At 73.3% G+C, this 56,755-nt stretch carries 52 protein-coding genes (2 of these 52 cut by a window edge); 31 read left to right on the top strand and 21 right to left on the bottom strand.

Features of this window, described 5'->3' with window-relative positions:
• The 6 genes from FL583_RS01285 to nhaA all read left to right on the top strand — a co-directional run.
• A protein-coding gene (locus FL583_RS01285; RefSeq protein ID WP_142702554.1) for an NUDIX hydrolase crosses the window boundary here: on the top strand, positions 1 to 372 show its final stretch. It extends 384 nt beyond the left edge of the window; the window shows 372 of its 756 coding nt (coding positions 385–756); its start codon lies beyond the left edge, outside the window; the stop codon is at positions 370 to 372.
• Entirely contained in the window at positions 369 to 1,289 is a 921-nt protein-coding gene (locus FL583_RS01280) for a lipopolysaccharide kinase InaA family protein (protein WP_142702553.1), read from the top strand. The genes FL583_RS01285 and FL583_RS01280 overlap by 4 nt, the downstream gene beginning before the upstream one ends.
• A gap of 10 nt (positions 1,290 to 1,299) precedes the next feature.
• Positions 1,300 to 2,268: a type 2 periplasmic-binding domain-containing protein gene (locus FL583_RS01275; RefSeq protein WP_205751756.1), complete on the top strand. Its 969-nt coding sequence runs from the start codon at positions 1,300 to 1,302 to the stop codon at positions 2,266 to 2,268.
• Positions 2,265 to 3,488, top strand: coding sequence for an adenylosuccinate synthetase (locus tag FL583_RS01270; RefSeq protein ID WP_142702552.1), 1,224 nt, complete (start codon positions 2,265 to 2,267; stop codon positions 3,486 to 3,488). Before FL583_RS01275 ends, FL583_RS01270 begins: the two co-directional genes overlap by 4 nt.
• 80 nt (positions 3,489 to 3,568) lie before the next feature.
• Entirely contained in the window at positions 3,569 to 4,759 is a 1,191-nt protein-coding gene (locus FL583_RS01265; protein WP_170323428.1) for an MFS transporter, read from the top strand.
• 55 nt (positions 4,760 to 4,814) lie between these two features.
• Complete coding sequence (nhaA, locus tag FL583_RS01260; protein WP_142702550.1) at positions 4,815 to 6,245, top strand: Na+/H+ antiporter NhaA; 1,431 nt, start codon at positions 4,815 to 4,817, stop codon at positions 6,243 to 6,245.
• Between the two features lie 7 nt (positions 6,246 to 6,252).
• On the opposite strand, the gene FL583_RS01255 is transcribed toward nhaA, so the two are convergent.
• Complete coding sequence (locus FL583_RS01255; RefSeq protein WP_142702549.1) at positions 6,253 to 6,765, bottom strand: DsbA family protein; 513 nt, start codon at positions 6,763 to 6,765, stop codon at positions 6,253 to 6,255.
• A gap of 39 nt (positions 6,766 to 6,804) precedes the next feature.
• Between FL583_RS01255 and FL583_RS01250 the strand changes: the two genes are divergently transcribed.
• From FL583_RS01250 to FL583_RS01240, 3 genes are all read left to right on the top strand, one after another.
• Positions 6,805 to 7,665: a helix-turn-helix domain-containing protein gene (locus FL583_RS01250; RefSeq protein ID WP_142702548.1), complete on the top strand. Its 861-nt coding sequence runs from the start codon at positions 6,805 to 6,807 to the stop codon at positions 7,663 to 7,665.
• 90 nt (positions 7,666 to 7,755) lie between these two features.
• The gene (locus FL583_RS01245; RefSeq protein WP_142702547.1) at positions 7,756 to 9,708 is read left to right on the top strand and encodes a maleylacetate reductase and hydroxyquinol 1,2-dioxygenase domain-containing protein; all 1,953 of its coding nucleotides are present in this window, start codon (positions 7,756 to 7,758) and stop codon (positions 9,706 to 9,708) included.
• Between the two features lie 9 nt (positions 9,709 to 9,717).
• Positions 9,718 to 11,454: an FAD-dependent oxidoreductase gene (locus tag FL583_RS01240; RefSeq protein WP_142702546.1), complete on the top strand. Its 1,737-nt coding sequence runs from the start codon at positions 9,718 to 9,720 to the stop codon at positions 11,452 to 11,454.
• Between the two features lie 73 nt (positions 11,455 to 11,527).
• On the opposite strand, the gene FL583_RS01235 is transcribed toward FL583_RS01240, so the two are convergent.
• A complete protein-coding gene (locus FL583_RS01235) occupies positions 11,528 to 13,078 on the bottom strand; it encodes an ATP-binding protein (RefSeq protein WP_205751755.1) in 1,551 nt (516 codons plus the stop codon).
• A 117-nt stretch (positions 13,079 to 13,195) separates the two neighbouring features.
• Between FL583_RS01235 and FL583_RS01230 the strand changes: the two genes are divergently transcribed.
• Positions 13,196 to 15,943, top strand: a complete 2,748-nt coding sequence (locus FL583_RS01230; protein ID WP_142702545.1) for a tetratricopeptide repeat protein — start codon at positions 13,196 to 13,198, stop codon at positions 15,941 to 15,943.
• Here FL583_RS01230 and FL583_RS01225 read toward each other — a convergent pair.
• The gene (locus tag FL583_RS01225) at positions 15,920 to 16,780 is read right to left on the bottom strand and encodes a helix-turn-helix transcriptional regulator (protein ID WP_142702544.1); all 861 of its coding nucleotides are present in this window, start codon (positions 16,778 to 16,780) and stop codon (positions 15,920 to 15,922) included. The genes FL583_RS01230 and FL583_RS01225 overlap by 24 nt on opposite strands.
• A 101-nt stretch (positions 16,781 to 16,881) precedes the next feature.
• Between FL583_RS01225 and FL583_RS01220 the strand changes: the two genes are divergently transcribed.
• The 3 genes from FL583_RS01220 to FL583_RS01210 all read left to right on the top strand — a co-directional run bounded on the left by FL583_RS01220 (position 16,882) and on the right by FL583_RS01210 (position 19,448).
• Positions 16,882 to 17,577 (top strand): SDR family NAD(P)-dependent oxidoreductase, encoded by a 696-nt coding sequence (locus FL583_RS01220; RefSeq protein ID WP_142702543.1) that lies wholly within the window; start codon positions 16,882 to 16,884, stop codon positions 17,575 to 17,577.
• Between the two features lie 78 nt (positions 17,578 to 17,655).
• A complete protein-coding gene (locus FL583_RS01215) occupies positions 17,656 to 18,495 on the top strand; it encodes an aldo/keto reductase (RefSeq protein WP_142702542.1) in 840 nt (279 codons plus the stop codon).
• Complete coding sequence (locus tag FL583_RS01210) at positions 18,495 to 19,448, top strand: heme-dependent oxidative N-demethylase family protein (protein WP_142702541.1); 954 nt, start codon at positions 18,495 to 18,497, stop codon at positions 19,446 to 19,448. Before FL583_RS01215 ends, FL583_RS01210 begins: the two co-directional genes overlap by 1 nt.
• Positions 19,449 to 19,492: 44 nt before the next feature.
• On the opposite strand, the gene FL583_RS01205 is transcribed toward FL583_RS01210, so the two are convergent.
• The 4 genes from FL583_RS01205 to FL583_RS01190 form a co-directional block, all read right to left on the bottom strand.
• Positions 19,493 to 20,371 carry an endonuclease domain-containing protein gene (locus FL583_RS01205; protein WP_142702540.1) on the bottom strand — a complete coding sequence of 293 codons (879 nt, stop codon included), beginning with the start codon at positions 20,369 to 20,371 and terminating at the stop codon, positions 19,493 to 19,495.
• 107 nt (positions 20,372 to 20,478) lie between these two features.
• On the bottom strand, positions 20,479 to 21,471 hold the full coding sequence (locus FL583_RS01200; RefSeq protein ID WP_142702539.1) for a LacI family DNA-binding transcriptional regulator: 993 nt from the start codon (positions 21,469 to 21,471) through the stop codon (positions 20,479 to 20,481).
• Positions 21,472 to 21,507: 36 nt separating this feature from the next.
• A complete protein-coding gene (locus tag FL583_RS01195; RefSeq protein WP_142702538.1) occupies positions 21,508 to 22,755 on the bottom strand; it encodes an MFS transporter in 1,248 nt (415 codons plus the stop codon).
• A gap of 135 nt (positions 22,756 to 22,890) precedes the next feature.
• On the bottom strand, positions 22,891 to 23,334 hold the full coding sequence (locus tag FL583_RS01190) for a pyridoxamine 5'-phosphate oxidase family protein (protein WP_142702751.1): 444 nt from the start codon (positions 23,332 to 23,334) through the stop codon (positions 22,891 to 22,893).
• Positions 23,335 to 23,534: 200 nt separating this feature from the next.
• On the opposite strand from FL583_RS01190, the gene FL583_RS01185 reads away from it, so the two are divergent.
• Both FL583_RS01185 and FL583_RS01180 read left to right on the top strand, forming a co-directional pair.
• Complete coding sequence (locus FL583_RS01185; RefSeq protein WP_142702537.1) at positions 23,535 to 24,992, top strand: GntP family permease; 1,458 nt, start codon at positions 23,535 to 23,537, stop codon at positions 24,990 to 24,992.
• The gene (locus FL583_RS01180; RefSeq protein WP_142702536.1) at positions 24,993 to 25,898 is read left to right on the top strand and encodes an MSMEG_6728 family protein; all 906 of its coding nucleotides are present in this window, start codon (positions 24,993 to 24,995) and stop codon (positions 25,896 to 25,898) included. It begins immediately after the preceding gene.
• A gap of 9 nt (positions 25,899 to 25,907) precedes the next feature.
• Here the strand turns inward: FL583_RS01180 and FL583_RS01175 are convergent, their stop codons facing one another.
• Positions 25,908 to 27,404 carry an esterase/lipase family protein gene (locus tag FL583_RS01175; RefSeq protein ID WP_142702535.1) on the bottom strand — a complete coding sequence of 499 codons (1,497 nt, stop codon included), beginning with the start codon at positions 27,402 to 27,404 and terminating at the stop codon, positions 25,908 to 25,910.
• 62 nt (positions 27,405 to 27,466) lie between these two features.
• Here FL583_RS01175 and FL583_RS01170 point away from each other — a divergent pair, with 62 nt between their 5' ends.
• The gene (locus FL583_RS01170) at positions 27,467 to 27,853 is read left to right on the top strand and encodes a hypothetical protein (RefSeq protein ID WP_142702534.1); all 387 of its coding nucleotides are present in this window, start codon (positions 27,467 to 27,469) and stop codon (positions 27,851 to 27,853) included.
• Positions 27,853 to 28,881: an LLM class flavin-dependent oxidoreductase gene (locus FL583_RS01165; protein WP_142702533.1), complete on the top strand. Its 1,029-nt coding sequence runs from the start codon at positions 27,853 to 27,855 to the stop codon at positions 28,879 to 28,881. Before FL583_RS01170 ends, FL583_RS01165 begins: the two co-directional genes overlap by 1 nt.
• On the opposite strand, the gene FL583_RS01160 is transcribed toward FL583_RS01165, so the two are convergent.
• Positions 28,878 to 29,831: an asparaginase gene (locus FL583_RS01160; RefSeq protein ID WP_240746540.1), complete on the bottom strand. Its 954-nt coding sequence runs from the start codon at positions 29,829 to 29,831 to the stop codon at positions 28,878 to 28,880. The genes FL583_RS01165 and FL583_RS01160 overlap by 4 nt on opposite strands.
• Positions 29,832 to 29,867: 36 nt before the next feature.
• On the opposite strand from FL583_RS01160, the gene FL583_RS01155 reads away from it, so the two are divergent.
• Positions 29,868 to 30,914, top strand: coding sequence for an MBL fold metallo-hydrolase (locus FL583_RS01155; RefSeq protein ID WP_142702532.1), 1,047 nt, complete (start codon positions 29,868 to 29,870; stop codon positions 30,912 to 30,914).
• Positions 30,915 to 31,057: 143 nt separating this feature from the next.
• A complete protein-coding gene (locus FL583_RS01150) occupies positions 31,058 to 31,687 on the top strand; it encodes an RlpA-like double-psi beta-barrel domain-containing protein (protein WP_142702531.1) in 630 nt (209 codons plus the stop codon).
• Here the strand turns inward: FL583_RS01150 and FL583_RS01145 are convergent.
• Both FL583_RS01145 and FL583_RS01140 read right to left on the bottom strand, forming a co-directional pair.
• Positions 31,668 to 33,590: a RyR domain-containing protein gene (locus tag FL583_RS01145; RefSeq protein ID WP_142702530.1), complete on the bottom strand. Its 1,923-nt coding sequence runs from the start codon at positions 33,588 to 33,590 to the stop codon at positions 31,668 to 31,670. The two genes, FL583_RS01150 and FL583_RS01145, sit on opposite strands and share 20 nt — an antisense overlap.
• A gap of 22 nt (positions 33,591 to 33,612) precedes the next feature.
• Positions 33,613 to 34,203, bottom strand: a complete 591-nt coding sequence (locus FL583_RS01140; RefSeq protein ID WP_142702529.1) for a hypothetical protein — start codon at positions 34,201 to 34,203, stop codon at positions 33,613 to 33,615.
• A 23-nt stretch (positions 34,204 to 34,226) separates the two neighbouring features.
• Between FL583_RS01140 and FL583_RS01135 the strand changes: the two genes are divergently transcribed.
• Entirely contained in the window at positions 34,227 to 35,174 is a 948-nt protein-coding gene (locus tag FL583_RS01135; protein ID WP_142702528.1) for a nucleoside hydrolase, read from the top strand.
• 46 nt (positions 35,175 to 35,220) lie between these two features.
• Here the strand turns inward: FL583_RS01135 and FL583_RS01130 are convergent, their stop codons facing one another.
• Positions 35,221 to 36,072, bottom strand: coding sequence for an FAD-dependent monooxygenase (locus FL583_RS01130; protein ID WP_142702527.1), 852 nt, complete (start codon positions 36,070 to 36,072; stop codon positions 35,221 to 35,223).
• Between the two features lie 65 nt (positions 36,073 to 36,137).
• On the bottom strand, positions 36,138 to 36,689 hold the full coding sequence (locus FL583_RS01125; RefSeq protein ID WP_142702526.1) for an ArsR/SmtB family transcription factor: 552 nt from the start codon (positions 36,687 to 36,689) through the stop codon (positions 36,138 to 36,140).
• Between the two features lie 72 nt (positions 36,690 to 36,761).
• On the opposite strand from FL583_RS01125, the gene FL583_RS01120 reads away from it, so the two are divergent.
• Positions 36,762 to 37,400 (top strand): O-methyltransferase, encoded by a 639-nt coding sequence (locus tag FL583_RS01120; protein ID WP_142702525.1) that lies wholly within the window; start codon positions 36,762 to 36,764, stop codon positions 37,398 to 37,400.
• On the opposite strand, the gene FL583_RS01115 is transcribed toward FL583_RS01120, so the two are convergent.
• The gene (locus FL583_RS01115) at positions 37,378 to 38,577 is read right to left on the bottom strand and encodes an MFS transporter (RefSeq protein WP_420843108.1); all 1,200 of its coding nucleotides are present in this window, start codon (positions 38,575 to 38,577) and stop codon (positions 37,378 to 37,380) included. The two genes, FL583_RS01120 and FL583_RS01115, sit on opposite strands and share 23 nt — an antisense overlap.
• 91 nt (positions 38,578 to 38,668) lie before the next feature.
• Here FL583_RS01115 and FL583_RS01110 point away from each other — a divergent pair, with 91 nt between their 5' ends.
• Both FL583_RS01110 and FL583_RS01105 read left to right on the top strand, forming a co-directional pair.
• Complete coding sequence (locus tag FL583_RS01110) at positions 38,669 to 39,604, top strand: LysR family transcriptional regulator (protein WP_142702523.1); 936 nt, start codon at positions 38,669 to 38,671, stop codon at positions 39,602 to 39,604.
• Between the two features lie 10 nt (positions 39,605 to 39,614).
• Positions 39,615 to 40,955, top strand: coding sequence for a PQQ-dependent sugar dehydrogenase (locus tag FL583_RS01105; RefSeq protein ID WP_142702522.1), 1,341 nt, complete (start codon positions 39,615 to 39,617; stop codon positions 40,953 to 40,955).
• Here the strand turns inward: FL583_RS01105 and FL583_RS01100 are convergent, their stop codons facing one another.
• Both FL583_RS01100 and FL583_RS01095 read right to left on the bottom strand, forming a co-directional pair.
• Entirely contained in the window at positions 40,956 to 42,164 is a 1,209-nt protein-coding gene (locus FL583_RS01100; RefSeq protein ID WP_142702521.1) for a tetratricopeptide repeat protein, read from the bottom strand. It abuts the gene before it with no gap.
• 71 nt (positions 42,165 to 42,235) lie between these two features.
• Positions 42,236 to 45,205 carry a helix-turn-helix transcriptional regulator gene (locus FL583_RS01095; protein ID WP_205751752.1) on the bottom strand — a complete coding sequence of 990 codons (2,970 nt, stop codon included), beginning with the start codon at positions 45,203 to 45,205 and terminating at the stop codon, positions 42,236 to 42,238.
• A gap of 137 nt (positions 45,206 to 45,342) precedes the next feature.
• On the opposite strand from FL583_RS01095, the gene FL583_RS39870 reads away from it, so the two are divergent.
• Genes FL583_RS39870 through FL583_RS01085 form a run of 3 tightly spaced genes read left to right on the top strand, consistent with a single transcriptional unit; the run spans position 45,343 to position 47,161 of the window.
• Positions 45,343 to 46,200, top strand: coding sequence for a tetratricopeptide repeat protein (locus FL583_RS39870; protein WP_170323427.1), 858 nt, complete (start codon positions 45,343 to 45,345; stop codon positions 46,198 to 46,200).
• Positions 46,197 to 46,595 carry a UTRA domain-containing protein gene (locus FL583_RS39865; RefSeq protein WP_170323426.1) on the top strand — a complete coding sequence of 133 codons (399 nt, stop codon included), beginning with the start codon at positions 46,197 to 46,199 and terminating at the stop codon, positions 46,593 to 46,595. Before FL583_RS39870 ends, FL583_RS39865 begins: the two co-directional genes overlap by 4 nt.
• Positions 46,592 to 47,161, top strand: a complete 570-nt coding sequence (locus FL583_RS01085) for an HD domain-containing protein (protein ID WP_142702519.1) — start codon at positions 46,592 to 46,594, stop codon at positions 47,159 to 47,161. Before FL583_RS39865 ends, FL583_RS01085 begins: the two co-directional genes overlap by 4 nt.
• Here FL583_RS01085 and FL583_RS01080 read toward each other — a convergent pair whose 3' ends face one another.
• The gene (locus FL583_RS01080; protein ID WP_142702518.1) at positions 47,162 to 47,770 is read right to left on the bottom strand and encodes a TetR/AcrR family transcriptional regulator; all 609 of its coding nucleotides are present in this window, start codon (positions 47,768 to 47,770) and stop codon (positions 47,162 to 47,164) included.
• Between the two features lie 87 nt (positions 47,771 to 47,857).
• On the opposite strand from FL583_RS01080, the gene FL583_RS01075 reads away from it, so the two are divergent.
• Positions 47,858 to 48,526 (top strand): NAD(P)-dependent oxidoreductase, encoded by a 669-nt coding sequence (locus tag FL583_RS01075; RefSeq protein WP_142702517.1) that lies wholly within the window; start codon positions 47,858 to 47,860, stop codon positions 48,524 to 48,526.
• 4 nt (positions 48,527 to 48,530) lie between these two features.
• Here the strand turns inward: FL583_RS01075 and FL583_RS01070 are convergent, their stop codons facing one another.
• The 3 genes from FL583_RS01070 to FL583_RS01060 all read right to left on the bottom strand — a co-directional run bounded on the left by FL583_RS01070 (position 48,531) and on the right by FL583_RS01060 (position 53,212).
• The gene (locus FL583_RS01070; RefSeq protein ID WP_142702516.1) at positions 48,531 to 49,151 is read right to left on the bottom strand and encodes a response regulator transcription factor; all 621 of its coding nucleotides are present in this window, start codon (positions 49,149 to 49,151) and stop codon (positions 48,531 to 48,533) included.
• Between the two features lie 7 nt (positions 49,152 to 49,158).
• Positions 49,159 to 49,983: an alpha/beta fold hydrolase gene (locus FL583_RS01065; protein ID WP_142702515.1), complete on the bottom strand. Its 825-nt coding sequence runs from the start codon at positions 49,981 to 49,983 to the stop codon at positions 49,159 to 49,161.
• An 88-nt stretch (positions 49,984 to 50,071) separates the two neighbouring features.
• Positions 50,072 to 53,212: an ATP-binding protein gene (locus tag FL583_RS01060; protein ID WP_205751751.1), complete on the bottom strand. Its 3,141-nt coding sequence runs from the start codon at positions 53,210 to 53,212 to the stop codon at positions 50,072 to 50,074.
• A 129-nt stretch (positions 53,213 to 53,341) separates the two neighbouring features.
• On the opposite strand from FL583_RS01060, the gene FL583_RS01055 reads away from it, so the two are divergent.
• From FL583_RS01055 to FL583_RS01040, 4 genes are all read left to right on the top strand, one after another.
• Positions 53,342 to 53,683: an ArsR/SmtB family transcription factor gene (locus FL583_RS01055; RefSeq protein WP_170323425.1), complete on the top strand. Its 342-nt coding sequence runs from the start codon at positions 53,342 to 53,344 to the stop codon at positions 53,681 to 53,683.
• Complete coding sequence (locus FL583_RS01050) at positions 53,667 to 54,134, top strand: SRPBCC family protein (RefSeq protein WP_142702514.1); 468 nt, start codon at positions 53,667 to 53,669, stop codon at positions 54,132 to 54,134. Before FL583_RS01055 ends, FL583_RS01050 begins: the two co-directional genes overlap by 17 nt.
• Positions 54,131 to 54,406 carry a YciI family protein gene (locus tag FL583_RS01045; RefSeq protein WP_142702746.1) on the top strand — a complete coding sequence of 92 codons (276 nt, stop codon included), beginning with the start codon at positions 54,131 to 54,133 and terminating at the stop codon, positions 54,404 to 54,406. Before FL583_RS01050 ends, FL583_RS01045 begins: the two co-directional genes overlap by 4 nt.
• A gap of 80 nt (positions 54,407 to 54,486) precedes the next feature.
• On the top strand, positions 54,487 to 55,737 hold the full coding sequence (locus FL583_RS01040) for a sulfite oxidase (protein ID WP_142702513.1): 1,251 nt from the start codon (positions 54,487 to 54,489) through the stop codon (positions 55,735 to 55,737).
• 5 nt (positions 55,738 to 55,742) lie between these two features.
• Here the strand turns inward: FL583_RS01040 and FL583_RS01035 are convergent, their stop codons facing one another.
• A protein-coding gene (locus FL583_RS01035) for an NACHT domain-containing protein (protein WP_142702512.1) crosses the window boundary here: on the bottom strand, positions 55,743 to 56,755 show its 3' end. 1,126 nt of this gene lie beyond the right edge of the window; only the last 1,013 of its 2,139 coding nucleotides appear in the window; the start codon falls outside the window, past its right edge; the stop codon is at positions 55,743 to 55,745.

Genomic DNA, 56,755 nt, shown 5'->3' with positions numbered 1-56,755 from the left:
GCGGCCTGGGTGCCGGTCGCGACGATCAGCGAGGCGCGCCTCGCGTTCGACCACAGCCGGATCCTGGCCGACGGCCTGGAGCGGGCCCGGGCCAAGCTCGAGTACTCGCCGCTGGCCACCGCGTTCGTCGGGCCGGAGTTCACGATCGCCGAACTGCGCGCGGTCTACGCGGCGGTCTGGGGCGAGGACCTGCACGCGGGCAACTTCCACCGCAAGGTGCTGTCGGTGCCGGGTTTCGTCGAGGGCACCGGGACGACGACCGCGCGCGGCGGCGACCGGGGCGGCCCGCGGGCCAAGCTCTACCGGGCCGGCGACGCCCGGGTGCTGCACCCGCCGCTGCTCCGCCCGACGTCGGAGGAGGACGTGCGGTGACCGATTTCGAGGACGCCGTGCACCTGATCTTCGCCGCCGAAACGATCACCGATGCCGACTACCGGCGCCTGCGCCGGATCGTGCATCCCGATGCCGCCCCTCTCGGCAGCGAGGGCATCGCGACCTCGGCGTTCACCCGGCTGACTGAGCTGTGGGAGAGCCGGATCGGGCCCTACACCGTGCTCGGTGACCCGATCACCGGCGACCTGGCCGACCTCTTCCGGGTGCGTTCGGCCAAGGGCACCGCGCTGCTCAAGGTGGCCCGCGACCCGGCCGACAACGACCTGCTCGAGACCGAGGCGGCGGTCCTCCGGCGCCGGAAGCAGAAGCCGGCCTTCTTCCCGCGTCTCTTCGACACGCTCGTCATGGACGACGACGGCGACCGGCGCGCCGCCAACGTGCTCGAACACTGCGCCGGGTTCGTGTCGCTGGCCGAGGTCGAGCGGGCCTACCCCGACGGCCTCGACCCCAGGGATGCGGCCTGGATGTGGCGCCGGCTCCTGGTCGCGCTCGGGGCCGCCCACCGGGCCGGCGTCGTGCACGGCGCGGTGCTGCCCGAGCACGTGCTGATCCACCCGGCCGAACACGGCCTGGTGATCGTCGACTGGTGCTACGCGGTGATCGGCCGCGGGCCGATCCCGGCCTTGGTCGCGCGCTACCGCGACGCCTACCCGCCGGAAGTGCCGGCGAAGGAGCCGGCCACCCCGGCGACCGACCTGTACCTGGCCTCGGGGCTGATGCTCCGGCTGATGGGGCCGCGCGTGCACCCCGCGCTGCGCCGTTTCGCCGACGGGTGCCGCCTGGCCCGGCCCCGGATGCGCCCGCAGGACGCCTGGCGCCTGCTGGCCGAGCTCGACGACCTCCTGCACCGGCTCTACGGCCCGCGCAGGTTCCGCGAATTTTCCGTCCCCGCTTAAGGAGAACACCATGGGAAGCGGACGCTGGTCCACCGACGTCTACACCGCGGCCGAGAACTTCCGCGCGGCCACCGGCCGGAGCGCCTTCGCCTACAGCGACAGCGGCGCCCGCACCGTCCACCCGAGCCTCGACCCGCGCGGTGTCACGGTCCGGGAGAGCCGGGACTCGGCCGAACACCCGGCCAGCACGCCGATCGCGGTGCTGTTCGACGTCACCGGCTCGATGGGTGGCGTGCCCCGGGTGCTGCAGACGAAGCTGCCGCAGTTACTCGGCCTGCTGCTGCGCAAGGGCTACTGCACCGACCCGCAGATCCTGTTCGGCGCGGTGGGCGACGCCACCTGCGACCGGGTGCCGCTGCAGATCGGCCAGTTCGAGTCCGACAACCGGATGGACGACGACCTGGCGAACATCGTCCTGGAGGGCGGTGGCGGCGGCCAGAAGACGGAGTCCTACGAGCTCGCGATGTACTTCCTGGCCCGGCACACCGACACGGACGCCAAGCGGCACGGCCGCAAGGGCTACGTCTTCCTGATCGGCGACGAGCTGCCGTACCGGTCGGTGAAGGCGCGGGAGGTCCGCGACGTGATCGGCGATCGTATTTCCGAGGACATCCGAACCGAGACGCTGGTCGCCGAGCTGACCCGCAACTACCACGTCTACTACCTGCTCCCGGCCGGCACGGCCTACGCCGGCGACCGGACCGTGCTGAAGCGCTGGCGCGATCTGCTCGGCGAGAACGTGCTCGAGCTCGACGACCTCGACGCGGTCTGCGAGACGATCGCGCTCACGATCGGGCTGAACGAGGACACGACCGACCTCGACGCCGGCCTGGCCGACCTGGCCGACCTGGGCTCGTCGGCCGTCCGGACCGTCGGCAAGGCGCTGACCCCGTACAGCCGGGCCGTGCGCCGGCGCGGGCGTCCGGTGCGGGCGGCGCTGCCCCGGTCCCGCGGCGGCTCGGGGAGCGTGCGGTTGTGACCCACACGATCGTCGTCGACCTGGGCTACGGCGACGCGGGCAAGGGGCGGGTCGTCGACCTGCTCTGCGCCGAATCCGACGTGGAAGCCGTCGTCCGGTTCAACGGCGGCGCCCAGGCCGCGCACAACGTCGTGCTCCCGGATGGCCGGCACCACACGTTCGCGCAGTTCGGGTCGGGCACGTTCCGGGGCGTGCCGACCCACCTGTCCCGGTTCGTCGTCGTCGACCCGCTGGCGCTGGCGGCCGAGGCCGCCCACCTCGCGTCGGTCGGCGTCCGCGACCCGTTCCGGCTGCTGACGATCGACGCCGACGCGTTGCTCGCGACCCCGTGGCACCGGGCGGCGAACCGGGCCCGGGAACGCTGCCGGGGCGCCGGCCGGCACGGGAGCTGCGGGCTCGGCGTCGGCGAGACCGTCGCCTACGGGCTCGCGCACCCGGCCGAGGCCCCGCGGGTCGGGGACGTGCTGGACCCGCCCCGCCTGCGGTCCCGCCTGGCCGCGGTCCGCGACCGGCTGACCGCGTCGAACGGCCCTCTGGACGCTCCGCCGCTGGACGACGTCGTCGCGGTCTTCGCGGCGTTCCGGGACGCGGTGACGATCGTGGATTCCGGCCACCTCGGCGGGCTGCTGGCGTCCGGGCGGTGCGTGTTCGAGGGCGCGCAGGGCGTCCTGCTCGACGAGTGGTTCGGCTGGCACCCGCACACGACCTGGTCGACGACGACGTTCGCCAACGCGGAGACGCTGCTGGCCGGCGCCCGGGCGGAACGGCTCGGCGTCGTCCGGACGTACACGACCCGGCACGGCGCCGGCCCGCACGTCACCGAGGACCGGGCGCTGGACCTGCCCGAGCGGCACAACGGCACCGGAGCCTGGCAGGGCGAGTTCCGGCGCGGCCACTTCGACGCGGTCGCGCACCGGTACGCGGTGGACGTGTGCGGGGGAGTGGACGCGCTGGCCGTGACCCACCTGGACGCGGCCGACCCGGCCCTCGGGATCTGCCCGGAGTACGCCAACGGCTGGACCCGCATCCCGGTGGGCACCCGCGGCGACCTGGCCGCCCAGGAACGGCTCACGAACACCCTGACCGGAACCACCGCCCGGGGCGTCTACCGCCCGGCCGACCGGGTCACCGAGATCGAGGCCGTGCTCGGCGTCCCGGTCGTGCTGGGTACCGACTCGCCCAGCGGGCCGGCCGTCCTGCGTCGAGCCCTCGTACCATGAGCGCCGTCGCGCGTCCGGACCCGCTGGCCGGCCTCCGCCCCCGTGTCGGGCCGGCCCGGCCGCCCCGGAGAATGCCACAGGTGCGAACAGATCCATTCCGGACGCTCTGGGCCGCGGTCGGCATTTCGAACCTGGCCGACGGCGTCAACCTGGCCGCCGCCCCGCTCCTCGCGGCCACGCTGACCAGCGACCCGGTCGCGATCGCCGGGCTCACGGTCGCGCAGCGTCTGCCCTGGCTGTTCTCGCTGGTCTCGGGCGCGATCGTCGACCGCGCCGACCGGCGCACGGTGGTTCGCGCGGCGACCGGCGTCCGCGCGGTGACGCTCGGCGCGCTCGCGGTGTCGGTCGCGCTCGGGTTCGCGTCGATGCCGTTGCTCTACGTCGTGTTCGTCGTCCTCGGTACCTGCGAGACGCTGTTCGACAACGCGTCCGCGGCGCTGGTGCCCGCGCTGGTCCCGTCGGACGGGCTGGAGAAGGCCAACGGCCGGATCCAGACGACGTTCGTCGCGCTGAACGAGTTCGCCGGGCCGCCGATCGGCGGGTTCCTGCTGGCGATCGCGCTCGCGTTGCCGTTCGCGGCCGGCTCGCTGGGGCTGGTCGCCAGCCTGGCCGTGCTCACGCTGCTGCCGCGCTCGGCCCCCGGTGGCGAGCCGGCCGAGCGCCGGTCGCTCTGGGCCGACATCCGGACGGGTGCCCACTGGTACTGGCGCTCCCCGGTCGTCCGCAGTCTGAGTTTCCTGTCCGGCGTCGGGAACGCGATGACCGGGGCCAGCTACGGACTGCTGGTGCTGGTCGGAGACCAGCGGCTGAACGTCAGCCCGCGCGGCTACGGGGTGATGCTCGCGGTGGGCGCGATCGGCGCGGTGGCCGGCGGCCTGGTCGCCGACCGGATCGCCCGGCGGGTCCCGGCGCCCGTGCTGATCCTCGTCACGTCGGTGATCTCGGCCGGTGCGGTGGCCGCGCTCGGGCTCGTCCGGAGCCCGGCGCTGGCCGCGGCCGCCCTGGCGGTCGACGGGTTCGTGGTGCTCGTGCTCAGTGTGGTGATCGTGTCGCTGCGCCAGCGGCTGGTGCCCTCCGAGCTGCTGGGCCGGGTCAACGCGGTCTACTTCACGGTCGCGCTGGGCGGCCTGGCCGTCGGCGGCCTGGGCGGCGGCGCCATCGCCCGGCTGGCCGGCCTCCCGGCCCCGTTCTTCGTCTTCGCCGCGCTGATGCTGCTCACCACCCTCGCCGTCCTCCCGGCGATCCGCTCCGCGTCGCGCGGACCGGCCTGACCATGTGACGACCGCGACGTGTTCGATTCAGGTGCGGTCTGGCAGCCTAGGCGCCGTGACCAGCTCTCTACCGATTCCGGCGCGGCCGGGGCCGGCCCCGCGGATCGGGTTGCCGTACCTCTCGCCCGCGGTCCGGGAGTTCCTCAACCGGGAGGCCGGCAGCGCCGCGGTGCTGCTGATCGCCACCGTGGCCGCGCTGGTCTGGGCGAACCTGCCCGGCGACACCTACGAGAGCTTCTGGCACGTCGAGTCGTCGATCCGGGTCGGCTCCTGGGCGCTCGAGCTCGACCTGCAGCACTTCGTCAACGACGCGGCGATGTCCATTTTCTTCCTCGTCGTCGGGCTGGAGATCAGCCGTGAAGTGACGGTCGGTGAGCTGCGCGACCGGCGCACCGTAATCGTGCCCGCACTGGGCGCGATCGGCGGGCTGGCGTTCCCGGCGCTGATCTACTTCCTGATCCAGCCGAGCGGCCCGGCCGCCGCGGGCTGGGGCATCCCGATCTCGACCGACACCGCGTTCCTGGTCGGCGTCCTGGCGCTGTTCGGGCCGCGCTGCCCGGACCAGCTGCGGCTGTTCCTGCTGACGCTGGCGATCGTCGACGACATCGGCGCGATCAGCGTCATGGCCGTGTTCTACAGCGACCACGTCTCGACGAGCGCGCTCGGGATGGCCGCGATCCTGGTCGTGGTGCTGCTCGGTCTGCGGTTCGCCGGGGTCTGGCAGCTGGCGCCGTATCTGCTGGTCGGCGCGGCGCTGTGGGTGGCCGTGTTCGAGTCCGGCGTGCACCCGACGCTGGCCGGGGCGCTGCTCGGGCTGATCGTGCCGGCCGCCGCGGTGGACCCGTCCCAGCGGCAGCGGCTGGCCTACTACGGCCGGGCCGTGATCGAGGCCGCGACCCCGGCCCGGGTCCGGCTCGCGAACACCGCGGCCCGGGCGACGCTGAGCTCCAACGAGCGCCTCCAGGACGCGCTGCACCCGGTCAGCGCGCTGGTCGTGCTGCCGCTGTTCGGGCTGGCCAACGCCGGGGTGCCACTGGACTGGGAGACGCTGCGGGACGCGTCGACCTCGCGGGTGACGATCGGGGTCGCGGTGGCGCTGGTGGTCGGCAACGCGATCGGGATCTCGCTGCTGGCCGGCCTGGCCCTGAAGACCGGATTAGGGGCGCTGCCCGGGCGGGTGCGGTACGGGCACCTGATCGGCGGGGCCGTCCTGTGCGGGATCGGGTTCACGATCGCGCTGTTCATCACCGACCTGGCGTTCGACGACGAGGCGCTGCGCCAGGACGCGAAGATCGGCGTGCTGGCCGGGTCGCTGCTGGCCGCGGTGCTCGGCTCGTTGCTGCTGCGGTACCTGGGGGAGCGGTTGCCGCTGTGCACGGTCGACTCCGAGGGCGGCCCGCCCGCGCTGCCGACCGGCCCCTGGCTCGACCCGACCGCGGCCAGGATCGCCGAGGTGCGGGCCGTCCGGGAGACCGCTAGCGAGTGAGGCCCGGCTACCGAGTGAGACCCAGCGCGGCGCGGAGCTCGCGCAGCTCGACCCGGCCGGTGTACAGCCGGTCGTTGATGCAGAGCGTCGGCGTGCCCCGGACCCCGAGCGCGACGCCCGAGGCGTAGTCGGCCTCGACCGCGGCCCGGGCCGCCTGCGCGGCCTCGCCGGTGACCGAGGCCGGGTCGGCGACGCCGACCTTCTCGGCCCAGTGCTGCAGGTCGGGGTCGGAGAGCTTGGCCTGGTGCTTGAACAGCACCCAGACGAAGTCCCAGAACTGCTCACCGGTCGACTCCGCGGCCAGCGCCGCGGTGAGCGCGAACGGGTGGATCTCGAACAGCGGGAAGTGGCGGAACACCAGCCGGACCCGGCCGTTCGAGCTGTCGACCAGCTCATGGAGCACCGGTGCGGCCGCACCGCAGTACGGGCACTCCAGGTCGCCGTACTCGACGACGGTGATCTCCGCGTCCGGATTGCCGTAGACGTGGCGGTTCAGATCAATGGCGGGAGCCTCGGTCACACCGTGAACGGTAGCTCGTTCTCCGACTATTATGCGGCGATGGAGGAGTTGTCCCTGGGCGACACCAACGGCATCCTCCGCCAGCCGTGGGTGCGGCCGCAGCGCACGAGCACCGGGCTCGGCTGGGCCGGTCTCTACGTCTCCACGCAGCGCGAGCAGCCGTACTCGGCCGCGTTCGAGGGCGCCCGGACGCACCTGGTGATCCTGCACCGCGACGGTCCGGTGACGGTCTCCCGCGGTCACGGTGGGCTGACCTCGTCGCGGACGGTCCCGCCGGGCGGGTTCTTCGTCCACCCGGCCGGGAAGGACCTGACGGTCCGGTTGGGTGGCCCGCTCGACACGGTGCACGTCTACCTGCGTGACGACGTCCTGCAGCAGGCGCACGACGGCCCGGCGGTGGACCTGGTCGAGGAGCTCGGGGCCCGGGATCCGCTGCTGGAGCAGGTCGTGCTGGCGCTCGACGGCGTGCTGACGTCGTGGGAGCCGGCCGCCCGGACCTACGTCGACCAGCTCGGGACGCTGCTGGCCGCCCAGCTCGCCCGCGGGCACTCGAACCGGCGGCTGACGTCGAGGCGGGCGGCCGGGCTGGGCGATCGGCAGTTCGCGGCCGTCACCGGCCTGCTCGACGCCCGGCTGGGCGAGCCGGTGCCGCTGGCCGCGATGGCCGACGCGGCCGGGCTGAGCGTCAGCCAGTTCTCCCGCCAGTTCAAGGCCCGCACCGGCCTGGCGCCCCACCAGTACCTGCTGCGGGTGCGCCTCGACGCGGCGACCCGTCTGCTGCGCAACCGCGCGCTGTCGATCGCCGAGATCGCCACCCGCTGCGGTTTCTCGCACCAGGAGCACCTGACCCGGGTGATGCGCACCCACCGCGGAGTCACCCCGGCCGCGTTGCGGCGCTGATTTCGTGCCGACGGCGTAGCAGGATCGTGCAGGACCAGGTCGGCCGGGTGCGGGGATACTCGGCCGCGACAGCGAGGTCGAGGAGGCGTGGTGCGGGGTTTCATTTACGCCGCTCATCCGGTGCGGGTGCTGTTCGGTGCAGGCACGCTGGCCGATCTGCGGGGGGAGGTCGAGCGCCTGGGCCGCCAGCGGGCGCTGCTGGTGTCGGGCTCGTCGCAGCCGGACGTCGTCGCACGGGCCGCCGAGGGGCTGGGCGATCTCGTCGCGGCCCGGTTCGACGGGGCTGCGATGCACACTCCGGTCGAGGTCACCGAGCGGGCGCTGGCCGCGGCCGGCGACGTCGACTGCGTGGTCTCGATCGGCGGCGGCTCGGCGACCGGGCTCGGCAAGGCCGTCGCCGTACGGCGGGGGATCCCGCTGGTCGCGGTGGCCACCACGTACGCCGGCTCGGAGGTGACGCCGACGCTCGGCGAGACGTCCGACGGCGTCAAGACGACGCGTACCGAGCCCGGGATCCTGCCCGCGACCGTGATCTACGACGTCGACCTGACGCTCGGGATGCCGGTCGGGTTGTCGGTGGTCAGCGGCGTCAATGCGATGGCCCACGCGGTCGAGGCGCTGTACTCGGCCGACGCCAACCCGGCGGTGGACGCGATGGCGGTGCAGTCGATCACGCTGCTGGCGTCGGGGCTGCGCCGGATCGTCGCCGCGCCCGACGACGCCGACGCCCGGGCTGACGCGCTGGCCGGGGCCTGGCTGGCCGGGACGTGTCTGGGTGCGGTCGGGATGGGCCTGCACCACAAGCTGTGCCACACGCTGGGTGGGTCGTTCGGGCTGCCGCACGCCGAGACGCACACGGTCGTCCTGCCGCACGCGATGGCCTACAACGCCGCCGCGGCGCCCGAAGCGATGGCCCGCGTCGCGACGGCGCTCGCCGCCTCGCGCCCCGGCGACGGTGGGGCCGATGGGCCGGCGTTCGCTGGACGCTCGGCGCGCGGGCAGGACGCCGCGGCGATGATGTACGACTTCGTCGTGGAGGTCGGCGGGCCCACCTCGCTCGCGGAGCTCGGCCTGAAGCGCGACGACATCCCCGCCGCGGCGAAGCTCGCGACCGCCAAGCCGTACCCGAATCCGCGTGAGGTCACCGAAGACGGCATCGCCGGGCTGCTCGCCGACGCGCTGGCCGGGACGAGGCCGGCCGGGGCCCCGGACTTCTCCTGGCTCACCGAGCAGGTCGTCGCCAGCTTCGCGGGCACCCCCGATCCCCGGACCAAGCAGCTGGTCACCGACCTGGTCCGCCGGCTGCACGCGTTCGCCGAGGACAACGACGTCACCCAGGACGAGTGGCAGTACGCGATCGACTTCCTCACCCGCACCGGCGAGATCACCAGCCCCACGCGCCAGGAGTTCGTCCTGCTCTCGGACACGCTCGGCGTCTCGAGCATGGTCGACCTGCTGACGAACTCCCGCACGCCCGACACGACCCCGTCGGCGGTGCTCGGCCCGTTCTACGTACCCGGCCCGCCGCCGGTGGCTCCGGGCGCCGACATCTCCGGCAGTCTGCCCGGAACCCCGCTCTGGGTGGACGTCCGCATCGAAGGTGTGAACGGAGAGCCGATCGCCGACGCCACCGTCGACGTGTGGCAGAGCAACGAGGACGGGTTTTACGACCTGCAGCTGCCCGACCTCGACGGGCCGGTGCTCCGCGGCCGGCTGCACAGCGAGGCCGACGGGCACGTGCGGTTCTGGACGATCCTGCCGTCGGAGTACCCGATCCCGGTCGACGGGCCGGTCGGCGCGATGCTCACCGCGACCGGACGCCATCCGTACCGGGCGCCGCACCTGCACTTCCTGATCGACGCCCCCGGGCACCGGCGGCTGATCACGCAGCTGTTCGTCGACGGCGGCGCCTACCTCGACTCCGACACGGTGTTCGGGGTCAAGGACGACCTGATCGTCGACTTCGGCCCCGGCGGGGGTTCGCGGCCGGACGGAAAGCCCGGCGAGTGGCGTGAGCTCACCTACACGTTCCGGATCGGATGAGGTGCCCCCATGGCCCAGGTGGAAACGGACGTCCTCGTCGTCGGTAGCGGCCCGGCCGGTGGGGCCGCGGCACTGCTGCTCAGCACCTACGGCGTCCCCAACGTCGTCGTCACCAAGTACTCGCGGCTGGCCGACACCCCACGCGCGCACATCACGAACCAGCGCACGATGGAGGTCCTGCGGGACGCCGGTCTCGAGGAGACCGTCGTCGCGCAAGCGACGCCGCAGCACCTGATGGGCGACACGCCGTTCTGCACGTCGCTGGCCGGGGAGGAGCTGGGCCGGCTGCACACCTGGTACACGCATCCGGCGCGCAAGGCCGAGCACGACCTGGCCTCGCCGACGTCGATCTGCGACATGCCGCAGCACCTGATGGAGCCGGTGCTGGTGAACGCGGCGATCGCCCGCGGGACGAGATTCCGGTACGACACGGAGTACGTCTCGTTGACCCAGGACGCTTCCGGTGTCACCGCGACGGTGCGGGACCGGCTCCGGGGCGACGAGTACGAGATCCGGGCCAAGTACCTGATCGGGGCCGACGGCGGGCGATCGCAGGTCGCGGCCGACATCGGGCTGCCGACGGTCGGGCAGATGGGCGTGGCCGGTTCGATCAACATCGTGTTCGAGGCCGACCTGACCCGGTTCGTGGCCCACCGGCCGAGCACGCTGTACTGGGTGCTGCAGACCGGATCGGACGTCGGCGGCATCGGGATGGGGCTGGTCCGGTGCGTGCGCCCGTGGCACGAGTGGCTGATCGTCTGGGGCTACGACATCAACGGCTCGCCGCCGGATCTCACCGAGGAGTACGCGCGCCGGATCGCGCACCAGCTGATCGGGGACCCGTCGGTGCCGGTGCGGATCACGTCGTCGTCGGCCTGGACGGTGAACCACCTGTACGCGGAGCGGTACTCCTCCGGCCGGGTGTTCTGCGCCGGGGACGCCGTGCACCGGCACCCGCCGTCGAACGGGCTGGGGTCCAATACGTCCATTCAGGACGCCTACAACCTGGCCTGGAAGCTCGCTCACGTGCTCAAGGGGACGGCCGGGCCGGAGCTGCTCGAGACGTACACCGCCGAGCGGGCGCCGATCGGGAAGCAGATCGTGAACCGGGCCAACCAGAGCATCGGCGACACCCGTCGGATCTTCGACGCGCTCGGGTTGCTCTCGACCGAGGATCCCGACCAGATGCAGGTCAACATGGCCGCGCGGAAGAACCCCGGCGCCGACAAGCAGCGCCAGGCGCTGCGCGAGGCCGTGGCGTTCAAGGACTACGAGTTCAACACCCACGGGGTCGAGCTGAACCAGCGGTACGTGTCGCCGGCGGTGGTCCCGGACGGGACCGCGGCCGAGAACCCCCGCGACGACGAGCTGTTCCACTTCGCGACGACGGTGCCGGGCGCGAAGGTGCCGCACGCCTGGGTCGGCCGGGGGTCCTCGCGGCTCTCGACGCTCGACCTCGGCGGCCACGGGCGGTTCACGCTGCTCACCGGCGTCGGCGGGGAGGCCTGGGCGGACGCGGCGGCGTCCGTGGGCGCGGAGCTGGGGGTGGAGATCGCGGTGGTGGCGATCGGGCCCGGGGCGGAGTACGAGGACCTCTACGGGGACTGGGCGGCGGTGCGCGGGGTCGGGGACACCGGAGCGGTGCTGACCCGGCCGGACAACTATGTCGGTCACCGGGTGGAGACGCTGCCGGCCGATCCCGCCGCCGCGCTGGGAGCCGCGCTCCGGACGATCCTGGCCCGGTGATCTGGCCGGGGACCCCACGGTCGGCCAGCGCTGGGCCGCGCGGTCGGGTCGCGCCGGCGGACGCCGGCACGCGCTACGACTCGGGGGTGTCGGGATTCTCCGGGCGGGGGGTCGCCGGCCAGGGGCGGCCTAGGAACGGGAGGCCCTGAGGACGCGGGCGCGGCGCGGCCGACGCGCGGACGTCGGCGATCTGCCGGCGGAGGTCCTCCTGGCTGATCGCCGACGCCGGCGAGCCGGTGCGCGCTTCCCGCATCGCCTTGGAGAGCTGCGCCCGGCGCAGCACCTCGGCCAGGTCCGCGCCGGTCAGCCCCTGGCTCAGCGTCGCGCAGGCCGCGATGTCGACGTCGTCGGCGAACATCCGGAACCCCGGTACCTCGTGTTCGACGATGAGCTGACGGATCATCTTGGCCAGGATCTGGGCGCGGCCGGTGGCGTCCGGAGCGGGCACCGCGAGCTTGATGTCGAACCGCCCCGACCGCACCAGCGACGGGTCGATCCGCTCGGGAAAGTTCGTCGTCGCGACCACGAAGACGTTCGGGTTCGCGTCGACCAGCGTGTTCATCTCCTGCTTGAAGATGCCGGCGACCGAGTTGATGGCCTGGCTGGCGGCGTCGCCGCCCTCGCTGGCGTAGCCGATGATCGTGTCGAACTCGTCGAACAGCATCACGGTCGGCTCGGAGTAGCGCCGGGCGTCGCGGAAGATCTGCTTGATGTTCCGCTCGGACGAGCCGAGCCACTTGTCGAGGATCTCGGTCGTCCGGATCTCCCGGAACCGGGCGCCGATCTCGTTCGCGAGCGCGCGGGCGAGCATGGTCTTGCCGGTGCCCGGGGGGCCGTAGAACAGCGCGCCCTGCGGGCGCTTGGCGCCCCAGCGGGCCAGGGCCTGAGGGTGGCGGAACGACGCGGCGATCTCGCGGAGCTGGGCGACGATGTCGTCGAGCCCGCCGACCTGGTCGAGCGTCACCCGGTCGGGGCCGCCGGACGTCGCCGAGACCGTGATCACCTGGCCGACGAGTGCGTCGGGGCCGGTGGCGTCGGCCACCGCGTCGAGAACGAGGCGGCAGAAGCCTTCGAGGTGGGCCACGGACATCTCGGCGGCGGGAACCGTCGAGCGGAGGACGATCGTGCGCTCGGCCGTGCGCGCGGTCGCGACGACGCCGCTGGCCTGGTCGGACACCTCGGCCTCGACGTCGAGGACGTCGGCCGGCGAGGCGTCCGAAGACCGGTCTTGATCCTCCCGGGTCTGATCCAGGCGGCGGGAGAAGTTCCCGATGACCGACGAGACGCCGTCGACCAGCCGCGTCGCCCACGGATCCCCGGACTCGACCCGCCGGGACAGGAAGACGCCGATCGGGTCGTTCCCGAGCACGGTCACCCCGGCCCGCTCGCCCGACTCGGTGCCGGTCCGGATGCTCGCGTCCAGAAAGAACTCCGTGTCCTCGTGGGCCAGCGACAGCGCCACCGACCGGACCGGCGGCGGGAAAGCGACGCCCGACAGCAGCTCCACCCGCGGCCCGTCGGCGGCGGCCAGGATCCGTTCGGCGTCCACGAGCGTGATCGTGCAGCCGGCGTGCGTGAACGTCCGCAGGTCGGGCCGCAGGGCGAAGGGCGTGTTCGGCTCCACCCTTCGTTGCTACCCCGCCACCGCAACCCCTATCCGGATCCGCCCGTCGAGCTCGAGACCGCACGACTTGTCCGGGCTCGTTACCCTGCCGGGGTCGGTCGAAGATCGGGGACGGGCATGTTCGGTAGGGGTCGGCGGGAGCGTCGGCACCCCGACGTCACCCCCGAAGCCGCGCTCCGCGATCACGTCGTCCGCGGCCACACGCTGCTCGAACAGGGCCGCGCGACAGAGGCCGAACAACTCCTGGCCGGGGCGTTGCCGCTGGTCACCGAGGTCGGCCCGCACACCAACGGGTTCCTCGCCTACCGGCTGCTCGGCCAGTGCGCCCGCACGTCGGGCCGGCTCGACGCGGCCCGCGGCTACTACAGCGCCGCGCTCGACGTCGCCGAGGCGCTGGGCGACCCGCACCTGGCCGGGGCCGCGGTCAGCGGGATGGCGTTCGTCGAGCTCGCGGCCTCCGACCTGGAGCGCGCCGACGGCTACTTCCGGCAGGCCGTCCAGCTGGTCCGCACGGTTCCGCCCGGCCCGGGCCGGGTGACGGTCCTGCGCAACTACGCCGACCTGCTCGCCCGGGCCGACGACCCGCGCGCCGCCGGCTACTACCAGGAGGCGCTCGACCAGCCCGGCGTCGCCCCGGCCGACCGGGCCACGATGCTGCTCTCGCTCGGCCGGGAGCTCTGCCGCCGCGGCCGGGTCGAGCCCGGCGTCGAGCGGCTCCGGGCCGCGGCCGCGCTCCTCCGCGAGGCCGAGTCCCCGTCCGACGAGTACACCGCGGTCGTCGCGCTGGCCGGCGCGGCCCGGGACTGCGACCCGCCGACCGCGGCCGACGCGTTCGTCCGCGCCCACGACCTGGCCCGCTCCCGGTCCGTCGCCCCCGACCCGCAGCACTACACCGAGGGCTACGCGGCGCGCGTCCGGGCGGTCGAGGCCGAGACGCAGCGCCGCGCGGCCGCGGGTCAGCTGCCGACGACCGCCCACCCGGCGTTCCGCGCGGCCGCCGAGGCCGTGACCCAGGGTCTGCGGCCCGACGTCGCGTCGGTGGTCGCGGTCGGCGCACCGGCGACGGTCGGGATGCGGTCGCTGGAGGAGGCCGAGGCGCTGCTGGCCGAGTACCGCCTGGCCGACGCGGACGCGAAGCTGCAGCTCGCCGACGTGATGTGGTCGTCGCTGGGCGCGGCCCACGTGCTGCCGCGGGTCTGGGCCGGGCAGGGGCGGCTCGCGCTGCTCCGCGGCGACGACGCGGCCGCCTGGGGGCTGCTGGAGCGGGCCCGGACCCAGGCCGCGGCGCTCGGGGACGCCCGCACCGAGCTCGTCGCGATCGTCGGCCAGTGCCGGCTGGCCGCCGAGCTGGCGGTGCTCGAGCTCGTGCCGCGGGCCCGGGCTCTGGCCGAGCTCGGCGGCGCCGACAGCGTCACGCTGACCGAGCTCGCCGCGGCCGCGGCCGAGGTCTGCCGTCGCTACGGCGCGGACGCGCTCACCGAGCAGTACCTGCGCGAGGCGGTCGGGTCGGCCGAGGCCGGCCGCCACCTCGCGGTGGCGGGCCTCGCGCCGCCGGGCGCGGCGGCGGCGCTGGCCGAGGCCCTGGCCGCGCTCGTCCGATTCCTGGTCGACGCCGACCGCGGCGCCGAGGTCGCCCCGCTGCGCGAGCGGCTGGTCGCGCTCGGCTCGAGCGACGATCCGGTGGTGCGCCTGGCGGCGCAGGGCACGCTGGGACGGCTCGACCTCGTCGACGGCACGGTCACCGAGTCCACCGCGGCGACGCTCGCCGACGCCTGCGCCGCCGCCGACGAGCTCCGCGCCCGCGGCGCCGGATCCCTGCCGACCATGCCCTATGCGGACGCCGCCGAGGCCTCGGTCGTGCTCGGACGTCCGGACGAGGCGCTGGCGCTGCTCGAACGCGCCGACGGCTCCGGGTCGGGTCGGGGCGGGGCGACGCTGGTCGTGGCGTTCGCGGGAGTGCGGAGTATCCATCTGCTCACGGCTGCCCCTGACGTCCCGGTGGTGGCCGAGGCGATCGCGCTCGAAGAGTGGGCGCCCGGGTCGGCCGTGGATCGGAAGCTCCGCGAGGTGCTCGACGGCCTGGCCGGCCCGGTGCGGCTGGTCGCCCCCGGTTCCCTGCCGTCGGCCCGGTTCGCCTCGGCCGACGTCTCCGTTCTGCCCGAGCTGCTCGATGGGCCGGGGTCCGCCGCGGCAGGCGGGCCGGGCGCACCCGCGGGGCGCGGGCCCGGGTGGGTGTTCGCGGATCCGCTCGGGGACCAGCCGTTCGCCCGGGTCGCGGCCGCCCACGCCGCCCGCACCCTCGGCACCACGCCGATCTGCGGCCCGGCCGTCACCGCCGACCGCCTCGCCGGCGCGCTGGCCGGGACCCCGCTCCTGCACCTGGCCGTCCCGGTCGTCACCGACCCGCGTCGTCCGCGGCGCAGCGGCCTGCTGCTCGCCGGTCCGGACGGCTCGCCCGACCGGCTCGCCCCGCCCCGCCTGGCCACCCTGCCCTGGGCCGGGGTGACGGTGCTGCTCGCCCCGGGTGACCGCGCCGCCGTCCCCGCGCCGATCGTCGCGACGCTGCTCCGGGCCGGCGCCACCGCGGTCGTCGCGAGCACCCGCCCGGTCGACGCGCTGACCGGCGCGGTGCTCACGACCTGGCTCGCCGACGCGCTGGCCGACGGCGCCGACGTCTACACCGCCGTGCACGCGGCCCAGGAATGCGCCCGCACCTCGTCCGGCGACGACCTGCTCGCCTGGGCCGCCGAACGCCCCGACCTGGACGCCGCCGCCCTGGCCGTCGTCACCGAACGCGCCGAGTCCCGCGCGCCGTTCGCCGACCCCGGTCACTGGGCCTGGCTAACCGCCTACGGTCTCCGCTAGCGGCGCCGCGACCCGCAGGAACTCGATCTTCTCGGCGTCCGGCGAGCCGGTCGGCGTCGTGTACGTGACGATCCGCAGGTCCGCGCAGGGAACCGTCAGCACGTCGCAGTCGACGAGAACCGGCCCGACGACCGGGTGCTCGATCGTCTTCCGGTCCGAGATGTGCACCCCCACCGCCCCCGAGGCCCAGAGCCGGGCGAACCGCTCGCTGCCCGCCAGGGCGTCCGCAATGAGACCGGTCACGCGCGGGTCGTCCGGATACCGGGCCTCGGCCGACCGCAGGTCGGAGACCACGGCCCGCTCGAGGACCTCGGGCCCCAGCTCGGAGACGACCGGCCACCGGGCCAGCACTACGTCGGAGGCGAGCCCGAAGCGGGCCCGAACCAGGTTGCGGTCGGCCGGCGGGACCGAGGCCGGGTCACCGATCAACGCGGCCCAGAGCGGACTCCAGCTGATCAGCTGCCAGTCGGCCGCGAACACCCCGAGCGGGATCTCCCCGAGCCGTGTGATCAACCGCTGGACGCCCGGCGGCACGTGGTCGGACACCAGCCCGGCCGACGGCGGCTGCAACCCGGCCAGCAGGTACAGGTGGTCGCGCTCGCAGTCGTCGAGCTGCAGCGCCCGGGCCAGCGCGCCGACGACCTGGGCCGACGGCGTCGTCGCCCGGCCCTGTTCGAGCCGCACCACGTAGTCGACCGAGAGCCCGGCCAGGTTGGCCAACTCCTCGCGACGCAGCCCGGCGGTCCGGCGCTTGGCCGCGACCGGCAGCCCCGCGTCGGCCGGGGAGAGCCGGTCGCGCCAGGTCCGGAGCGTCTCGCCGAGGGTGTCGGATGTCATGACCCCATGATCCTCCGCTCCGCGCCGACCACCCTGGTACTGCTGGTCCTACCGTCGAGGGCTCTCTGGTAGCGGGCCCGCCGGTACCGCACGGTGGAGCCATGACAGTCACGTTCATCACCGGAGCCAACAAGAGCCTCGGCTACGAATCCGCCCGCCGTCTGATCGGCCTCGGCCACACCGTGCTGATCGGCGCCCGCGACCCCGAGCGCGGCCGCACCGCCGCCGACGCGCTCGGCGCCCGTTTCGTCCAGATCGACGTCACCGATGACGAGTCGGTCGCCGCCGCGGCCGCGGACGTCGCCGCCCACGAGGGCCACGTCGACGTCCTGATCAACAACGCCGGGGTCCCCGGCGCGCACGGGCCGGCCGCGGACCTGACCGCCGCCGACGCGGCGTACGTGTTCGACACCAACGTGATCGGGATCGTCCGGGTCACGCACGCGTTCCTGCCGCTGCTGAAGACCTCGGAGAATCCGGTCATCGTGAACGTCAGCAGCGGCCTGGGCTCGTTCGGCGTGACGCACGACCCGGACCGGGTCGAGTCGACGCTCCCGCTGCCCCTCTACACCTCGTCCAAGGCCGCCGTGACGATGCTGACCACGCAGTACGCGAAGGCGCTCCCGGAGCTGCGGGTCAACGTCGTCGACCCGGGCTGGACCGCGACCGACTTCAACAACCACAGCGGTCCGCAGACGCTCGAGGAGGGCACCGACGCGATCGTCGCGCTCGCGACGATCGGCCCCGACGGCCCGACCGGCACGTTCCAGGACCGCTCGGGGACCGTTCCCTGGTGAGTCGAGGGCCGGATGCCGCTGTCGGGTGGCAGGCGTAGGTTTCAGGGTGAAGGCATCCAGAAGAAGGAGTCCTGCCGAATGACTGAGCCCAACGCTGCTGCTGCCGGCACGATCGACGTCGGCGGCGACCTGACCGTCAACCGTCTCGGATTCGGCGCCATGCGGATCACCGGGGACGGCATCTGGGGCGACCCGCCGGACCGCGAGGTCGCCAAGTCCGTCCTCCGCCGCGCGGTCGAGCTCGGCGTCAACTTCATCGACACGGCCGACTCGTACGGGCCGCACGTGTCCGAGGAGCTGATCGCCGAGGCGCTCTACCCGTACGCGGACGACCTGGTCATCGCCACCAAGGGCGGCCTGGAGCGCACCGGCCCGGGCCAGTGGCCGGTCAACGGCAGCCCCGAGCACCTGGTCAAGGCGCTCGATGGCAGCCTGAAGCGGCTCAAGCTCGAGCAGATCCCGCTGTACCAGTTCCACCGGCCCGACCCGAAGGTGCCGATCGAGGAGTCGCTCGGCGTCCTGATCGAGGCCAAGAACGCGGGCAAGATCCGGCACCTCGGCGTCTCGAACTTCGACGAGACGCAGATCGCGATCGCCCAGGGCCTGACCCCGATCGTGTCGGTGCAGAACCGCTACAACGCCGACGACCGCTCGTCCGAGACCGTCGTCGACCTGTGCGAGCAGGAGTCGCTGGTCTTCCTGCCGTGGGCGCCGATCAGCGCCGACAACCCGGCGGTCAAGCAGGCTGCGGTCGACCACGGCGTCTCGCCGCGGCAGGTCGTGCTGGCCTGGCTGCTCGCGCGCTCGCCGAAGATCCTGCCGATCCCGGGCACCGGCTCGATCGAGCACCTGGAGGAGAACCTCGCGGCGGCCAGCCTGCAGCTGACGCCGGCCGAGGTGGCGGCCATCACCGGTTGATGTCCGTTTCCGGCTTCCCGTTCCCGTTCCGTGCCGACACCTTCCGGTACGGCACGAACGTGGAACGGGCCCGGACGGTCGTGCCGACCGCGGCCGGTTCGTGGGGCGGTGGCCTGCTCGACGTGGACGACCGCTACCGCGCCGACCTCCGTCTCCGGTCGGAGATCCTGGCCCGGGACGGTGGCCGTTCGTGCGTGCTCCCGCACGCCGTTCCGGCCTGCTGGGACGCGTTGCTGACGGTCCTGCGCGAGCTGGCCTCCGCCTATCCGGACGTCTTTTCTCTGGACGCCGTGGGCGGCGGCTACCGCTGGCGGAACGCGTTGCTGGACGTTTCCGTGACGTTCGCGGTGGGGGATTTCCTGCCCGGCGGGCCGTTGGGGTTCCTCGCGTCCCAGATCCAGGACGACGTGGTGGTGCTCGACCAGCGCGAGGGCGCGTTGTGGGCGGACGCCGGCGTGGTGACGTTCGCGGCCGGCTGGTCGCTGGGGTTCGACGTCGGGATGCGGTTCTCGGAGATTCACGCGCCGGTGCCGCGGATCGCGTCCGAGGGGGTCGTCTCGCGGGCCGAGCGGTTCCTGATGCGCTTGGCGCCGGGGGAGGAGTACCGGCGCACGAACTGGTCGGCGACGCTGGACGGGCACCTGGACCAGTCGACCGAGGCGTACGAGGTGTGGGGGCCGGCGCGCGCGTCGGCGGGGTCGCTGGGTGGGGTCGAGCTGGCGCGCCGGTTGTATTTGCGGGTGGAGGTGCAGCACCTGATTCGGCTGGGCTACTCCGGCGCGATCCTGTTCCTGATCCGTACCTACCTGTGCTCGTTGGAGGAGCTGGCCACGGTGCCGGAGTGGCGGGTGCGGTTCGGCCGGGTGCTGGGCGAGCTCCCCGAGGACATGGCCACCTACAAGGGCCTCTCGCCGTTCCGCGCCGCCGCTGCCGCGTGGCTCCTCGCCGATTGACGAGGTATCGGGGTTCTGAGGGGCCCCAGAACCCCGGAAAGTCGTCAACGCGCGAGCGCCCCACGGAGCTGCCTGACGAACGCGGCCCAGCGGTGCTCGTTCTTGAGGTCGGCGGCGGTCAGGTGGAGGACTAGCCAGCCCTCCGCTTGGAGCTTGTTGAGGCGTTCGCGGTCGTGTGCCATCTGCCTGGTGTCGCCTACGTGGTGGGCGCCGTCGTACTCGAGCGCGACCTTGGCGTTCGGCCAGGCCAGATCGACGCGCGCGACGAAACGGTCGTCGGCGAAGACTTCGTGCTGCGTGGTCGGCGGGGGGAATCCGGCGAGCACGAGGCGGACTCTGGTGCGCGTCTCCTGGGGCGACTCCGCGCGCGGATCGGCGAGCGCGATGGCGCGAGCTGCCTTGCTGCGGGGGAAATTCTCCGTCCAGGCGGCCATCGCCGCTTTCCGGGGTCGCTGGTGCGCGAACAGCACATCGAGCCCCACGACCGCCTCGACCAGGTCGTTGCCCGACGCGATCTCCCAGGCCGTGCGCGTCGCCGCCGTGATCGGCGGGTTCCCGTCGACGATGTGCCCGAGCGGAAGCCACGCCGTCCTTTTCACGCTCATACCGCGACGCGTGAAGCGGCAACCGGCCGGAACGAGCACCGCGACGTCGTCGGTCTTCTCGCCGAGCGGTAAGCCGCTCAGGCAGGCCGCGGACACCCCGGTGAGCGCGGCTCCGGCCGGGAGGATCAGGCGGGCGGCGAGGCACTTCTGGAGGTGAGTGTCGGGGTGGCCGGCGTCGACGTACACGTCGCGGAACAACCGCCGCCAGCTTCTCCGGCCCCGGAGCTGGTCCGCGGTGATCAGGCCACGGGCGATCGCCGCGGACCCCACGAACGGGCCGCGCCGGAGCTCGTGAGGGCGCGAAGGAGGACGAGCCATCCGCCTACTCTCCCGGAGCCCGCGCCCCGGGCGCGTCGCCCATCCACAGCCCCCGCGGATTGACGACTTGACGGGGTTCTGCGGGCCCGCAGAACCCCGGAAAGTCGTCAAAGCGCGGCGGTCGTCCCCCGGGGGACCAGGTGTGGGGGGATCACCAGCTCGCGCTGGGGCACCTTTTCGCCCTCTATGCGGGCCAGCGCTCGGGTCACCGCCAGCGTCGTCATGCTCGCGGTGTCCTGGGCGATCGTCGTGAGGTCCAGGTACGTCAGGCGGGCCAGGCGGCTGTCGTCGTAGCCGATCACGCTGACGTCCTCCGGCACCGACACCCCCGCTCGGCGCAACGCGTCCAGCACACCCGTGGACGCCAGGTCGTTGAAGACCGTGATCGCGGTCGGCAGGTCCCGGATGAGCGACACCGCGGCGGCGCCGTCCTCGCCGGTCGGACCCCCGGGCACCACGCGGATCTCGTCGTCCAGGCCGTGGCGGCGCATCGCCTCGCGGTAGCCGCGCCGGCGCTCGGCGGCACCGGGCATCCGCCCGCCGTCGATGTGCACGATCCGCCGGTGCCCGAGCGCGACCAGATGGTCCACGGCCAGGTGCAGCCCGAGCACGTCGTCGCTGCGGACGACGTCCAGCGCGCGGTGCCGGAGCCCGCGGCCGACCGCCACCACCGGCAGCCGGGCCGACAGCGCGGCCAGCGACGCGGTGGAGGACTGCGGCCCGAGCACGATCAGCGCCTCGCACCGATCCTGCAGCAGCGCCTGAATCGCCCGGCGCTCGCCCCGGCGCTCGGTGACCGCGCTCAGCGTCAGCTCGTACTTGAGATCCTCGGCGGCGTCGTAGAGGCCGGTCACCAGGTCGCCGTGGAACGCGTGCTGCACCCCGAAGACGACGCCCAGCAGCCGGCTGCGTCCGCTCCGGAGCAGGCGGGCCCGGGCATCGGGGTGGTAGCCGAGCTGCTCGGCGACCTCGAGGACGCGCCGGCGGGTGGCGGCGCTCGCTCCGGGGGCCTCGCGCATGACGATCGACGCCAGCGCGGTCGAGACCCCGGCCTGCGCGGCCACGTCCGCCAGCGTCGGCCGACGCTCGCCTGTGCGCATCCGGGTACCCTACCGACCCCGCAAACCCGCGATGGGTCAGACGACGGCGCCGGCCCGCGTAGCGTCCGGATGGTGCTCGTGCACGGGAAGGGCACGACGGTCGAGGCGGAAGCTGACCAGCGCGAGGGCGAGCCCGACCGCGGCGAGCACCACCCCGACCCAGGCCGGGGACGTGTACCCGAGCCCGCGGGCGATCACGACCCCACCGAGCGCGGCCCCCAGGCTGTTGGCGACGTTCGTCGCCGACTGGTTGATCGCCGCTCCCATCAGCTGCGCCCCCGGCGCCACCGAGATCAGCCGGGCCTGCAGGGCCGGCGCGTTGACCAGGCAGGCGGCCCCGACCAGGAACGCGGTCAGGAACAGCCCGACCGGGTGCGAGGCCAGCAGCCCGAACAGTGACACGGTCACGATCACCGCGATCATGCCGAGGGTCATGCTGCGCTTGATGTTCCGGTCGCCGACCGCACCGCCGAGCAGGTTCCCGACCGTCATGCCGACGCCGATCGTCGCCAGCACCCACGGCACCGCCGACTCCGACAGCCCGGCGACGTGGGTGGTGATCGGCGCGATGTAGCTGTAGACCGAGAAGAACCCGGCGAAGCCGATCGCCGCGACCGCGGCCGCCAGCCACACCTGCGGACGCCGGAACGCCTCCAGTTCGGCCCGCGGCGAGCCGCCCGGCGCGGCCGCGATCGGCGGCACCGTGGCCAGCACCGCGATCAGCGTCAGCACGAACATCCCGGCGATGGCCAGGTACGCGATCCGCCAGTTCGTCGCCTGACCGAGGCTGGTGATGAGCGGGACGCCGAAGACGTTGGCCGCGGTCAGCCCGGACAGCACGGCGGCGAAGCCCTTGGCCTGGCTGCCCGGCCCGATCAGCGTCGCCGCGACCATCCCGGCCGCACCGAAGTACGCGCCGTGCGGCAGTGCGGCCAGGAAGCGGGCCACCAGCACGAGCGGGAAGTTGGGCGCCATCGCCGAGGCCACGGTGCCGATCACGAACAGCGCGAGCAGCAGCACGACGAGCGTCTTGCGGGCCATCCGGGCGGTCAGCGCGGCCAGCAGCGGCGCCCCGACGACGACGCCGAGCGCGTACGCGGTGATCGCCCAGCCGGTGCGCGCGACCGCGTCGGCGACCGACCGGTCGTAGACGCCGGGCAGGAGGCCCTGCGCCATCTCCGGCAGCAGGCCCATCGCGACGAACTCGGTCAGCCCGACCGCGAACCCGCCCAGTGCCAGCGACAGCACGGCCGCCCAGCGGCGCGCCGGAGCAACCCGTTCCACAGACCCCTCCCGGTACGGTTCCGATTGCGCACCGGCGCGCGAGTCATCGAAAGACGCAGTTCAGCGTAACTCCGTTCGTCTGGAACGTTCTAGTGCAGAAGGTCACAGGGACGCGGTGCCGCCCGCTCGGAGCTCTCAGAGGTCGGCGATCTTGCGGTGGTCCCAGGACGCGATCTTGGTCGGCGTGAGCTTCACCCAGCCGTGCCGTCCGTCGTGGTGCATCGGCCCGTCGTCGGCGCTGCCGAAGTACTTCACGGCGAACAGCTTCTCGGCCGCCTCCAGCTCGGGGATCGACTCCGCGCCGGTCCGCGGGGCCTCGCCCACCTGCTCCAGCGTGCCCCGCAGCTCGACGCCGTGCAGCTCGAAGAACTCGTGCCCGGCGTCGACGACGACCGCCACCCGCGGGTCGCGGACGATGTCGGCCCAGCGCTGGCTCTTCACGATCGAGTACAGCCAGAGCGACGTCCCGTCCCACACGTACCAGAGTGGGGAGACGTGCGGCGCGCCCGAGGACGTCAGCGTGGCGACCCGGCAGGTGCGGCTGTCGGCGAGGAACGCATCGAGCTCCTCCTTCGACATCGCGATCCGGCGTCCACGCTTCTGCGTGCTGAGCACGTCACTGTCGACCACAGCGCCTCCTCGGGTTCGGGTCCGCCCTCCGGTTTACCGGACGGTAGGGGTCCCCGTCATGTGAAGAGTGGGCCCGGTGTGGGTAAGCGTCGGGCGCGGGCGGCGTCGCCCGTCCTCGGCCGTGCCGGGGAGAGGGACCGGGAGACCTCATGCAGATAGCGACCGTCCTCGCGGCCGACGCCCCGGAGCCGGTGGGCTCCGATCCGCGGCTGATCATCGCCGCGCTGCTCGGCATCGCCGTCGTCGTGGTGCTGATCACCTGGGTCAAGATGCATCCGTTCATCGCGCTGACCGTCGGCGCGATCGGTCTCGGCCTGGGCGCCGGACAGGCGGCCGCCGACACCGCGACGAGCTTCAGCAAGGGCTTCGGCGACACGATGGCCTCGGTCGGGCTGCTGATCGGGCTCGGCGCGATGTTCGGGAAGCTGCTGGCGGACTCCGGCGGTGCCGACCAGATCGTCGACACGCTCGTCGGGCGGGCCGGGCCGCGCAGCCTGCCCTGGCTGATGGCGCTGGTCGGCGCGATCATCGGCCTGCCGATGTTCTTCGAGATCGGCGTCGTGCTGCTGATCCCGGTGATCATCCTGGTGGCGCGCCGGTCGGGGCTGCCGCTGTTCCGGATCGCGATCCCGACGCTGGCCGGCCTGTCGGTGATGCACGGGCTGGTGCCGCCGCACCCGGGTCCGCTGGTGGCGGTGTCGGCGTTGAAGGCGAACCTCGGGCTCACGCTGGCGCTGGGGCTGCTGGTGGCGATCCCGACCGTGATCATCGCCGGCCCGCTGTTCAGCCGGTTCGCGGCGAAGTGGGTCGACATCCCGGTCCCGGACCTGTTCACCACCGACGACGACCGCAGGCCGGCCGGCTCCGACACCGGGTCCGCGGAGGCGAGGGAGGCCGAAGCGGAGGACCCGGACGGTCCGGCGGTGCCGGCCCGCAAACGGCCCAGCTTCGGCGTCACGCTCGCCTGCATCCTCCTGCCGGTCGTGCTGATGCTGGCCAAGGCCATTGCCGACGTCGTCGCGCCGGACTCGGAGAGCACCCTGCACGACGCGGTCGACTTCGTCGGGACCCCGCTGATCGCGCTGACGATCGCGGTCCTGGTCGGCATCGTCGGCCTCGGTCGCAGCGGTGGGATGGACCGTAGCGCGATCGCCACGACGCTCAGCGACTCGCTGCCGCCGATCGCCGGGATCCTGCTCATCGTCGGCGCCGGTGGTGGGCTCAAGCAGGTGCTCATCGACACCGGCCTGGCCCAGATCATCGCCGACGCGGTCGAGGGCAGCGCGCTGCCGGTGCTGCTGCTGGCCTGGATCGTCGCCGTGCTGATCCGGGTCGCGACCGGCTCGGCGACCGTCGCCACGGTCACCGCGTCGGGCATCCTGGCGCCGGTGGCCGCCGACCTGTCCAGCTCGCACGTCTCGCTGATGGTGCTCGCGATCGGCTCCGGCTCGCTGTTCCTCTCCCATGTCAACGACGCCGGGTTCTGGCTGATCAAGGAGTACCTCGGTACGACCGTCGCCCAGAACCTCAAGACCTGGACCGTGATGGAGTGCATCATCTCGGTCTGCGGCCTGATCGGTGTCCTTCTCCTCAGTGTGGTGGTCTAACTGCAGACGTTCCTCCCGGTCGCCGACTTCGCGTCCTCCGCCGCTCTCCTCGACTCGCCCCGGCTGGGCAAGCAGCGGGTCGAGACGCTCCAGGTGCTGCGCGCGCTCGAACTGCCCGACTACGGCTGGGCGAACCACCCGGTGACGACGATGTGGCGCGGACGCACCGCCGGGCTGGTCGTCTACGGCCTGGCGATGGTCCGGGAGTGGCGCGAACGGGGCTTCGCCGACAGCACCGCGCCGCTGATCGCCGAGTTCGCGCCGGACGCGGCCGGGCTGACCCAGGAGGAGGCGGCCGGCCTGCTCCCGAGCTGGGTCGGCGACGAGGACGTCCACCGGTCGCACCGCTCGAACCTGATCGCCAAGGACCCGGCGTTCTACCGGCCCCGCTTTCCCGACACCCCCGACGACCTGCCGTACGTCTGGCCGGCCGCCGACGACGTGCGGCCGCCGGCGGGGCCCGAAGGCGCTGACGTCTGGGTGGTTCGTCCGGCCACCGCCGAGGCGCTCGGCACCGCGCTCGGCCAGGGGCTCGTCGGGGTCGGCACCGAGTCGGGTGTCGACGTCGACGCGACCGGGCTCGACCCGGTGGAGCTGCGCGACCTGGCCAAGGAACTGTCGGGCCGACGCCCGGCCAAGGCCCTGCGTCAGCTCTCCGCCTTCCTCGACGACGCGAAGCCCGGCGACCTGGTCGGGGTGCCGGTCGAGCAGGGCGCCGGGCTGCTGCTCGGCGAGATCGTCGGCGACTACCAGTGGGTGCCGGGGGAGCCGCTGCCGCACCGCCGCCCGGCCCGGTTCGGCCACGTCGTCCCGCGCGCTGCCGTGCGTCCGCCGTCGTCCCTACAGGACCCGCGAGGCTTCTTCCGCACCGTCCTCGACCCGGCCCGGGCCACGCCCGGCCCGTGACCGCCCGGGCTAGGAACGGGCCGTGACCGTCAGACGGAGGTGCGCGTCCGGGCCGAGGATCGGCTCGGCCGTCCTCGGCAGGCGGACGTTCGCCAGCCAGACGCCCGGCTCGGGGTTCTCGTCGGCCAGGCGCTCGTCCTCGCCCGGCTCGTAGTCGCGCAGCGCCCCGACGATCCCGGAGTTCCACTTCGCCGCCGCACGCAGCCCCGACGCCCCCGCGTCCATGTCGACGATCAGGATGTCGTCGAAGTCGGCCACCCGCTCGAGATGATTGCCGAACCACAGCGTGTGGTCGGTCTGCTCGACCGAGAGCAGCCGCAGGTGCAGCCCGTAGCGCATGCCCGCGGCCTGGTCGGGCCGCGGCGCCGAGCTCGACAGGAACAACGTGAGCAGCGGATACGGCGTGTCCGGGGTGTCGTCCGACGACGGCAGCGAGAGCTGGATCGGGCACCAGTGGTCGGCGGTCTGCTCGTGCATCACGATCGCCAGCCCGCGGATCGACAGCCGCACCTCGGCCTGCCAGGAGATCCGCCGATCGGTCCGGGGCAGCGCGCCGAGCAGGTCCACCCGCACCTGCAGATCCCCGAACAGGAACCGGCGCAGGTTCTGGTAGCCCTCCTCGGAGTTGACCACCCCGTACGGACCGCTGTGACTGCGGTGGACGAACGCGTGCCGGGCCCCGGGCACGTACGCCTTCTCGATCTGCACCAGCCCGTCGCTCTTCGGCCCGACCGCGAACGACGACAGCCCGTGGGCGACGTCGTAGTTCTCCGGGTTGGTGCCGATCAGGCAGAACACCCGCTCCTTCGGGAACCCGTCGTCGGGCATCTCCTCGGGCTTCCAGCCGGCCGGCGGCCGGCCGCCGCGCTGGGCCGCCGGGGTCAAGTACTGGTACATCCGGTCCCGGCCGAAGATGTCGGCGCCGTCGATCCCGGTCAGATCGCGCAGCCGCTCCAGCAGGCCGAACCCGACGTCGAAGGCGATCCCGCCGTGCGGCGTCGCGTATGTGAAGAGTTTGTCGACCCAGTCGGCCGGATCCAGGCCCTTGTCCGGCAGCACCTTCTGCAGCAGGCACCGGCAGATCAACCCGCCCATCGAATGGGCCACCAGGTGGACGCGCGGCGCTCCGCTCCTCGCCCGCAGCTTCTCGATCAGCCCGAACAGGTCGTCGGCGGCCCGTTCGAGGCTGTACGCCTGCGGCTTCTCGCCCCAGGTGCTGGCCGAGACGTCGTAGAACCGGTGGATCCAGATGCTGTTCGGCTTCACCGCCGCGGGAGTGTCGAGCGTCGACGGCGGCCCGCCGATCTCGTACCCCTCGTCCAGGTGCAGCCGCAGCAGCGGGCTCTCGAACTGGAAGAACAGCGGTTCGCCGTCGCCGCCGACCCGGACGGTGGTCGAGCCCTCGTTGAACCCGTAGAACGGGTCGGTGACCACCCGGTTGATGCCGTCGGTACCGCCGGCGAACCCCCGCACGTACACGATCGGCAGGTACTCGCTCGTCTCCATGGCGTCGAGTGTGGAAGCGGCGGGTCTCGGGCGCTTCCGGGTCACCACGTAATCTCGGCGGGGTGACCGGAACCGTCCGTACGCGGCCGCCTGCTCCCGTTCTCGGGGCGCTCGCGCTCCTGGCCCTGATCACGCTCGGGCTCGCCGGGCTCGCGATCGTCAAGCTGGCCACCGGCCGCGGGCCCGACCCGGTGTTCCCGCTGCTGTTCGCGGCGTCGTTCGGCATTCTGACGTTCGGCGTCCGGCGCGGCCTGCGGGCCTACCGGATGTGGACGGTGATCGTGGCCGGGTTGTCGCTGGTCTTCGGCATCCTGACGCTCGTCGACCCGGACGACCACAGCCCGGTGCTCGTCGATCTGGCCCGGATCGTGTTGTCCGGCGCGGTGGTGGCCCTGCTCACCGTCCCGGCGTCGGCCCGGGAGTACTTCCGAACCGAGGGGGAGCGCTAGTGGAGTTCGGGCTCGATACGTTCGGCGACCGCAGCGTCGACCTGGCCGGTGAGCAGGTCCCGTACGCCCAGGTGATCCGGGACGTCGTCGAGGAGGGCGTGCTCGCCGAGCAGGTCGGCGTCGACAGTTTCGGCGTGGGGGAGCACCACCGGGACGACTTCGCGATCTCGGCGCCGGAGGTCGTGCTGGCGGCGATCGCCGCGCGCACGACGCGCATCCGGCTGCGTACCGCGGTGACGGTGCTGAGCTCGGACGACCCGGTGCGGGTCTACGAGCGGTTCGCGACGCTCGACGCGATCTCGGGTGGCCGGGCCGAGGTGACGCTCGGGCGCGGGTCGTTCACCGAGTCGTTCCCGCTGTTCGGGTTCGACCTGCGCGACTACGAGAAGCTGTTCAGCGAGAAGCTCGACCTGATGGTCGCGCTACTGGACGGCGGCGGCCCGGTGACCTGGAGCGGCACGGTCCGCCCGCCGCTGGAGAACCAGCAGGTCTACCCGAAGACCGACTCCGGGACGCTGGCCGCGTCGATCGGCGTCGGCGGCAGCCCGGAATCGGTCGTCCGGGCCGCCCGGTACGGGTTGCCGCTCGCGCTGGCGATCATCGGCGGCGACCCGGCCCGGTTCGCGCCGTTCGTCGAGCTGTACCACCGGGCGCTCGCCGAGTTCGGCCGGGACCCGCTGCCGATCGCCGTCCACTCGCCGGGCTTCGTCGCCGACACCGACGAGGAGGCCAAGGAGATCGTCTTCCCGCACGCGCTGGCGATGCAGAACCGGATCGGCGCCGAGCGCGGCTGGCCGAAGTACACCCGCGGACGGTTCGAGTCCGACATCAACCACGGCGCGCTGCACCTCGGCTCACCCGAGACCGTGGCCCAGAAGATCGCCCGCACGGTCCGCGCGCTGGGCGTCGAGCGCTTCGACCTCAAGTACACGAACGGCGCGATCCCGCACGTCCACATGGCGAAGGCGATCGAGCTCTACGGCACCAAGGTCGTCCCCCGCGTCCGCGAGCTGCTCGCCGAGGACTAAACAACGGCCTCGACCGCGCCGACCTCGGCGCCACCACCGAGCATCGGGGCCCGGGCGAGGCGGTCGAGCACCGGCGCGTCGACTCCCAGCGCGCGCAGCGCCGCGACCGCCACCGGCCAGACCGCGCGCTGGGACCCGTCCTCGATCTTGACCGCGAGCGCCCGGCCGTCGGCCAGCGCCACCGCCACGACCCCTTCCGCCCCGCCTTTGGCCAGCGCGCCCGGCACGCCCCGCATCAGCCAGGTGTCCGGCCTCCGGGTCCCGGCCACGTACTCCGGGTGCGCGCGCATCGCGGCCGCGACCCGCCCTCGCGCCGAGGACGGCTCGGCCCGGACGAACGCGCCGAACGCCCGGGCCAGGCCGGTCAGGCCGAGCGCCGCGGTCGGCGCGCCGCACCCGTCGATCCCCAGGTGCGCGACCGGCTCCCCGGCTGCGCCGGCGATCTCCGCCGCGACCCGTGCCTGCAGCGGATGTCCGACGTCCAGGTACGACCCCGTGGCCCAGTTCGACGTTCTACAAGCCAGCAGAAATCCCGCGTGTTTCCCGGAACAGTTCATCCAGAGTCGCGGATCGGTCGGGTCGCCGGCCCGCAGCACCGCCTCCGCGACCACCGGGTCGAGCGGCGTCCCGGGCGGGCAGCGCAGCGCGTCCACCGGCAGCCCGGCCCGGTCCAGGATCGCCCGCACCCCGTCGACGTGGAACGGCTCGGCCGCGTGACTGGCCGCGGCCAGCGCGAGCAGCTCGCCGGACAGGTCGGCGCCGGACTCGAGCATCGCCGCGGCCTGCATCGGCTTGAGCGACGAGCGGGCGTACACCGGGGAGGTCACGTCCCCCCGGGCGGTGTGCACCTCACCGGCGGTGTCCAGCACGACCAGCGAGCCGTGATGGCGACTCTCGACGATTCCGGAACGGGTCACCCGGGCGAGAACCGGCAGGGAGGTATCAGACACGATGCCCAGTATGCGGGCTCCCAGTACGGTGTCGGCATGTGCCTGGAACCCGGCAGCGCGCCCGACCGCGCGGCCTCCGCGCCCCGCCCGGCCGACGGGCCCGCCGTCGACCCGATCGCGCTCGAGCCGGTCGACGAGGTCACGGTCACGACGCTGATCGACAACTCGTTCGACGCCCTGCTGGCCTCGCGGAACGGCGTCGAACGACCGACCCGGGGCCTCGGCTCGGTCGAGGCGCCGCTGTTCGAGAGCGGGCGGACCGAGCCGGGCCTTCGCGCCGAGCACGGCTTCTCGGCGCTGGTGCGCGTCCGCCGGGGCGCGACGACCTCCACGCTGCTGTTCGACACCGGCGTCTCCCCGGACGGCATGACGACGAACGCCGGCCGGCTCGGCCTCGACCTCGGCGACGTCCAAGGCGTCGTGCTCAGCCACGGGCACTTCGACCACACCGGCGGCCTCGCCGGTCTGCGGAGGCGAGGCCTCCCGCTCACCGTCCACCCCAACGTCTGGAGCCGCCGCCGGCTCGCGCCTCCCGGCGTCGACCCGATCGACCTGCCGACGCTGTCGGCCGGTGCGCTGCGCCGCGAGGGCTTCGACGTCATCGAACGGCGGCACCCGTCGCTGCTGGTCGACGGCAGCGTCCTGATCACCGGCGAGATCGACCGCACGACCGAGTACGAGCGCGGGATGCCGCCGGCCCACCAGGCCCGGACGGCGTCGGGCTGGGCCCCCGACCCGACCGTGATCGACGACCAGGCGCTCGTCGTGCACGTCCGCGGGGCCGGGCTGGTGATCGTCACCGGCTGCGGCCACGCCGGGGTCGTCAACATCGCCCGGCACGCGATGCGGCTGACCGGCGTCGACCGGCTGCACGCTCTGATCGGCGGGTTCCACCTGAGTGGACCGTACTTCGAGCCGATCATCGCGCCCACTGTGGACGCCCTGTCCGCGCTGGCCCCGGCGTTGCTGGTGGCCGGGCACTGCTCCGGCTGGCGGGCCCAGCAGGCGCTGGCGACCGCGCTCCCGGACGCCTGGGTCCCGAGCAGCTCCGGCACCACCTACCGGCTGACCGCCGCGGCCTGAACCTTAAGAGCAGCCTGAGTTCCGAACCGGTCGTTCGGAACTGTCCGTACCTCTGTATCGAAGGTGCCAAAGAGACGGACAAAGGGTGTGCCGTGGGTATTCGGAAGTCGAGTAAGCGTCGGTTGGTAGCTATCGGTGCGGGCATGGCGCTCGTGTTCGGCGGGGCCTTCGCCGTCAGCATCGGGGTCGGCAACGCCGACGAGCGCCCGGCCGTGCAGGCCGGTGCGCCGAAGGAAGACTGCGGCGGCCTCGACCAGGCGCTGAAGAACAACCTGAACTTCATCGCCGGCCAGCGGCGCAACCCGGACGCGCTGTCCGACGCCCGGATCGCGAACCGGCAGGCCGTGGTGGACCTGATCCAGCAGCGCCGGGTCGTCGCCGGCTGCACCGCGAACGTGGTGGCCGACGGGGGCGACGCGGCCGCGGCCCCAGCCGCGCCCGCCGCCGACCCGGCCGCGCCCGCCGCCGACCCGGCCCCGGCCGCCCCGGCTGCGGATCCGTCGACCGCGGCCCCGGCCGGTGACGGCGACGTCGTGTGTCAGGGCAACACCGTGACGCTCTCGGGCGAGGACGGCGCCCCGGCCGCGTCGAGCAACCAGTTCCCGGTCGGTACCCAGCTGCGGGTCACGAACCTCGACAACAACAAGTCGGTCACCGTCCGGGTCACCGGGCCGTCGGGAAGCTGCGCGCTGCTCAACAACGCGGCGTTCGAGCAGGTCCGCGAGCCCGGCAAGTTCCTCATCCGGCGCGCGCTCATCGAACGCGTCGGCTGAGTTCTCCGTGCTCCCCCTCCGCCAAGGGGGACGGTCCCGCCTCGGACCCGGTTCCCGCACCGGGTTCGAGGCGTACGACCTGTAAGCCGACGGTCTCGACGACGAGCGGAATCGCGGCGACGGCCTGCCGGTCGAGGCCCTTGGCGGCCTCGCCCAGTTCGTCCCAGGAGACCAGGTCCGGGTGCTGCCGGGACACCGCGTCGCGCCGCTCGCCGAACGTCCAGCCGAGACTCGTCCGGCTGCGGACCCAGCGGTCGTGCTCGAGCCTCGCGAGCCGCTCGAGTTCGTCGCCCTGGTACGCGAACGGTTCGGCGTTCGTCGTCGTCGGGGCCAGCACGCAGCCGATCGACCGCAGCTTCGGCCCGAGGTCGGCGGCCTGGGCCCGGTTCGACGCCAGCAGGTCGGGGGAGAGGCGGTCCCACGGGGCCATCGACGGGTTGGTCTCGACGGTCTCGCCCCGCGCCGCACAGGCCCGGACGTACGCGTCGTGGATCGCCCGAGCCATCCGCTCGCCGGCGCCCAGCCGCAGGTCGTCCAGCGCGTAGACCTCGTTGGTCACGTTGAACAGCGAGATCCACCGGCGGGCCGGATCGCCCGCCGAGTCCCCGGCCGCGGCCGTCGTGACCAGGTCGAGCGAGATCCCCGGCGTCGTCACCGCGACGACGACGTGGGGCGCGCGCCGAGCGTCGTGCAGGGCCGAGCGGACCTTCGCGCCGCGCCGGATCGCCTCGTTGTCGGAGCCGGCGAACACGTACACGAACGTCGGCACGGCCGGGGTGCGGGCGGCCCGCTCGGCGGCCAGCTCGCGGATCCCGCGGTCGAACGGCGCCGCCCCGACCCGCAGCGCGGTCGTGTGCGTGGCCGCCGTCCAGGCCCGCCCGTCCCCGGTCGGGTCCAGCACCCGGACGTCGAGCGCCGGGCCGTCGAGCGCGGGGACGTCGAGCACCCGGACGTCGAGCGCGGGGCCGGCCGGGGCACGGACGGCGCGCCACCACCCGGCCAGCGCACCGAGCATCGTGCCGACGATCGGCCCGTCGGCGACCACCGCGACGAGCGGCGTCCCGTCCGACGTGTCCGGCGGGTGCGTCGCCAGCAGCCGGCGGGCGATCCGGTCGAGCGGGTTGAACAGTTCGAGCCGCAGGTCGTCGGAGTGCGAGATCTCGCGGGCGATCAGCGAGGCGTAGAGCGATTCGTCGTCGATCTGGCCGTAGAAGACCGGGCCCTTCTGCCGTCCCGGGATGTCGGCCAGGAGGTTCGCGACGACGACCGCGGCCTGGGCGTTCGCGGTCCCGTCGTCGGAGAGCGCGAACACCTCGGCGGCGACGTGGGCCCGGGCCCGGCGCAGCGCGGCCGCGTCCCACGGGTTGCCGGGGATCCAGCGCACGTGGCGCAGGAGGTCGGCCGCGCTCGGCGCCTCCCGCGCGACCAGCACCACGCGGCGCCGCCGTGACCGGCGCCAGCGCCGGCGGGCGGCCGGGTCGGCCAGCAGCCCGGCGACGACCGCGCCCACCGCCGGCTCGCTGCCGAACACCACCGCGTGCCCGCGGGCGGTCCGGGCCCGGACCGCCTCGAGCTGCCGGGCGATCACCGACTGGGCGGTGACGAAGATCAGGTACGCGGCCGTGGCCGGAGCCAGGAACCGGGCGATCTGGAGCGTGACCGGCAGCGTGGCCCCGGCCTCCACCGGGTCGGAGTCCAGCACGAACATCTGCAGGTCGTAGTACAGCACGTCGACGACGCTGGTCCGGAAGCCGCCGCCGGCCCGGTTGACGTCGGCGATGTGCTGGGGCAGCCCGACGAACCCGAGGACGAACGCGGCGATCGCCGCGAGGCCGACGCCGACCCGCACCGGGAACGAGACGGCGACGCCGCCGTTCAGCCGCGCGTCGGTCTCGGTCGTCACCCCTCCAGTTTCGCAGGGGTCCTCAGGGGACGGCGACGATCGTCGTGATCCGTACCAGCGACGGTGCCCGGGGCGTCGAGCCGAATCCGAACCGGACCGGCGGGTCGATCGGGGCGAGTCCACCGAGGTCCGGGCCGTCGGCGGACACGATCGGGTACAGGTCGCGGGCCCCGTACCACTCGTACCGGCCGTTGCCCGCGCTGCCGTGGGTCCGGACGCCGGGCAGGACGAGCCGGGCCGGCAGATCGATCAGCCGGATCCAGGCCGGGGTACGGGCCAGCACCGGCGGCACCACGCGCAGCAGCTGCCCGAGCGGGCTACGACGCCCGGTCGTGAATCCGAACCGCAGCGGCCCGGCCTCGACGCTCCACCGCGACCCGGTCCGCGTGACGTCGACCGGGACGACCCGGACGGCGTCGAACCGGTACGTCGCCGCGACGAACTCGGCCAGCTCGGACGTCGCCGCGTAGAGCGTCCGCAGGCCGGTGGCGTCCTCGACCATGACGTCGGAGACGGGTCCGAACGGCGAGCCGGGCCAGTGACCGAGGACCAGGCGGGTGCCGCTGGCCGAGCCGAGTCCGGCAATCCACCCATCGAACCGCAACCGTTGCATACCTTAGGGATAACATCCGGCGCATGGGTCGGCCTGTTTACCTGGACTGCGACACCGGCATCGACGACTCGATGGCGATCGCCTACCTGATGGCCCACCCGGGCGTCGACCTGGTCGGCGTCGGCACGGTCTTCGGCAACATCGACGCCCACCGGGCCGCCCGGAACACGCTCGACCTGCTCGCGCTGGGCGGGCACGACCACGTGCCGGTGGCCGTCGGCGCGGAGAAACTGCTGGCCGGGGCCTGGCCGGGCGGTGCCGCGCACGTCCACGGCGACAACGGCATCGGCGGGGTCGACCTGCCGCACTGCGGCCGGGAGCCGGTCTCGTCCGCGGCCGACCTGCTGATCCGGCTGGCCCACGAGCACGAGGGCGACCTGCGCGTGCTCGCGATCGGGCCGCTGACCAACCTGGCCCGGGCGGTCGACCGCGAGCCCGCGCTGCCGTCGCTGGTCGAGAGCGTCGTCGTGATGGGCGGAGCGGCGAAGTCGCCGGGGAACGTCACGCCGGTGGCCGAGGCCAACATCTTCAACGATCCGCAGGCGGCGGCCCGGGTGCTGGACGCGGGCTGGCCGCTGACGCTGGTGCCGCTCGACCTGACCTTGGAGAACACGCTGGAGGAGTCCGATCGGGCGGTCCTGCTGGGTGCTGCGCAGCCGGTCCCGCGCGCGGTCGGCGCGATGCTCGACGTCTACTTCAGCTTCTACACCGGGACGTACGGACGACGCTGCGCGGCGCTGCACGACCCGCTGGCGGCGGCGATCGCGGCCGGTGGGGTCACGCCGACGCTGGCCCCGGCGGTCCAGATCGTGGTGGACGAGACCGACGGGCCCGGGCGCGGTCAGACGATCTGCGACCTGCGCGGCGAGCGGGTCGGCTACCCGGCCCAGCCGACCGCGCGGAACCGGCTGGTACTGGAGATTTCCGCCCCGTTCGCGCCGCATCTGATGGAAGTGTTGACGAGCCGGTAGGCGCCGGTGGCAGTGGACCCCTCCCACACTGCCACCGGCGCCGGCTTCACCAAGGCTGACCCGAACCGGGGTGCTCGGTCATCACGTGATCACGTGATTTCAGCCGGTCGCGGGCCCGGCATGCGGCCGGGCGGCGCGCGTCCTCGTAGGAGTCCAGCGCGGTGTGCCCGGCGAGCACGGCCGCCAGCGCCACGGCGTCGGCGATGCTCAGCGACGCGTCCTCACTCGGCGGCGAGAACCAGTGGGCCGCCTCGCCGGCCAGGAACGCCGGGCCCCGCCGGTACGTCGTCGCGACCGGCAGCGCGTCGTCCCACTGGACGACGTCGAGGATCTCGGCGGCGGCCAGCCGGTCGCCGAGCGCGGCCCGGAGCAGTGCGACGGGGTCGGTCGGGATCGCGTCACCGGCGGCGACCCGGAGCCGGACGACCTGAACGGTCTGGTCCTGGCCGGCGGTGCGGTAGTAGATCGAGCAGTGCGGGACCGGGTCGGGCAGCCCGTCCAGCGGGATGCCCAGGCACTGCCGGACCGTGCTGCGGGCCCCGTCGCACCCGGCCAGGTACCGGGCCTCGAGAACGTGCCGCACCCCGGCCGCCCGGTCGAGCGCGACCGCGCGCACCCCCTCGCCCGGGGCGAGCAGACCGGTGAACGTCCAGCCCGGGCGGAGGCCGACGAGGGGATGGCCGGCGGCCGCGGCGCGCAGCGAGGCGGCGAGGCCGCCGGACAGGTCGACGCCGATCCTCCGCAGAGCGGCGACGCTCGGGTCGTCGAGCAGGGCCGGCTCGGGCCGCGCGGGGGCGGCCGTGGCCCGGTCGAGCACGACGCTGGGCACGCCGTGCCGGGCCAGCTCCAGCGCCAGGAACGCCCCGGTCGGACCCGCGCCGACGATCAGCACGGTCATATCGGGTCTCCTCGACGAGCTGGTCTACGCCCGCCCATGCTCGCGGCGCCGACCGCTCCGCACCATCACGAGTTCACGTGATCCGGGGGGAGCTGCGGGATGTCGGCCCGGTAGAGGCTCACCAGCAGCCCGTACTGCTCCCCGGACGCTCCGCCGTGCTCACCCCCGGCGAACTGCTCACCCCCGGCGAACCGCTCGCTCCCGGCGAACCGCTCCACGTCGGCGACGAGGGCCTCGGCCTGCGCGGTGGTCAGCCGGACGTGGCGCAGGACGGTGAGCTCCGGGCCGCCCGGCAGCATCTCGCCGAGTGCGGCCCGCACCAGGAACTCCCCGCCGACCGGCGCGTCGGCGGCGAACCGCAGCGCGCCGCCGGACGGCTCGTAGTACTGCTCGGTGCCCCCGCGCACCCGTCCGGTGTGGGCCGGGCGGACCAGGCCGGCGTCGACCAGCACCCGCACGTGGTACCCGACCGTGCCCTTCGTCGACCCGACCGCCTCGGCGAGCTGCGCGAGCGTCGCCGGGCGCTGTCGCAGGGCCATCAGCAGCCGGTGCCGGAGCGGATGGCTCAGCGCTTTGAACTGCGCGGGTTCGCGGAGGACCAGCTCGCCGTCGGCCATCGGGCAAGTGTCCAAATTCTTCGCCACTTTTTCAACCTTGCGTAAGCGACGAGAATCCTCGACGCTTGCGCCATGGACGATCTGATCGCGCCCGCGCTCGTCGACTACCTCGAAGCCCACGCCACCGCCGAGGACGAGATCCTGCGAGACCTCGCCGCTGCGACGCGCGAGCAGTTCCCGGGTGCGGCCGGCATGCAGGTCTCGGCCGACGAAGGACGCCTGCTGACGCTGATCACGCAGCTGACCGGCGCGCGCACCGCGGTCGAGGTCGGCGTGTTCACCGGGTACTCCGCCCTGTGCATCGCCCGCGGCCTGCCCGCCGACGGGCACCTGCTGGCCTGTGACGTCTCCGACGAGTGGACGTCGCTGGCCCGCGTCTACTGGAAGCGCGCGGGCGTCGACGACCGGATCGACCTGCGGATCGCCCCGGCGATCGACACGCTGCGGGCGCTCCCCGGCGACCCGGTGATCGACCTCGCGTTCGTCGACGCCGACAAGCCCGGCTACCGCGACTACTACGCCGAACTCGTGCCCCGGCTGCGGCCCGGCGGCGTCCTGTTGCTGGACAACGTCCTGATGGGAGGCCGGGTGCTCGACGCGCACTCCACCCATCCGATGCGTGCCCTCAACGACGACGTGGTCCGCGACGACCGCGTCGACTCCGTCATGCTCCCGGTCCGCGACGGCGTCACGCTCGTCCGGAAGCGCTAGAGCTCAGCGGAACCTCGACCCGACGCAGCAGCCACGGCGTCCCCAGGATCACCACCCCGGCCAGCGCGATCGCGGCCCGCGGTCCGGTCGCCGCGGCCACCACACCCCCGAGCGCGCTCAGCCCGGCGATCGACCCGCTGCTCCCGATCGACCAGGCGGTCAGCGCCCGCGCCACCAGCTCCGGCGGCGCCTGCTCGAGCCGGTACGTGGCCAGCACCGGCGTGTACAGGCTCATGCCGACGATGATCGCCAGCTCGACCCCGATCACCGTGACCAGCCCGGCCACCCCCGGCCGCACGAACGCCAGCCCGAGCAGCGGGACCGCCCGCAGCGTCCCGACCACGACCAGCACCCGCCGCCGGCCGAACCGCTCCACCACCGGCCGGGCCAGGCGCGACCCGATCAACCCGCCGACGCACGGCGCCGCGAACGCCAGCCCGTACTGCCACGGCGCGAACCCCAGGTCACGGAGGAGAAGCACGGCCAGCAACGGCTCGGTCGCCATGATCAGGCCCGCGACCAGGAGCTGGTTGACGAACAACCGTCGCAGCACGGGATGTCCGGCCAGGAACCGGAACCCACCGAGCACGTCGGCCCGGCCCGAGGACTCCGGCCGCCCCCCGGCCCCGGCCGCGGTCAGGCAGAGCGCCGACAACCCGTAGCTGCACGCGTCCGCCACCACGGTGACGACCGGCCCGAACACCCCGATCGCCGCCCCGCCGAGCGGCGGCCCCACCGCGATCGAGCTCCACGTCGTCGATTCGAACCGCGCGTTCGCCACCAGCAGGCCGTCCGGCCGGACGACCGCCTTCAGGTACGCGCCCGCCGCCGCGTTGAACGCGATCTTCCCCGCCGCCATCACCACGGCGACGCCCACCAGCTGGACGTACGACAGCCGGTGCAGCGCATACGCGATCGGCACCGTGAGCAGCACCGCGAACCGGGCCAGGTCCGTCGCGATCATCACCGGACGCTTGCGCCGGCGCTCCACCCACGGCCCCAGCGGCACCGCGATCAGCGCCCCCACCGCGGGCGCCACCGCCGAGAGCGCCGACACCGCGGCCGGCCCCTCGTGCAACACGAGCACCGCGATCAGCGGGAACGCGCCGAAGCCGAGCCCCGACCCGTACGCGCTGACCGCGAACGACGCCCACAGCCACCGGAACTGCCGCCCCAGATCCACCGGGCGATCCCACCGCCCGGGGCCGTGCGGGTTCAAACAACGGTGGCCTCGGCGCGCCACAACCGGATGTTGTATTGCTAGGTCCGTGGATCTCCAGGCCGTCCGGACGTTCGTGGCCGCCGTCGACATCGGCCAGTTCCAGGACGCGGCCGCCGCGCTCGGCGTCACCCAGCAGGCCGTGTCCAAACGCGTCGCCGCCCTCGAGCGCGACCTGCACGTCGTGCTGTTCACCCGCACCCCGCGGGGCGTCCGGCTGACCGTCGACGGCCAGGCCTTCCTGCCGCACGCCCGCGAGCTGCTCCGCGTCGCCGACCGCGCCGACGCGTCGGTCCGCCCCGGCCGGCGCGCGTTGCGCGTCGACGTCCACAGCCGGCGCATCGCGCCTGCCGGGGTCCTGCAGGAGTTCCACCGTCAGCATCCGGACGTCGATCTGGACGTCGTGACGATGCTGGACGCGAACGTGAACGCGGCGGCCGAGGCCGTCGCCGCGGGCACGATCGACGCGACGTTCCACGCGGTGCGAGGCGCGTTGGCGCCGCCCCTGACCGCGGCGCGGGTGATCGACGACGCGCACCAGCTGCTGGTGGGGCCGGATCATCCGTTGGCGTTCGCGGGCTCGGTCTCCGTGTCGGAGCTCGCCGGACATCGGCTCTGGATGCCGGGGCTCGCGCCGGAGACCGAGTGGACCGACTACTACGACGAGCTGGCCGCGGCGTTCGGCCTGACGATCGACGTGGCCGGGCCGGTGTTCGGGTACGAGGCCCAGCTGGCCGAGATCGCCGCGACGGCGCAGCTGGCGACGCTGGTCGGGGAGGGGTCGCGGTACCTGTGGCCGGACAGCTTCGGCCTGCGCCGGATCCCGATCCGGAACCCGACGCCGATCTACCCGATGTCGCTGATCTGGCGCGCCGACAACCCGCACCCGGGCCTGGCCCTCCTGCGGGACCATCTCGCGTCCGGCCGCGGAGATCGGCGGTCCGAAGATGTGTGGATGCCGAGTTGGGTGGACCGAATCGGGTAGGAATGGGCAGATGAACAGCTTCGCGCGGGCGGTAGTGGCCGGCGGACTGGTGTGCGCGATCGCGGCGTGCTCCACGGACGGGCGGGCCGACGACAGCCCGCCCAAGCAGACCGTGCCCCCGTCCGCGTCGGTGGCCGACGCCGACGTGCCCGCGCTGACCGCCACGTCGGTACGGCCGCTGGCCGGCAACGGCGACGACCCGTTCGACCGGACCCGCACGCTGCAGGCCCCGCCCGGCTGGACGGTCACGGTCTGGGCCCGGGTGACCGGCGCCCGCCTCCTGGCCTGGACGCCCGACGGCCGGCTGCTGGTGTCCCGCCCGTCGGCGGGCGAGGTCGTCGAGCTCGTGCCGGGGGCCGGCGTACCGGCCCAGCGGACCTTGGTGCGCGGGCTGAACCAGCCGCACGGCCTGGCGTTCGCGGGGAACACGCTGTACGTGGCCGAGAGCGACCAGGTCGACTCGTTCGTCTACCGCGCCGGTGCGGTGTCGGGCCGGCGGGTCGTGGTCTCCGGGCTCCCCGACGCGAAGAGTCCCGAGCTCGGCGGGCACTACGCGCACGCGCTGAAGAGCGTCGCGATCGGCCGGGACGGCGCGCTGTACGTGTCGGTCGGCTCGACCGGCAACATCTCGGCCGAGGACCGCGACGCCGACCCCGAGCGGGCGACGATTCTGCGGGTGCCCCCGGGCGGCGGCAAGCCCGCCGTGTTCGCCCGCGGCGTCCGCAACGGCACCGGTCTGGCGATCGCCCCCGACGGCGCGGTCTGGACCGCGGTGAACAACCGGGACAACATCGAGTACCCGCACCCGGGCCGCGACCAGGGTGAGGTGCTGCAGGAGTACGTCAACGACCACCCGCTGGAGCCGCTGGCCCGCCTCACCCAGGGCCGCGACCTCGGCTGGCCGTACTGCAACCCGGACCCGGACCTGAAGCTCGGCGACAAGGACTCGCCGCTGAGCTACACCCGCCGCCCGTTCGTCCGGGACGTCCAGACGAACGCCGACGGGTCGAAGCTGGACTGTGCGTCGCTGGCGCCGGTCGAGCAGGGGATGGGCGCCCACTCGGCGCCGCTGGGGCTGAGTTTCGCGCCGGGCCTGGGTGGAGGCTACGGGCCGGGTGCGCTGGTCGGGATCCACGGCTCGTGGAATCGTCACCCGCCCCGCCCGCCCGAGGTCTCGTTCTTCGCCTGGCGGGGGAACACGCTCGGCCCGCAGCAGACGCTGCTGACCGGTTTCCAGAATCGCGACGGCTCGCGGTGGGGCCGCCCGGTGATGGCCGTGCAGGGCCCGGACAAGGCGCTGTACGTCAGCGACGACAAGGCCAACGCGGTGTACCGCGTGGTGCCGACGTAGTCACGCGCCCATCGCCGCCCGCCCGGCTCCAGCCAGCCGAACAAACGCGTCGCGGTGCGGGTGGTCGTCCGGCAGCACCGCGATCACGTCGCTGAGCGTGCGGACGAACGCGCCGAACCGGTCGGGGAGTTCCGGACGCGGGACGAGTGCCGCGGCCTCGGCCAGTCGTTGCTCGCCCTCGGCGAGCCGGCCACGGTAAGCCAGCGCGGTGGCCAGGTCCAGGAGCTTCCACTCATCCGTGCGTTCGGGGTCGACCACCTCCGCGGTGGCGACGTGGAAGAGCCGCGTGAACTCGGTGTTCGCGGCTTCGGCGAGGGCCGGGTCGGTAGTGCTCAGCATCAGCGAGATCAGGGCCGCGTTGCCCAGCGGGTAGGAGTCGGCCCGGTCGATGCGGCTCGCGCGTAGGTAGGCGTCGCGGGCCTCGCGGAGCATCGCCCGATCGATGCTGCCGTCCGGGCGCATCGCCGCGCGCCGGCGTCGGCCGCCGAGGTTGGACCAGGTCTCGCTGTGGTGCGGATCGAGGTCGAGCGAACGCTCGAACGCGGTGCGCGCTTCGTCCAGGCGCTCGGCCTTGGTCAGCGCGACGCCGAGCAGTCGCCAGGCCTCGGCCGACCCCGGCTGCAGGCGGGTGGCCTGATCGAGCCGCTCGATCGCGAGGCCGAAGCGCCCTTCGCGTCGGTGAAGGTCGCCCAGCGCCAGGTGCGCGCGGAAGTTCCGCGGGCTCTTCGTGATCGCTTCCTCGAGGAAGCGACGCCCCTGATCCTGCGGGGTGTCGGGCGCGAGCGCGGCCTCGACCAGCTCTTCACCGCGCTCCTCCTCGAGCTCGCGGATGCGGCTGCGGAGCCTGTCGACGTCCGCACGGCTGGTGGTGTAGAGATCCGGAATCAGCACCCGGATGAGGCTGTCGATCTCGTCGTCGCGCTGGGTCTGGATGATCTTGTCGACGACCCGTTGCCGAGCCGTCTTCAGTACGCCCGGCTCCTTCCCGTAGCGGATCGCCTTGGCCGTCTGGACGTTGAACCGGAGATCCTCGGTGATCGACTGGCAGACGATGATCGTGACGCGGTCCCGGAGCGCCCAGCGGACGCCGAGCTCCAGATAGACGTTCGGGTTCGCGCCGGTGAGGTCGGCGATGTAGACGTCGGCGTGAAGGGCGCTGGTGTACATCTCCTTCTGCCCGGAGACGCCGCGATCGCTCTTCGCCTCCACTTTCAGGGTGACCGGGCGAGTGAGCTGCGAACACGCTCAGCGGAGCCGGGAGCGTTGCGTCCATGTCGGCATCATCGCTGAGGGGTGCTGCTTGCGTCTGGCTCTCGGGTGGGGAGGTCTCGGGCGACTACGGTGGCCAGGGCTACTCGGCTTTGGATCGTCCACTTGGCGAAGATCTTGCGGAGGTGGCTGTCGACGGTGTGGCGGGACAGGTGCAGGTGGGCCGCGACTTGGTGGTTCGTCAGCCCGTCGGCCACCAGTAGGGCCACCCGCCGCTCGGCCGGCGACAGCCGCTCCAACGCCGACCCGATCGACACCGACCCGTCGTCCGCGCTTGGGTGGTCCGGGTCTGCTTCGAGTGAGACGCCCGCGTGGGTTGCGGCCCGGCCGCTCGTCGGGGCCGTGGCGTTCGCGGGGCTGGTGAGCGATCGGCGGAGGCGGTGGGCTCCGCAGGCGGAGGCGAGCGCCAGCGCCTCGGCGCGCCACGCCTCCGCCCCCGACTCCGACTCCGACTCCGACTCAAAGCCGACCAGGTCACCCGCATCCGCCGAGGCACCCGCATCCGCTGCGGCGGCCGCGTCCGCCAGGGCGGTGGCGAGGGCCAGGCGCCGGGGCGTTCGGCGGAAGGCTTCGATCGCGGTCCGCAGCGCGGACAGGTCCCGGTTGAGCAACCCGGCCGCATGAGCCGCCCCACCAACCAGCCCCGCCAACCCGCCTCGATCCACCCCCGGATCCACCCCGGCGCCGTTCGCCGAGCCGGGCCGGTCGGCCTCGGGCCGCGGCGCGTTGCGGGCGGCCACCGCCGCGGCGGTTCGGGCTACCACCTCCGCGCGCTCGACATCGCCACCCTCCACCAAGATCCGCACCAGGGTTGCGGCCGCACCCGGATCCTGGGCTATCAGCACCGGCCGCTCCGGCAGGCCGTCGACCAACGGCCCGAGCACCTCGAGAGCACCGCCCACATCCCCCACCGCCGCCAGCACCAACCCCCTCGGATACTCGACATCCTCCGGAGCGGCGCTCATGCCGCCGGCCACCAGCGCCTCCATCCGGCCGCGGTACTCGACCGCCGCGTCCACCGCGCCCCGCTCCACGGCCACCCGCACCAACGTCCCCAGCAGCGGCAACGCCAGCTGGTGAGACCCCAACCGCTCCGCTACCGCGACCCCCGCGTTCGCCTCGGCCACGGCATCCTCGAGCTCACCCCGGGCCAGCAGCACCGCCGCCCCGTAGTAGTGCCACAGGGGCGCCGACCAGCCCGTCCCCAGCCGATCCGACTCGTCCCGCCCGCGTTCGATCTCCCGCGCCGCCTCGTCCAGCCGATCCAGCTCGGTCAGCGCGGCGGCCAGCCAGATCCTCGGATGCCGCTGCAGCGCCTCTCCACCGACCTCGTCGGCCAGCGCCGTCGCCACCTCGGCGTGGCGCAGCGCACCGCCGAGATCGCCGCGCGCCTGCGCGACCAGACTCCTCGCGCACAGCCCGAACACCGACGCGCCGGGCTCCCCGACGGCGCGCCCGATCACGTCGGCCTGCTCGCCGGACCGGTCCGCCCCGGCCAGGTCCCCGGTGTACACCTGGGCGTGCGCGCGGATCGCGTACAACCGCGCGGCCAGCGCGTCCCCATCAGTGTGCCGAAGCCCCTGATCGGCGTACCCGACCGCGGTCGCGTTGTGCCCGGCGTGCTTGAACGCCTCGGCCAGGCCGAGGAGCAGCCGTGCCTCGGTCGGCCGGTCGAGTCCGGCGCGCAGCGCCGCGCGACCGAGGTCGCGGGCCTGGTCCAGGCGCCCGGCCGCGGCCAGGAGGCCGACGGCCTCGGCCACCAGCGCCGTCCGTCCCGGCCCGTGCTCCCCGAGGACGTCCAACGCGTGGACGAGCAGGTCAGCGGCGGTGCTGGGTGCCATCGCGGCGACGTCGGCGGCCGCCGCCCGGAGCTCGTCGACGGCTTCGCGCCGACCGTCGCGGCCGCCGGACAGCAGGTGTTCGGCGATCTCCATCGGCGGCCGTCCGTCGGCGCGGGCGATCGTCGCCGCCTCGCGGTGCAGCACGACCGCGACCGCCTCACCGAGCGTGCTGTGGACCGCGCGCCGAACCAGATCGTGCACGAACGTCAGCACGCCACCGGCGTCGGTCAGCAGCGACGCGGAGACCGCCAGCTCGATCAGCGGCACCAGCTCGGCCGGCCGCCGCCCGAGCAACCGCGCGACCTCGCCCAGCCCGAAAGGACGGCCGAACACCGCACTCGAACGCACCACCGTACGGGGGTCGTCCGGCAACTGATCCAGCACCTGACGCACCATCGCGACGAACGACGACGGCAACTCGGTGCCGACGACCGTCGCCACCCCGTCCGCGATCACCAGCTGATCCGTCACCCGCAACGACCGCATCAGCTGCGTCACCTGCAGCGGACTGCCCCCGAACCCGGACGCCAGCGCGAGCACGGTGCTGTCGACCTCGGCGTCGAGGACCTGCGCGCAGAGCGCGCCGACCGCGTCCTCCGGGAGGCCGCCGAGCACGACCTCGTCCGCGCCCTCCTGGCGCAGCCAGGAGACGACCTGCTGTCCCGGGGTCCCCTCCGGTTGCGGACGACGAGCCAGCAACCACCGCACCGGGGACGACGCGAGCGCGGGCACGAGCTGACGGATAGCGAGCGCGCTGAACTCGTCGATCCACTGGGCGTCGTCGATCGCGACGACCAGCGGACGCTCGGCCGCGCTGGTTTCCAGCGACGCGCCGAGCCGTTCGAGCGTCCGGAACGTGTTCCCGGACTCGCCCGGCAGCCAGCCGAACGACGCCGACGGCGGGTCGCAGTTCCGCAGCGCGGACGCCAGCGAGATCAGCGGCACCGCACGGTCGAGCTCGAACGCGCGCCGGGTCGCGACGGTCGTCCCGCGCTCGCGGGCCCGGCGGATGACCGCGTCGAGCAGGTACGACTTGCCGATGCCGGCCGGGCCGGTCACGACCGTGCAGCCGCCGACGCCGTCCGCGAGCGTGGCGTCGAGCGCGTCCAGCTCGCGCTCGCGTCCGATCGGAGCGGTCACGATCAGCAATTCTCTTTCCCGTCGGCGGTCCCGTCCGCCAGCCGTTCGGCTAGCCGGCGGCGCGTTACGGTCAGACAATGACGGACGCGATGAGCCGGTCCGGCCGTCCGGCACGTAGTACCGATGTGGAGCTAAGGGTGCGGCGGCGATCGCCGGAGGAGCGGTACCGGGAGGGGCGTCGGCTCGACCTCCTCGGGCACGAGGGGCCGTCGACGCCCCTGTACGAGGAGGCCGCCGCCGCGGGGTACGGGCCGGCCTGCAACGAGCTGGGCAAACAGCGGATCCGGGCCGGGAGGACGATCGAGGGCCTGCAATGGCTGCGCAAAGCCGTCGAGGCCGGGGTGCCGGAGGCGTCGCTCAATCTGGCCGCCGTGTACACCCGGCGCGGGCAGGCCGCGAAAGCGTCCGAATACCGGGACCGGGCCGAACCGGGCCTGCGGGCCGCGGCCGACGCGGGTGACCTGACGGCCGCCCTCGGCCTGCGCCGGCTGTACCGGGACCGCGGGGACGCGGACGCGGCCGACGCGGTCCTGGCCTCGGCCCGCGCGCACGCCGAGACCAGCCCGGATCCGGACGTCTGGTGCGCGTTCGGCGCGCTGCTGGACGACGCCGAGCGGGTCGCCGAAGCGGTCGAGTGGTGGCGGCGGGCGGCCGAGGCCGGCCACCCCGAGGCGATGTACCTGCTCGGGCTCGGCCTGCACGACCTGCGGGACCCGGCCGCGGAGGAGTGGCTCGAGCGGGCCGCACGCAGCGAGAACGCGTACGCGATGGGGTCGCTGGCCCAGCTCGCGCTGGCCCGGGGCGACGAGGGGACGGGCGAGCGGTGGCTGCGCCGGGCGGCCAAGGCCGGGTTCTCCGGAGCGATGACGAACCTGGCCGTCCTGTACCGCGAGCGGGGCGACACCGCGGCCGCCGTGCGCTGGTACACCGAAGCGATGAACGCGGGCGACCCGAACGCGGAACACGAGCTGCAGGCCCTAGTGTCGGGATCGTGACCGCCGACCAGATTCGTGGACAGATCCTCACCGGCCAGTTGCAGCCGGGCGACGAGGTGCCGGCCATCGAGGAGCTGCAGCGGGAGGGCTGGACCGAAGGCACGCGCGTCCGGCGCCGGCCGGACTCCGTCGTGCGCGACCTGGCCCGTCCGATCCCGGACGTGACCGAGGTCGCGGGCCGGCTGGCCGCGCAGGGCTCGCCGGTCGACGAGGTGATCGAGTCCGTCCGGGCCGCGCTGCCGACGCCCGAGCAGGTGGCGACGCTCGACGTTCCCGCCGGTCTGCCGGTGCTGCTCGTGCGTCGTGAGTTCTGGTCGGACGGCGACCTGGTCGAGTGGACCGAGTTCGTGCTGCCGGGGGAGTCCACCGAACTGCGCTACGCGCTGCCGACGTGATCCCGTCCGACCGGGAGATCGAGGACCTGCACCGGCGCTACGCGCCGACCCCCGAGGCGTTCGACCTGGTCTTCACCCATTGCCGGATCGTCCGCGACCTCGCCCTCCAACTGCTTCCGGCGGACGCCGACGTGGACGCGGAGCTGGTGAACGCCGGAGCGTTGCTGCACGACGTCGGTGTGTACCGGCTGCAGGGCGCGGCGTACATCCGGCACGGGATCCTGGGCGACGCGCTGCTCCGGTCGCTCGGGCTGCCCGACCGCCTGTGCCGTATGTGCTCGCACCACACCGGCGTCGGCCTGACCGGCGCCGACGTCGTCGCGCAGGAGCTGCCGTTGCCGGTGGCGGACTACCTGGCCGAGACGCCGGAGGAGGAACTGGTCATGTACGCCGACAAGTTCCACAGCAAGAAGTCGCCGCCGGTGTTCGTCTCGGCCGACACCTACACGGCGACCGTGGCCCGGTTCGGGGAGGAGAAGGCGACCCGCTTCAAGTTCCTGCGGAGCCGGTACGGAGACCCGGATCTGGCCGGGTTGGCGACTGTCTACGGCCACGCGACGATCTGATCACCGCAGTAGGACGTCGAGCGTGTCGAGTAGTTCCCGCCGTCCCGGAAGGCGGGCCAGGTACTCGTCGCCGAGCAGCTGACGGTGGGCCGCGTGCAGGAACGGCACGGCGAAGATGAGCGTCGCGACCGCGTCCGGGTCGACGTCGGCCCGGACCGCCCCGGCCTTCTGGGCGCCCCGCACGTAGGCGCTGAGGATCTGGATGCCCCGGTGCGCGCCCATGTCGTTGGCGGCCAGGTGGTCGACCAGTGCGGCGCGCAGATCGGCGTCCGACTGGGCGGCGATCATCGAGGTCAGCGTGCGGTCGAGGAAGCTCTCGACCAGCCCGGTGAACCGGTCGAGCACCGCGCTCACGTCGTCGCCGTGCAGTTCGCCGTCGTTGAGCGCCTTCAGCTCGGAGAGCGCGTCCTCGATGACCGCGGTGAGCAGGCCGGCGCGGTCGCTGAAGTGGTAGAACACGCTGCCTTCGGAGACCCCGGCCCGCTGGGCGACCTCCTTCGTGGTCAGCCGGCTGGCCCCGCGCTCGCGCAGGATCTGCAGCGCGGCCCGCAGGATCGCCTCGCGCCCGCCCGACGGGGGACGCCCGCGGCGCACACCGGTGCTCGTCATGCCGGAAGTCTAGGGGTCATTTCCTGAGTTGACACTCAGATATGTTCGGCGCCATGCTGAGTGCACACTCAGGAAATGGAGCGCCCCATGAAACTCGCGATCCTCGGCGCGACCGGCGGTGTCGGCTCCGCGCTGGTCACCCAGGCGATCGAGCGCGGTGACGACGTGACCGCGGTGGTCCGGTCGCCCGAGCGGTTACCGGCCGGCGTCCGCGGCGTCCGGATGGACTTCGCGACGGCCACCGGTCCCGAGCCGCTCGGGCCCGCGTTCGCCGGGGCCCACGCGGTGCTGTGCGCGCTGGGCCCCCGCTCCAGGGCCGAGGCCGGGGTGATGACGTCGGCGATCCGGCTCGTGCTCCCGGCCATGCGGACGGCCGACGTCCGGCGGCTGGTCGTGGTCAGCGCCGTCCCGGTGCCGACCGTGCCGTCCCCGGAGCGGCCGGATCCGCCGTCCCGTGACCCGGAGGAGGGCTTCATCATGCGCAACGTCCTCGGGCCGATCGTCCGGAAGGCGTTCTGGGACTCCTACCTCGACCTGGCCGAGATGGAGGACCTGGTGCGGGCCAGCGATCGGGCGTGGACGATCGTCCGGCCGCCGCGCCTGCTGAACAAGCCGCTCACCGGCCGGTACCGCACCCGGGTCGGCGCCAACGTGCGCGGCGGCCGCTCGATCCCGCGCGCCGACGTCGCCCACTTCCTACTGGCGACGATCGACCGCCCGGAGACCGTCGGCCAGACCGTCGGCATCGCCACCTGACCGGCTACAGGTAGCCCTCGCGGATGGCGTGGGCCACCGCGTGGGTCCGGTTCCGCAGCCGGAAGCGGGAAGTCACGCCGTGCAGCACGTTCTTGACCGTGCGTTCGGAGAACTCGAGTCGTTCGGCGATCTCCCTCGTCTCCAGGCCGTCGGCCAGCAGCCGCAGGACGTCCAGCTCGCGGTCCGTCGGCGGGTGCGCGCTGACCCGCGCTCCGGCTTCCCGCCGGAGCCTGAGCACGACGTCGACGAGCTGATCGACGGCGTCGCGCGGGAGGGCCCGATCGTGGCCGGCCGCGGTGCGGACCGCGTCGAGCAGGCCCTCCGGCGTGACCTGGTGCCGCAGCAGGATCACCGACACCCCGCCGTCGAGCGCGCGCAGCAGCTCCGGCTCCCGCACGCGGGGGACGACCAGCACGACGCGGCCGGTCCGGCCGAGCGCCCGCAGCCGACTCATGACCGGGCGGTCGACCCGCTCGGCGAAGAGCACCGCGACGCCGCCGTCGGCCTCACACAGCTCGACCAGCGGGCTGGACGTCAGGAAGTGAACGAGGCCGGCCACGATCAGCGGGTCGTCGCCGTGGACGCTGACCGGGATCCGGTCGGGTCCCGGCGTTTCGGGGGTCACACCGGTCTCAGGATCGGAAGAACTCCAGCAGGTCGGCGTTGATCGTGTCCGCGTGGGTCGTGGGCATGCCGTGCGGGAAGCCCGCGTACGTCTTCAGCGTGCCGTTCTTCACCAGCTCCACGGTCCGCGGTGCGGTGTTGGCGTAGACGACGATCTGATCGTCGTCGCCGTGCATGACCAGCACCGGGACGGTGATCTTCTCCAGGTCGGCGGTGAAGTCGGCGTGGGCGAACCCGTACACGCCGTCGTACTGGGCCTTGGCCCCGCCGGACATTCCCTGCCGCCACCAGTTGCGGATGATCGGCTCGGACGGTTCGACGCCCGGCCGGTTGAAGCCGTAGAACGGGCCGGCCGCGACCTCCTGGTAGAACTCCGGGCGGTTGGCGGCCAGCGCGGTCCGGAAGCCCTCGAACACCGAGGCCGGCAGCCCGATCGGGTGGGTGTCGTCCTGCATGACGTACGGGAGCACCGAGGAGATGAACACCACCTTGGCGACCCGGCTCTCGCCGTGCCGGCCCAGGTAACGCGCGATCTCGCCGCCACCGGTGGAGTGGCCGACGTGGATGGCGTCGTGCAGGTCGAGGTGCTCGGTCAGCGCGGCCAGGTCGTCGGCGTAGTGGTCCATGTCGTGGCCCTCGCTGCCCTGCGACGAGCGGCCGTGCCCGCGACGGTCGAGCGCGATCACCCGGTAGCCGTGGTCCAGGAAGAACAGCATCTGGGCGTCCCAGTCGTCGGACGACAGCGGCCATCCGTGGCTGAAGACGATCGGCTGACCGGTTCCCCAGTCCTTGTAGAAGATCTCGGTGCCGTCGGAGGTGGTGATGGTGGGCATCGGCTTCCTCGCTTCGCTCGCCGGTTCGTCGTCGTGATTGGACCCGACGAGCACGGAACAGATGCTGAACGAGGCGTTCCCTGGTTCTTCAGTGCGAGCGCGGCTTCTTCAGTGCGAGCTCGGCCAGGAAGTCGTCGGCTCGCCGGACGAACAGGTGGGCCTCGGCCGCGAGCGAGAGCGCGCGGGCGTCCTCGGCCGCGGCCCGGACCTCGTCGGCCGGGCGGCCGCGGGCCGCGAGCACCCGGGCGTGCATCAGCGCGATCAGACCGGCGGCGTCGCGCTGACCGGTCGCGTCCGCGATCGCGTCGGCGCGGTCGAGCGCCGCGGCCGCCTCGTCCGGCTCGCCCGCGGCCAGCCAGGCCTCGGCCAGCAGCCCGTACCAGGTGGCGGCGCTCGCGAGCGGCGGGTCGACGAGCCGCTCCTCGATCAGGTCGCGGGCCTCGGCGGCGGCCCGGCCGGGGTCGTCGCCGGTGACCGCTCCGGCCCAGCTCCGGGCCAGCCGCTGGTAGGTGCCGAGGAGGATCCAGGAGAACTCGAGGTCGGTGGCGATGCCCCGCTCCGCGGCCCGTAGCGCCCAGGCCGGATCGCCGACCGTCGCCGCGGTCAGCGCGGCCATGCCGGCCCAGATCGTGGTCGCCGAGCGATCGTCGCCCGCGTCGGCTTCCGCGGTGGCGAACAGGCGCCGGGCCGCGTCGACGTCGCCGTGCAACGCCGTCATCGTCGCGAGCCAGACCGGGACCTCGCGTTGCAGGCGTCGCTGGAGCAGCACCTCGTCGGGTTCGACGTCCTCCTCGGTCACCAGCCGGTAGGCCCGAGTCAGGGACCGGACGGCCTCGCCGCTGTGGCCGATCTCGTACTGGTGGACGCCCCAGGCGCAGGCGCCGTAGGCGCCGACGATCGGACTCCGCGAGCTCAGGCCCTGGTCGAGCATCTGCTGCGCCTGCCGGCCACTACGGCCGATGTCGACGCCCTGGGAGAACCGGATCCACTGCGAGTAGAGGAACTCGACGGCGTCCAGCTCGCGGCCGAGCGTCCGGGCGAGCGTCTCGGCCCGCTGCAGCAGCCGGAGGTCGGCGGCGGGGGAGCCGACGCGCATCCCGAGAAACGTCGTGAGCTGGGAGAGCGCGGCGAGCTCCAGTTCGGGCAGCCCCGCACCGCGGGCCACGTCGACGGCGGACAGCAGTTGTCGCTCGGCCGCCTCGAACGCGTACTTCATCGTTGCCCGGCGGCCCGCGCGGACCAGCGCGGCGGCCGTGCGGGCCGGATCGGCCAGCGGACCGGCCGACCAGAGGTGGTGGGCCAGCCGCTCGGCCACGGACTCGCCGTCCTGAGCCCCGTCTTCCAGGGCGTTCGCGATGCGCAGGTGCAGCCCGGGCTCCTGCCGGCGCGACGCCGCCACCGAGACCGACTCGCGGACCAGGTCGTGGGCGAACCGGTAGGAGAACGGATTCCCCGGGTCCGGGCCGAGCAGGCCCAGGGCCTCGACCGGCTCCAGCCGGTCGAGGCAGGCCTGCGCGGTGAGGTCCGCGGCCCGGGCGAGCAGGCGGAGGTCGACGTCGCGGCCGACGAGCGCGGCGATCTGCAGCAGGTCCCGGGCCGGTTCGTCGAGGCCGGCCAGCCGGCCCCGGACGATGTCCCGGACGGTGGAGGGCACCCCGGCCTCGGCGACCGCGTCCTCGGTCAGTTCGCCCTCGTCGGCCAGCAACCGGGCGAGTTCCCGGACGAAGAACGGGTTCCCCGCCGTTCGCAGCCGGATCCGCCGGACCGCGCCGACGTCGGGAAGCTGACCGGTCTCGCGCCGGACGAGTTCCGCGACCTCGTCCGGGCTGAGCGGGCCGAGCCGGATCCGACGGTGGCCCGGCACCCGGCTGGCCTCGGCCAGGACGCGGGTCAGCTCGCGATCGGGCAGCGGGGCCCAGTTGCGCAGAGTTCCGACGAGCAGGACGCCGGCCGGTAACCGGGCGGTGAGGTGCACGAACAGGTGCAGCGAGGCAACGTCGGCCCACTGCAGGTCGTCGATCACGACCATCACCGGCTGACGGGCCCCGGCCGCGGCCAGCGCGGTCGCGGCCTGCTCGAACAGGCGGAACTGGTCGTCGCTGCGCGGGAGGGCCGGGGTGCCGTCCCGGGTCTCGACGAGCCGGCCGAGGCTTCCGGCCAGCCACTTCTCCCGCTCGGCGGTGGGCAGGTGGTCGAGCACCGCGCCGATCGTGCGGACCCACGGCCACATCGCCGGAGTGCCGTCCCCCTCCAGACAGGAGCCCCAGACGACGAGCGCGCCGCGCTGGGCGGCCTCGCCCGCGGCCGCCTCGACCAGGCGCGTCTTGCCGACCCCCGGCTCGCCCTCGAGCAGCACCAGCGACGCGCCCCCGGTCCGGGCGGACTCCAGCCCCTGCCGGAGTACCGCGAGCTCCTCGGCCCGGCCGACGAGTCCGGGCGACGGCGTCGTGGCCCTCGTCGGCGGCTGGGACGGTAGCGACCGGGTCAACACGAACTGCTGTGCGTCCTGCAGGGCCCGGCCCGGGTCGACGCCGAGCTCCTCGGCCAGCCGGGTGCGCACCTGCTGGTACACCGCCAGCGCGTCGGCCTGACGCCCGGCCGCGCCGAGGGTCGTGACCAGCGCGGCCAGCACCGGCTCGTGCAGCGGCGCCATCGACGCGGCCAGCTGCAACGGCTGGGCCACCCGGTCGGGGGCCCCGAGCGCGACCGCGAGTTCGGCCGCCGCCGCGCACGCGTCGAGGAACTCGTCCTCCACCGCGGCGAACACCGGCATCGCCCCGGTCTCCCGGACGAATCCGTCGGCCACCGGCCCTCGCCACAGCCCGAGCGCCTCGGCGTAGGCGTCCAGCGCGGCCCGCGGCTCCGGGTCGGCCCGGGCGGCCTCGATCGACTCCCGGAACCGGACGACGTCGAGCACGTCCGGCCCGGCCGAGAACATGTAGCCGGCGCCCCGGCGCACGAGGTAGGACCCGGTGTCCCGGGCCGCGATCCCGGGTTCGAGCAGCCGCCGTAGCGCGCCGACGTACTTCTGGACGACGTTGACCGCGGTCGCCGGGGGATCCGCGCTCCACAGCATCGCGATCAACTCACCGGTGCCCACCGGCTGATTTGCCCGCGCGAGCAACAGCGCCAGCAGGTTCGCCTGTTTGCCGTGCCCGACGTTCAGCTCGACGCCGTCCCGCCAGATGCGCAGTGGGCCCAGGATCCGCAGGCGGAGCGAACGAGCCACGCGACCTCCCCCAGGACCCTTTCGTGGCGGGATTGCCCGACCGGGCAACCGGGTTCACAGTGGCCTGCCGGTCGCGGAGGGTCAACCACCTTGCCCGGCTCTTCGGTAAGTAGTAACTTACCGTTCGTCATGACGAACGCTTCCGCAATGCTCACCGCGCTGGGCGACCCGTCCCGGCAGGCGATCCTCGATCGCCTGTCGACCGGGCCGCTGTCCGTCGGGCAACTGGCCGACGAGCTGCCGATCAGCCGTCCGGCGGTCTCCCAGCATCTGAAGGTTCTCAAGGACGTCGGCCTGATCTCCGACCGGCAGGAGGGCACCCGCCGGATCTACCAGGTCGACCCCGAGGCACTAGCGCAACTGCGACGGCATCTCGACGGTTTCTGGGAGCGGTCCCTGGCCGCGTTCGCCCGTCGCGCGGCCCGGACCGAGGAACACGATCGGAGCAATGACGATGACTCAGACCATTGACACGGTGAGCCGCGAGGTCACGGTGGACGTCGACCCGGACACCGCGTTCCGGATCTTCACCGCCGACATGACCTCGTGGTGGCCGGCCGACCATCACATCGGTTCCGCGCCGATCGAGCAGATCGTCGTGGAACCCGAGGAGGGCGGCCGCTGGTACACCCGGCACACCGACGGGAGCGAGACCTCCACCGGGTTCGTGACCGTCTGGGACCCGCCGGCCCGGTTCGTCGTGACCTGGCAGATCGGTGCCGACTGGAAGTTCGATCCCGACCTCGTCACCTCGGTCGAGGTCCAGTTCCACCCGGTCGACGGCGGGCGCACCCGCGTCGTCCTGGAACACCGCGATCTGGACGCCTACGGCGCCGACGCCGAGGCGATGCGCAAGACGTTCGAGGACCCGGGCGCGTGGAGCGCCACGCTGGCGGCGTTCGCGAACGGCACGGCGCGATGAAGTACGTCGTGTCGTACGAGTCCGCCGACAACGTGGCCGAGCGGGCCCCGGAGCATCTTCCTGCCCACAAGGCCCGGCTGGACGAGTACCACGGGCGCGGGGACCTGCTGATGATCGGCGTGTTCGCCGATCCGCAGGCCGACGGATCGATGGCGATCTTCCGGAGCCGCCAGGCGGCCGAGGACTTCGTGGCCGGTGATCCGTTCGTGCTGAACGGCGTGGTTCGGGGGTACACGATTCGGGAGTGGAACGAGATCCTCGTCCCCGAGTAGCGTTTCCTACTATCTCGGTCGGCTAACTCCAATACTGTGGGTCCAGGCCTCTCCGCATCGATTCGACGTCCGGAGGACTGATGATCCACGACGAGCACGCCTACGACCGCGCGCGCGTGACCCAGTGGCTGGGCGCGGGTCACAGCCGCCGGTCGTTCCTGCGGCACACCGCCACGGCCGGACTGATCGCCGCGACCGGCGTCACCGCGGGTGGTGGCCGCGTCTCGGCCGCGGCCGAGACGCCACCCACGATCGTCAAGCCGACGCCGGAGAGCCTCTTCTATCTGCGAGGTACCAATGCCGAGATGCGGTGGGAGGCGATGCGGGGGCAGGGCTACACGGTCCCGGTCGACCGGTTCTTCGTCCGCAACCACACCCGCACCCCACTGATCGATGTGGACGGCTGGCGGCTCCGGTTGTTCGGTACCGGACTGCGTGGAGCCCCCACCGCCGCTGCTCCGATCGAGTTCACCTACCGGCAGCTGCGATCGCTCCCGGCGACCACCCGGCTCGCCGTCATCGAGTGCGCGGGCAACGGCCGGAGCTTCTTCGACACGCAGCAGGATCAGCCGGCGACCGGCACCGCCTGGCGGCTGGGGGCGATCGGCGTCGCCGAGTGGCGCGGTGTGCGGCTGTCCACCGTCCTGCGCCACGCCGGCCTCACCCCGCAGGCGGTCGACGTCATGCCGGAGGGTCTGGACCCGGACTACGTCAGCAACGGAACGAACCTCGGCCGGGTCCGCCGGCCGATGCCGATCGAGAAGGCTTTGCACGACGTGCTGCTGGCCTACGAGATGAACGGCCGCCCGCTCCCGCCCGACCACGGCTTCCCGGTCCGCGTGGTCGCGCCGTCGTGGGTCGGCATCTCGTCGATCAAGTGGCTCGGTCACATCGAGGTCTCCGCCACCCCGCTGCTCTCGCCCTGGAACACCCAGTTCTACCGGCTCTGGGGCCCGTCCTACCCGGAGGACGGCGTCGTCCTCGGCCGGCAGACGATCAAGAGCGCTTTCGAGCTGGCCTGGGACGAACGCTTCGCGCTCGGCTCCAGCTACACGCTGCACGGACGCTCCTGGTCGGGGCACGGCCCGATCCGGCGGGTGGAGGTCAGCACCGACGGAGCCACCTGGCGACCGGCCCACCTGAGCGGCCGGCCGCAACGCGACGGCTGGCAGCGCTGGCACCTGCCCTGGCGGCCGGCCGCCGCCGGTCCGCACACCCTCCGCGCCCGCGCGAGCGACACCACCGGCCACACTCAACCGGACACCACCCCGTTCAACACCCAGGGCTACCTGTTCGACGCCGTCGTCGACCACCCGGTCACCGTCTCCTGAGGACGTCAGGCGCGCGGAGTCGGTGAGACGGGAACTGAGGTGGCGCGACCTGGCGAAGAGCCGACCTTCCACTGTCTGGCCAAATGGTTCTGCAGTTCGGCATGACGGAACTGGTAGATCGCGCCGACCCGGCGGAGCACCTGCTGTTGGGCCGCGACCTCGAGCGTCGGCACCATCCGCACCCACCGGCGCCAGCACAGCGCGGTGGCCACCGGGCTCAGCAGGGCCAGCATCCCGGGCGCCGGGCCACGGATGGCGCCGAGCACTGTGCCACCCCCTACGCCGAACACGAGTGCCAGCGTCGGCGCGAGGCTGAACGACGCGGACACCGTCAGGAATCCGGTGACAAGCGGCAGGCAGATGACCAGGTCGAGCGCCGTGCGCGGGACATCCGCCCGGTACGACCCGGCGGGGGTGGTAGCCGCTGAATCAGCCAACGGCTGGGACCACAGCGTCAGGAGGCCGCCGCGGAAACGGTCAGCGCTCCGCCCTATGCCGAGAAGGACCAAGAATGCCAGACCGAAACCTACCCAGCACCCAGCTGCAAGCCCGCTTCGCACCGCGGTAAGGCCACCGAACAGCACCCCGATCAGGGCCGCCGCTGACGTCGTCACAGTGACCTCGTCCCGCGTCAGACGCCGCACGTCGACGCGGCTGGGGGCAGCCCCGGCCGACCGTCCGACCGACCACCCACCGGCCACTGCGCCCCCCACCGCAGCCGACGGCACGGCCCACCACGACAGGTGGCCTCCGAGGAGCAGGGCGGTGACCCCGGTCGTCACGGCGGTCAGAGTGCCGAGGGCGGCCGCACCCAGGGGAACGAGACCTCGGCGGGGAAGCCAGCGGAGAGTTGCCCACCAGGGTAGGTCCCGGCTCTGTCCCATGTGGTGCGCTACCCAACCCAGCAAGTAGATCGCTCGTTCGCGGCGTCGGCGCAGCCGCCGGCGGCGGCGGCCGAGATCACCGTCGACCGGATAGGCATAGCGTAGGTACTGCGCGACCAGAACATCCCAAATCT

This window comes from Cryptosporangium phraense, from assembly GCF_006912135.1.
In the GTDB taxonomy this organism is placed as follows: Bacteria; Actinomycetota; Actinomycetes; order Mycobacteriales; family Cryptosporangiaceae; genus Cryptosporangium; species Cryptosporangium phraense.
Note: the sequence above shows the minus strand (reverse complement) of the source record. Positions and strands in the feature narration are given on the sequence as shown.

Excerpts from the sequence above, each read along its gene's own strand:
- FL583_RS01225 (WP_142702544.1), bottom strand. The coding sequence starts at position 16,780 with ATGACATCCGACACCCTCGGCGAGACGCTCCGGACCTGGCGCGACCGG.
- FL583_RS01230 (WP_142702545.1), top strand. The coding sequence starts at position 13,196 with ATGTTCGGTAGGGGTCGGCGGGAGCGTCGGCACCCCGACGTCACCCCC.
- FL583_RS01240 (WP_142702546.1), top strand. The coding sequence starts at position 9,718 with ATGGCCCAGGTGGAAACGGACGTCCTCGTCGTCGGTAGCGGCCCGGCC.
- FL583_RS01250 (WP_142702548.1), top strand. The coding sequence starts at position 6,805 with ATGGAGGAGTTGTCCCTGGGCGACACCAACGGCATCCTCCGCCAGCCG.
- FL583_RS01200 (WP_142702539.1), bottom strand. The coding sequence starts at position 21,471 with ATGCGCACAGGCGAGCGTCGGCCGACGCTGGCGGACGTGGCCGCGCAG.
- FL583_RS01135 (WP_142702528.1), top strand. The coding sequence starts at position 34,227 with ATGGGTCGGCCTGTTTACCTGGACTGCGACACCGGCATCGACGACTCG.
- FL583_RS01220 (WP_142702543.1), top strand. The coding sequence starts at position 16,882 with ATGACAGTCACGTTCATCACCGGAGCCAACAAGAGCCTCGGCTACGAA.
- FL583_RS01040 (WP_142702513.1), top strand. The coding sequence starts at position 54,487 with ATGATCCACGACGAGCACGCCTACGACCGCGCGCGCGTGACCCAGTGG.
- FL583_RS01120 (WP_142702525.1), top strand. The coding sequence starts at position 36,762 with ATGGACGATCTGATCGCGCCCGCGCTCGTCGACTACCTCGAAGCCCAC.
- FL583_RS01065 (WP_142702515.1), bottom strand. The coding sequence starts at position 49,983 with ATGCCCACCATCACCACCTCCGACGGCACCGAGATCTTCTACAAGGAC.
- FL583_RS01205 (WP_142702540.1), bottom strand. The coding sequence starts at position 20,371 with ATGGCTCGTCCTCCTTCGCGCCCTCACGAGCTCCGGCGCGGCCCGTTC.
- FL583_RS01050 (WP_142702514.1), top strand. The coding sequence starts at position 53,667 with ATGACTCAGACCATTGACACGGTGAGCCGCGAGGTCACGGTGGACGTC.
- FL583_RS01125 (WP_142702526.1), bottom strand. The coding sequence starts at position 36,689 with ATGGCCGACGGCGAGCTGGTCCTCCGCGAACCCGCGCAGTTCAAAGCG.
- FL583_RS01140 (WP_142702529.1), bottom strand. The coding sequence starts at position 34,203 with ATGCAACGGTTGCGGTTCGATGGGTGGATTGCCGGACTCGGCTCGGCC.
- FL583_RS01185 (WP_142702537.1), top strand. The coding sequence starts at position 23,535 with ATGCAGATAGCGACCGTCCTCGCGGCCGACGCCCCGGAGCCGGTGGGC.
- FL583_RS01055 (WP_170323425.1), top strand. The coding sequence starts at position 53,342 with ATGACGAACGCTTCCGCAATGCTCACCGCGCTGGGCGACCCGTCCCGG.
- FL583_RS01105 (WP_142702522.1), top strand. The coding sequence starts at position 39,615 with ATGAACAGCTTCGCGCGGGCGGTAGTGGCCGGCGGACTGGTGTGCGCG.
- FL583_RS01210 (WP_142702541.1), top strand. The coding sequence starts at position 18,495 with ATGTCCGTTTCCGGCTTCCCGTTCCCGTTCCGTGCCGACACCTTCCGG.
- FL583_RS01190 (WP_142702751.1), bottom strand. The coding sequence starts at position 23,334 with ATGTCGAAGGAGGAGCTCGATGCGTTCCTCGCCGACAGCCGCACCTGC.
- FL583_RS01045 (WP_142702746.1), top strand. The coding sequence starts at position 54,131 with ATGAAGTACGTCGTGTCGTACGAGTCCGCCGACAACGTGGCCGAGCGG.
- FL583_RS01130 (WP_142702527.1), bottom strand. The coding sequence starts at position 36,072 with ATGACCGTGCTGATCGTCGGCGCGGGTCCGACCGGGGCGTTCCTGGCG.
- FL583_RS01215 (WP_142702542.1), top strand. The coding sequence starts at position 17,656 with ATGACTGAGCCCAACGCTGCTGCTGCCGGCACGATCGACGTCGGCGGC.
- FL583_RS01155 (WP_142702532.1), top strand. The coding sequence starts at position 29,868 with ATGTGCCTGGAACCCGGCAGCGCGCCCGACCGCGCGGCCTCCGCGCCC.
- FL583_RS01080 (WP_142702518.1), bottom strand. The coding sequence starts at position 47,770 with ATGACGAGCACCGGTGTGCGCCGCGGGCGTCCCCCGTCGGGCGGGCGC.
- FL583_RS01150 (WP_142702531.1), top strand. The coding sequence starts at position 31,058 with ATGGCGCTCGTGTTCGGCGGGGCCTTCGCCGTCAGCATCGGGGTCGGC.
- FL583_RS01175 (WP_142702535.1), bottom strand. The coding sequence starts at position 27,404 with ATGGAGACGAGCGAGTACCTGCCGATCGTGTACGTGCGGGGGTTCGCC.
- FL583_RS01275 (WP_205751756.1), top strand. The coding sequence starts at position 1,300 with ATGGGAAGCGGACGCTGGTCCACCGACGTCTACACCGCGGCCGAGAAC.
- FL583_RS01075 (WP_142702517.1), top strand. The coding sequence starts at position 47,858 with ATGAAACTCGCGATCCTCGGCGCGACCGGCGGTGTCGGCTCCGCGCTG.